General features: G+C 69.7%; 53 protein-coding genes and 2 pseudogenes (2 of these 55 running past the window's edge). 29 read left to right on the forward strand and 26 right to left on the reverse strand.

Annotated features, from left to right (window positions below; genetic code table 11):
• Nucleotides 1-309 carry the start of a class I adenylate-forming enzyme family protein gene (locus LY41_RS10090; RefSeq protein WP_253863605.1) on the reverse strand. 1,164 nt of this gene lie to the left of the window's left edge, so 309 of the gene's 1,473 nt are visible here — the first part of the coding sequence; its start codon is at nucleotides 307-309; its stop codon lies off the left edge, out of view.
• 247 nt (nucleotides 310-556) lie between these two features.
• On the opposite strand from LY41_RS10090, the gene LY41_RS10095 reads away from it, so the two are divergent.
• Together LY41_RS10095 and LY41_RS10100 are read left to right on the forward strand one after the other, a co-directional pair.
• A complete protein-coding gene (locus LY41_RS10095; RefSeq protein ID WP_253863606.1) occupies nucleotides 557-1,816 on the forward strand; it encodes a PucR family transcriptional regulator in 1,260 nt (419 codons plus the stop codon).
• Nucleotides 1,817-2,037: 221 nt separating this feature from the next.
• Nucleotides 2,038-2,874, forward strand: a complete 837-nt coding sequence (locus LY41_RS10100; RefSeq protein ID WP_253863607.1) for a 2'-5' RNA ligase family protein — start codon at nucleotides 2,038-2,040, stop codon at nucleotides 2,872-2,874.
• 30 nt (nucleotides 2,875-2,904) lie between these two features.
• On the opposite strand, the gene LY41_RS10105 is transcribed toward LY41_RS10100, so the two are convergent.
• The 4 genes from LY41_RS10105 to LY41_RS23860 all read right to left on the reverse strand — a co-directional run bounded on the left by LY41_RS10105 (nucleotide 2,905) and on the right by LY41_RS23860 (nucleotide 6,197).
• Nucleotides 2,905-3,579, reverse strand: coding sequence for an NAD-dependent epimerase/dehydratase family protein (locus tag LY41_RS10105; RefSeq protein ID WP_253863608.1), 675 nt, complete (start codon nucleotides 3,577-3,579; stop codon nucleotides 2,905-2,907).
• A 471-nt stretch (nucleotides 3,580-4,050) separates the two neighbouring features.
• A complete protein-coding gene (locus tag LY41_RS10110; protein WP_253863609.1) occupies nucleotides 4,051-4,614 on the reverse strand; it encodes a GNAT family N-acetyltransferase in 564 nt (187 codons plus the stop codon).
• 766 nt (nucleotides 4,615-5,380) lie between these two features.
• On the reverse strand, nucleotides 5,381-5,887 hold the full coding sequence (locus tag LY41_RS10115; RefSeq protein ID WP_253863610.1) for a hypothetical protein: 507 nt from the start codon (nucleotides 5,885-5,887) through the stop codon (nucleotides 5,381-5,383).
• Entirely contained in the window at nucleotides 5,880-6,197 is a 318-nt protein-coding gene (locus tag LY41_RS23860) for a helix-turn-helix transcriptional regulator (protein ID WP_253863611.1), read from the reverse strand. Before LY41_RS23860 ends, LY41_RS10115 begins: the two co-directional genes overlap by 8 nt.
• A gap of 318 nt (nucleotides 6,198-6,515) precedes the next feature.
• Here LY41_RS23860 and LY41_RS10125 point away from each other — a divergent pair, with 318 nt between their 5' ends.
• Complete coding sequence (locus LY41_RS10125; protein ID WP_253863612.1) at nucleotides 6,516-7,178, forward strand: class I SAM-dependent methyltransferase; 663 nt, start codon at nucleotides 6,516-6,518, stop codon at nucleotides 7,176-7,178.
• 28 nt (nucleotides 7,179-7,206) lie between these two features.
• Here LY41_RS10125 and LY41_RS10130 read toward each other — a convergent pair whose 3' ends face one another.
• The gene (locus LY41_RS10130) at nucleotides 7,207-7,938 is read right to left on the reverse strand and encodes a GntR family transcriptional regulator (protein ID WP_253863613.1); all 732 of its coding nucleotides are present in this window, start codon (nucleotides 7,936-7,938) and stop codon (nucleotides 7,207-7,209) included.
• Nucleotides 7,935-8,660 (reverse strand): maleate cis-trans isomerase family protein, encoded by a 726-nt coding sequence (locus tag LY41_RS10135; RefSeq protein WP_253863614.1) that lies wholly within the window; start codon nucleotides 8,658-8,660, stop codon nucleotides 7,935-7,937. The genes LY41_RS10130 and LY41_RS10135 overlap by 4 nt, the downstream gene beginning before the upstream one ends.
• A 159-nt stretch (nucleotides 8,661-8,819) precedes the next feature.
• Between LY41_RS10135 and LY41_RS10140 the strand changes: the two genes are divergently transcribed.
• Nucleotides 8,820-9,797 (forward strand): D-2-hydroxyacid dehydrogenase, encoded by a 978-nt coding sequence (locus LY41_RS10140; protein ID WP_308292238.1) that lies wholly within the window; start codon nucleotides 8,820-8,822, stop codon nucleotides 9,795-9,797.
• Nucleotides 9,798-9,816: 19 nt separating this feature from the next.
• Here the strand turns inward: LY41_RS10140 and LY41_RS10145 are convergent, their stop codons facing one another.
• Both LY41_RS10145 and LY41_RS10150 read right to left on the reverse strand, forming a co-directional pair.
• Entirely contained in the window at nucleotides 9,817-11,037 is a 1,221-nt protein-coding gene (locus LY41_RS10145) for an MFS transporter (protein ID WP_253863615.1), read from the reverse strand.
• Nucleotides 11,038-11,060: 23 nt separating this feature from the next.
• Entirely contained in the window at nucleotides 11,061-11,576 is a 516-nt protein-coding gene (locus LY41_RS10150; RefSeq protein WP_308292224.1) for a helix-turn-helix domain-containing protein, read from the reverse strand.
• Nucleotides 11,577-11,718: 142 nt separating this feature from the next.
• On the opposite strand from LY41_RS10150, the gene LY41_RS10155 reads away from it, so the two are divergent.
• Complete coding sequence (locus LY41_RS10155; RefSeq protein WP_253863616.1) at nucleotides 11,719-12,693, forward strand: aldo/keto reductase; 975 nt, start codon at nucleotides 11,719-11,721, stop codon at nucleotides 12,691-12,693.
• Between the two features lie 152 nt (nucleotides 12,694-12,845).
• Here the strand turns inward: LY41_RS10155 and LY41_RS10160 are convergent, their stop codons facing one another.
• The 3 genes from LY41_RS10160 to LY41_RS23610 all read right to left on the reverse strand — a co-directional run bounded on the left by LY41_RS10160 (nucleotide 12,846) and on the right by LY41_RS23610 (nucleotide 14,711).
• Nucleotides 12,846-14,216, reverse strand: coding sequence for a WS/DGAT/MGAT family O-acyltransferase (locus tag LY41_RS10160; RefSeq protein ID WP_253863617.1), 1,371 nt, complete (start codon nucleotides 14,214-14,216; stop codon nucleotides 12,846-12,848).
• 136 nt (nucleotides 14,217-14,352) lie between these two features.
• Nucleotides 14,353-14,580 carry a hypothetical protein gene (locus LY41_RS10165; protein ID WP_253863618.1) on the reverse strand — a complete coding sequence of 76 codons (228 nt, stop codon included), beginning with the start codon at nucleotides 14,578-14,580 and terminating at the stop codon, nucleotides 14,353-14,355.
• On the reverse strand, nucleotides 14,577-14,711 hold the full coding sequence (locus LY41_RS23610) for a hypothetical protein (RefSeq protein WP_301296812.1): 135 nt from the start codon (nucleotides 14,709-14,711) through the stop codon (nucleotides 14,577-14,579). Before LY41_RS23610 ends, LY41_RS10165 begins: the two co-directional genes overlap by 4 nt.
• Nucleotides 14,712-14,929: 218 nt before the next feature.
• On the opposite strand from LY41_RS23610, the gene LY41_RS10170 reads away from it, so the two are divergent.
• From LY41_RS10170 to LY41_RS10195, 6 genes are all read left to right on the forward strand, one after another.
• Entirely contained in the window at nucleotides 14,930-15,151 is a 222-nt protein-coding gene (locus tag LY41_RS10170) for a hypothetical protein (RefSeq protein ID WP_253863619.1), read from the forward strand.
• Complete coding sequence (locus tag LY41_RS10175) at nucleotides 15,148-15,660, forward strand: DUF6879 family protein (RefSeq protein ID WP_253863620.1); 513 nt, start codon at nucleotides 15,148-15,150, stop codon at nucleotides 15,658-15,660. Before LY41_RS10170 ends, LY41_RS10175 begins: the two co-directional genes overlap by 4 nt.
• Nucleotides 15,657-16,496, forward strand: coding sequence for a helix-turn-helix domain-containing protein (locus LY41_RS10180; RefSeq protein ID WP_253863621.1), 840 nt, complete (start codon nucleotides 15,657-15,659; stop codon nucleotides 16,494-16,496). The genes LY41_RS10175 and LY41_RS10180 overlap by 4 nt, the downstream gene beginning before the upstream one ends.
• A gap of 30 nt (nucleotides 16,497-16,526) precedes the next feature.
• The gene (locus LY41_RS10185) at nucleotides 16,527-17,528 is read left to right on the forward strand and encodes a glutathione S-transferase family protein (protein WP_253863622.1); all 1,002 of its coding nucleotides are present in this window, start codon (nucleotides 16,527-16,529) and stop codon (nucleotides 17,526-17,528) included.
• Nucleotides 17,529-17,550: 22 nt separating this feature from the next.
• Nucleotides 17,551-19,194 carry a thiamine pyrophosphate-binding protein gene (locus tag LY41_RS10190; protein WP_308292225.1) on the forward strand — a complete coding sequence of 548 codons (1,644 nt, stop codon included), beginning with the start codon at nucleotides 17,551-17,553 and terminating at the stop codon, nucleotides 19,192-19,194.
• Between the two features lie 88 nt (nucleotides 19,195-19,282).
• Nucleotides 19,283-19,693 carry a CoA-binding protein gene (locus tag LY41_RS10195; RefSeq protein WP_253863623.1) on the forward strand — a complete coding sequence of 137 codons (411 nt, stop codon included), beginning with the start codon at nucleotides 19,283-19,285 and terminating at the stop codon, nucleotides 19,691-19,693.
• A 108-nt stretch (nucleotides 19,694-19,801) separates the two neighbouring features.
• Here LY41_RS10195 and LY41_RS10200 read toward each other — a convergent pair whose 3' ends face one another.
• Entirely contained in the window at nucleotides 19,802-20,338 is a 537-nt protein-coding gene (locus LY41_RS10200) for a MarR family winged helix-turn-helix transcriptional regulator (RefSeq protein WP_253863624.1), read from the reverse strand.
• Nucleotides 20,339-20,398: 60 nt separating this feature from the next.
• Between LY41_RS10200 and LY41_RS10205 the strand changes: the two genes are divergently transcribed.
• From LY41_RS10205 to LY41_RS10215, 3 genes are all read left to right on the forward strand, one after another.
• Nucleotides 20,399-21,115 carry an SDR family NAD(P)-dependent oxidoreductase gene (locus tag LY41_RS10205; protein ID WP_253863625.1) on the forward strand — a complete coding sequence of 239 codons (717 nt, stop codon included), beginning with the start codon at nucleotides 20,399-20,401 and terminating at the stop codon, nucleotides 21,113-21,115.
• 220 nt (nucleotides 21,116-21,335) lie between these two features.
• Nucleotides 21,336-22,544: an MFS transporter gene (locus LY41_RS10210; RefSeq protein ID WP_253863626.1), complete on the forward strand. Its 1,209-nt coding sequence runs from the start codon at nucleotides 21,336-21,338 to the stop codon at nucleotides 22,542-22,544.
• 93 nt (nucleotides 22,545-22,637) lie between these two features.
• A complete protein-coding gene (locus tag LY41_RS10215) occupies nucleotides 22,638-24,023 on the forward strand; it encodes an FAD-binding oxidoreductase (protein WP_253863627.1) in 1,386 nt (461 codons plus the stop codon).
• Between the two features lie 7 nt (nucleotides 24,024-24,030).
• Here the strand turns inward: LY41_RS10215 and LY41_RS10220 are convergent, their stop codons facing one another.
• The 3 genes from LY41_RS10220 to LY41_RS10230 all read right to left on the reverse strand — a co-directional run bounded on the left by LY41_RS10220 (nucleotide 24,031) and on the right by LY41_RS10230 (nucleotide 27,906).
• A complete protein-coding gene (locus LY41_RS10220; RefSeq protein WP_253863628.1) occupies nucleotides 24,031-25,488 on the reverse strand; it encodes a cytochrome P450 in 1,458 nt (485 codons plus the stop codon).
• Nucleotides 25,489-25,599: 111 nt separating this feature from the next.
• Nucleotides 25,600-26,472, reverse strand: coding sequence for an SDR family NAD(P)-dependent oxidoreductase (locus LY41_RS10225; protein WP_253863629.1), 873 nt, complete (start codon nucleotides 26,470-26,472; stop codon nucleotides 25,600-25,602).
• A 117-nt stretch (nucleotides 26,473-26,589) separates the two neighbouring features.
• On the reverse strand, nucleotides 26,590-27,906 hold the full coding sequence (locus LY41_RS10230; RefSeq protein WP_253863630.1) for a cytochrome P450: 1,317 nt from the start codon (nucleotides 27,904-27,906) through the stop codon (nucleotides 26,590-26,592).
• A gap of 241 nt (nucleotides 27,907-28,147) precedes the next feature.
• On the opposite strand from LY41_RS10230, the gene LY41_RS10235 reads away from it, so the two are divergent.
• From LY41_RS10235 to LY41_RS10255, 5 genes are all read left to right on the forward strand, one after another.
• Nucleotides 28,148-29,641: a sensor histidine kinase gene (locus tag LY41_RS10235; protein WP_253863632.1), complete on the forward strand. Its 1,494-nt coding sequence runs from the start codon at nucleotides 28,148-28,150 to the stop codon at nucleotides 29,639-29,641.
• Nucleotides 29,638-30,315: a response regulator gene (locus LY41_RS10240; RefSeq protein ID WP_253863633.1), complete on the forward strand. Its 678-nt coding sequence runs from the start codon at nucleotides 29,638-29,640 to the stop codon at nucleotides 30,313-30,315. Before LY41_RS10235 ends, LY41_RS10240 begins: the two co-directional genes overlap by 4 nt.
• Nucleotides 30,316-30,411: 96 nt before the next feature.
• The gene (locus LY41_RS10245) at nucleotides 30,412-31,317 is read left to right on the forward strand and encodes an ABC transporter ATP-binding protein (protein ID WP_253863634.1); all 906 of its coding nucleotides are present in this window, start codon (nucleotides 30,412-30,414) and stop codon (nucleotides 31,315-31,317) included.
• On the forward strand, nucleotides 31,317-32,450 hold the full coding sequence (locus LY41_RS10250) for an ABC transporter permease (RefSeq protein ID WP_253863635.1): 1,134 nt from the start codon (nucleotides 31,317-31,319) through the stop codon (nucleotides 32,448-32,450). The genes LY41_RS10245 and LY41_RS10250 overlap by 1 nt, the downstream gene beginning before the upstream one ends.
• 197 nt (nucleotides 32,451-32,647) lie before the next feature.
• Nucleotides 32,648-33,748: an Rv2629 family ribosome hibernation factor gene (locus LY41_RS10255; RefSeq protein ID WP_253863636.1), complete on the forward strand. Its 1,101-nt coding sequence runs from the start codon at nucleotides 32,648-32,650 to the stop codon at nucleotides 33,746-33,748.
• Nucleotides 33,749-33,791: 43 nt separating this feature from the next.
• On the opposite strand, the gene LY41_RS10260 is transcribed toward LY41_RS10255, so the two are convergent.
• Entirely contained in the window at nucleotides 33,792-34,427 is a 636-nt protein-coding gene (locus tag LY41_RS10260) for a TetR/AcrR family transcriptional regulator (protein ID WP_308292226.1), read from the reverse strand.
• A gap of 101 nt (nucleotides 34,428-34,528) precedes the next feature.
• Between LY41_RS10260 and LY41_RS10265 the strand changes: the two genes are divergently transcribed.
• From LY41_RS10265 to LY41_RS10295, 7 genes are all read left to right on the forward strand, one after another.
• On the forward strand, nucleotides 34,529-36,028 hold the full coding sequence (locus tag LY41_RS10265) for an MFS transporter (RefSeq protein WP_253863637.1): 1,500 nt from the start codon (nucleotides 34,529-34,531) through the stop codon (nucleotides 36,026-36,028).
• A gap of 154 nt (nucleotides 36,029-36,182) precedes the next feature.
• Nucleotides 36,183-36,656: a hypothetical protein gene (locus LY41_RS10270; RefSeq protein WP_253863638.1), complete on the forward strand. Its 474-nt coding sequence runs from the start codon at nucleotides 36,183-36,185 to the stop codon at nucleotides 36,654-36,656.
• Nucleotides 36,657-36,907: 251 nt separating this feature from the next.
• Nucleotides 36,908-37,936 carry a Gfo/Idh/MocA family protein gene (locus LY41_RS10275; RefSeq protein WP_253863639.1) on the forward strand — a complete coding sequence of 343 codons (1,029 nt, stop codon included), beginning with the start codon at nucleotides 36,908-36,910 and terminating at the stop codon, nucleotides 37,934-37,936.
• Nucleotides 37,937-38,115: 179 nt separating this feature from the next.
• Nucleotides 38,116-39,246: a TAXI family TRAP transporter solute-binding subunit gene (locus LY41_RS10280; protein WP_253863640.1), complete on the forward strand. Its 1,131-nt coding sequence runs from the start codon at nucleotides 38,116-38,118 to the stop codon at nucleotides 39,244-39,246.
• Nucleotides 39,239-41,443, forward strand: a complete 2,205-nt coding sequence (locus LY41_RS10285) for a TRAP transporter permease (protein ID WP_253863641.1) — start codon at nucleotides 39,239-39,241, stop codon at nucleotides 41,441-41,443. The genes LY41_RS10280 and LY41_RS10285 overlap by 8 nt, the downstream gene beginning before the upstream one ends.
• Entirely contained in the window at nucleotides 41,440-42,363 is a 924-nt protein-coding gene (locus tag LY41_RS10290; RefSeq protein ID WP_308292227.1) for a CoA transferase subunit A, read from the forward strand. Before LY41_RS10285 ends, LY41_RS10290 begins: the two co-directional genes overlap by 4 nt.
• Nucleotides 42,364-42,431: 68 nt before the next feature.
• Nucleotides 42,432-43,211 (forward strand): CoA-transferase subunit beta, encoded by a 780-nt coding sequence (locus LY41_RS10295; RefSeq protein WP_253863642.1) that lies wholly within the window; start codon nucleotides 42,432-42,434, stop codon nucleotides 43,209-43,211.
• 79 nt (nucleotides 43,212-43,290) lie between these two features.
• On the opposite strand, the gene LY41_RS10300 is transcribed toward LY41_RS10295, so the two are convergent.
• Entirely contained in the window at nucleotides 43,291-44,199 is a 909-nt protein-coding gene (locus LY41_RS10300) for a LysR family transcriptional regulator (RefSeq protein WP_253863643.1), read from the reverse strand.
• A 142-nt stretch (nucleotides 44,200-44,341) separates the two neighbouring features.
• On the opposite strand from LY41_RS10300, the gene LY41_RS10305 reads away from it, so the two are divergent.
• Complete coding sequence (locus tag LY41_RS10305; protein ID WP_253863644.1) at nucleotides 44,342-45,550, forward strand: CaiB/BaiF CoA transferase family protein; 1,209 nt, start codon at nucleotides 44,342-44,344, stop codon at nucleotides 45,548-45,550.
• A 20-nt stretch (nucleotides 45,551-45,570) separates the two neighbouring features.
• Nucleotides 45,571-46,770, forward strand: a complete 1,200-nt coding sequence (locus LY41_RS10310; protein WP_253863645.1) for an acyl-CoA dehydrogenase family protein — start codon at nucleotides 45,571-45,573, stop codon at nucleotides 46,768-46,770.
• 69 nt (nucleotides 46,771-46,839) lie between these two features.
• Here the strand turns inward: LY41_RS10310 and LY41_RS10315 are convergent, their stop codons facing one another.
• Nucleotides 46,840-47,409 carry a TetR/AcrR family transcriptional regulator gene (locus tag LY41_RS10315; protein WP_253863646.1) on the reverse strand — a complete coding sequence of 190 codons (570 nt, stop codon included), beginning with the start codon at nucleotides 47,407-47,409 and terminating at the stop codon, nucleotides 46,840-46,842.
• A gap of 227 nt (nucleotides 47,410-47,636) precedes the next feature.
• On the opposite strand from LY41_RS10315, the gene LY41_RS10320 reads away from it, so the two are divergent.
• Nucleotides 47,637-49,742, forward strand: a complete 2,106-nt coding sequence (locus LY41_RS10320; RefSeq protein WP_253863647.1) for a BCCT family transporter — start codon at nucleotides 47,637-47,639, stop codon at nucleotides 49,740-49,742.
• Nucleotides 49,743-49,803: 61 nt separating this feature from the next.
• On the opposite strand, the pseudogene LY41_RS23865 reads toward LY41_RS10320, so the two are convergent.
• The 7 genes and pseudogenes from LY41_RS23865 to LY41_RS10350 all read right to left on the reverse strand — a co-directional run.
• Nucleotides 49,804-50,120, reverse strand: a pseudogene (locus LY41_RS23865) (hypothetical protein).
• A pseudogene (locus LY41_RS10325) lies at nucleotides 50,094-50,249 on the reverse strand (ArsR family transcriptional regulator); the annotation flags it as partial. The pseudogenes LY41_RS10325 and LY41_RS23865, both read right to left, overlap by 27 nt.
• Nucleotides 50,250-50,279: 30 nt before the next feature.
• Nucleotides 50,280-52,349, reverse strand: coding sequence for an acyltransferase family protein (locus LY41_RS10330; RefSeq protein ID WP_253863648.1), 2,070 nt, complete (start codon nucleotides 52,347-52,349; stop codon nucleotides 50,280-50,282).
• Nucleotides 52,350-52,688: 339 nt separating this feature from the next.
• Complete coding sequence (locus tag LY41_RS10335) at nucleotides 52,689-53,408, reverse strand: bile acid:sodium symporter family protein (RefSeq protein ID WP_301296981.1); 720 nt, start codon at nucleotides 53,406-53,408, stop codon at nucleotides 52,689-52,691.
• Between the two features lie 12 nt (nucleotides 53,409-53,420).
• Nucleotides 53,421-53,990, reverse strand: coding sequence for a DUF421 domain-containing protein (locus tag LY41_RS10340; protein WP_253863650.1), 570 nt, complete (start codon nucleotides 53,988-53,990; stop codon nucleotides 53,421-53,423).
• A gap of 79 nt (nucleotides 53,991-54,069) precedes the next feature.
• The gene (locus tag LY41_RS10345) at nucleotides 54,070-56,010 is read right to left on the reverse strand and encodes a sensor histidine kinase (RefSeq protein WP_253863651.1); all 1,941 of its coding nucleotides are present in this window, start codon (nucleotides 56,008-56,010) and stop codon (nucleotides 54,070-54,072) included.
• On the reverse strand, nucleotides 55,997-56,556 hold the 3' portion of the coding sequence (locus tag LY41_RS10350) for a response regulator (RefSeq protein ID WP_253863652.1). 145 nt of this gene lie beyond the right edge of the window; 560 of the gene's 705 nt are visible here — the last part of the coding sequence; its start codon lies off the right edge, out of view; the stop codon is at nucleotides 55,997-55,999. The genes LY41_RS10345 and LY41_RS10350 overlap by 14 nt, the downstream gene beginning before the upstream one ends.

Raw genomic sequence — 56,556 nt, forward strand, 5'->3', positions numbered from 1 at the left:
GACGACAACCTTCGCTGCGGAGTCGTGGAGCTGATGTTCGACCTCGTCCGCGGCCAAGGACGGGTTGATCGGCGTTACGGTCGCGCCCAGCCGCCATGCGGCGAACAAACCAACCACGAATGATGTGCTGTTCGGCAGCATGATTGCCACCACGTCACCCGCCAGAATTCCGTGGGAGCGCAGGACACCTGACGCGATTGCGACCGCGGACGAGAACTCGGCGTTCGTCAGCTCCACGGCATCGTCGGCGATTGCCGGACCGTTGGGATCTTGCGCGGCGCGCATTTCAGGCAAATCCGGGAGGTTCATGAGTACTTCCTGGTGACTTCGTCGTGACCGTGGCTTATCGAAGATACGAAGACACCTGTGAGGCGCACCATGTCTCGTCATGATGAAGAATCACGTCGGCTTCGTCTCCCCGAAACAACAGTGAGACGAAGCGAGTGTGACCCCCGCGAGGAACCGCGGACCGTCCCCGGTATAACTGCTGGTCACGGCAGTGCAGGCCGCATGGTTCAGTTGACGCGGGACGACGTCCTCAGGCTAATGTTGTCGGATGGCGACAGACACGGAGCAGGACGTGGTGGACCGGTGGGTCGCCGTCGTCGCAGCCAACCTCAACAGCCGCCTCACGGTGGAAACCCTGGCGATCAAGAGGGTTCTGGAGTCGAGGATCGACGAGCTCCGAGGCGATGTCCGGCTGCTCGAACTTCTCGGCGCGAGTATCGAAGGCAACGTCGACACCATCCTCCACACGCTTCAGCACGACATCGCCACGGAACACTTGGAAGCTCCCGCTGCGGCCATGGAGTACGCGCGGCGCCTCGCCCAGCACGGAGTGCCGGCCACCGCGCTCGTCAGGGCATATCGGCTCGGGCAGCGAGCACTGCTCGACAGTGCCTTGAAAGAGCTCGAAGGCACCGAACTCGAGGCGAGCTTGCGCCTGTCGGTGGCGCATCGCATCTTCTCGGTGGTCTCCGACTACATCGACTGGATCTCACAGCAAGTGGTCGACGCCTACGAACGCGAACGCGAACGGTGGCTCGCGAACCGTAGCAGTGTCCGCACTGTGCGCGTTCGCGAGCTCCTCAACAACGAAGACGCGCAGGCCGGAGGTGGTGAAGCTGAGCTCGGGTACTCGATGGCCCAGCATCATCTTGCCTTGATCCTCTGGTTCCCCGACACCGGCAGCGAGCGAATCAATGACCTCGAACGAGCCACCCATGCGGTCGCAGACTGCACCGGAACTCAACGACCGCCCCTGTTCGTTGCCTTCGACCGGGTTTCCGGATGGGCATGGATCCCACTGGGTAAAGGGGCCGTCATCGATCACCCAGCGCTGCGCAAGTGCGTGACGGAGCGTTCCGACGGCCTCTCGATCTCGGTTGGCACTCCCGCTTACGGCCATGCCGGGTTCCGCGAAAGCCATCGTCGAGCCCAACTCGCGCATGACATCGCAATCCGCGCGGACCCCGACGAACGACGTGTCTCGTTCTACGACGAGCCCGGCCTGCCGACGATCGCTCTTCTCAGTAGCAACGTCGACGAGACCAGGAATTGGGTCGCAGAGGTACTCGGACCACTCGCGGCAAACACCGACAACGCTCACCGGCTCCGCTGCACATTGCGGGAGTTTCTTTCGAGAGGATCGAGCCACAAAGCCGCGGGCGACGTGCTGAACCTGCATTACAACACGGTGAAGTACCGCGTGAAGAAAGCAGAACAAATGCGCGGACAACCCATCGGAACGGACCGTCTGGACGTGGAAATCGCTCTCCATGCTTGCCAGTGGCTGGGCACGTCAGTGCTCAACTGAGCCAATCGAGAAATTCTGATAAAGATTCCATGGATTCATAAATTCCCAAAAAGGGGCAGCATTCTAATCAATAGGAAACACAACTGCGGACAAGTGGAGGTCCTGATGGCTTCACCTGCTATGGAACGTGAATGGCCCGTGGTCCCTTCGAGTCGTACGGCTACGCCCGGGTGGCCGCGAACGCAGCGACCGCCTACGTCCGGCCGGGCGACACACCACGCGTGCTGCACGACACCGGCGACATCGATCCCGCCGTCGAACCCGCGGATTCCGACTGGAGCCGGGCTTGGGTCCGGCTCGACATTGCCACGTCCGTGCTCCGACAGCAGGACGCGGCCGTTCCTCGGAGACAGGTAGGTGTGTACCGCATGGGCACCTCGTACAGCTCGACCTTCCCGGTCAGTCTGCCGACGGACCCCGATGACCCTGCCGGCGTCGCCAGGAACGATCAAGCCGCGTTCGATCAGCTCGATCAGATGCTGTGCCACTGGGACCGGCCCCATCGGCGCTCGTATCACTGGATGGTCACTCTGGACGACGAGCCTCACGCCGTCGAGCTGAGCCAACAGTGCCAGGCGGTCCTTCCGGAAGACGGCCTGGATCTCATCCCGCCGGAGAGCTTGCACCTGACCGTGCGGCGCTTCGGGTACGTCGATGAAGTCCCTGCTGGCACGCTCGACACCGCGGTCACCGCCGTCAGCGAGTACTGCCGGACAACCAGGCCTTTCCACCTCCGCCTGTTCCCTCTGGCCGGCTCACCCGGCGCTCTTCGCTTCAGCGTCGCCCCGTGGTCGCCACTGCTGTTCCTGCACCGAGCAGTGTCCGAGGCCTCCGGCTACGACGACGTCGACCCGCTGACCCTGTACCGCCCGCACGTGGGCATTGCCTACAGCAATCGGGTGCAGCCACCCGGCCCGTTCATCGCCGCCGCTCACAAGGCCCGGCCGGTGCCGTCAACCGCGATCACCGTTACCGAGCTACGGCTGGTCGAGCTGTACCGAACCGACCACCAGTACCGATGGCATGTGCTCGAACGCTTCTCGCTCGCCGGAGCGTAGTGAACCGGTAGGCGCCGATTCCGACGACCGTCACTGACTGCCCGACGCCGCCTGCTCGACCCCGTGCACGCCGCGTGAACAGCGCACAGGAAGCAGGTGCGGGTGCGGATCACCGGGTCCGTAGACGTTGAACAGGCGGGCGACTACTGCCGTGCAGTGGCCGAGTCGGTGCGCCTGGTCCTGCAACAGCCGTTCGCCGAACAGCTTGGACCAGCCGTACACGCCTTGCGGCTCAGGCGGATCATCCTCGCCATGCGGACTCTCGTTCGCGCCGTACACGTCGGCGGTCGAGGCGAACACCAGCCGTTGCGGCGGGTGAACGGCGCAGGCATCCAGCACGTGCTGCGTGCCCAGCACGTTGATCGCCAAGGTTTCGGCGGGCGCGCCGTCACAGGCCGGAATGAAGTGCTGCGCGGCCAGATGCACCACAGCCCACGGGTGTTCGGCTGCCATGAGCTGTACCAGTTTCGAACGCTGGCGAATGTCGAGCACGTGACGCTGCACCTCGGCGCAGTCGGCGAACTCGTCGAGCCGGTGCAGCGTGCCCGCGCTTCCGTCGTCGACCGCCACTACGCGGAAACCTCGTGCACGCAGCAGCCGTACGACGGGTACGCCGATCAAACCGGCGGCTCCCGTGACGAGCACAGCCACCGCACGTATCGAGGTTCCTGTCGACGCGGAGGGAGCGGCTGTACCAGGCGGCATGTCGTGTACCTCCGGGACCTGGAATTGGGTGTCGGGTATCGAGGACGGCGGAGCGGTGTGCGGTCGGGCTGGTTACAGGCTGTTCTTCAGAGCGTCGAGAAGTCGTGTGAGCAGCTCGGGAGTTGGCTCTGCCCACCCGTGATGCAGTGGCGTGTCGACCACGCAACGAAGAGGTTCGGTCGGGATTTCGTCCGCTAGATCGCCGGAAAAGACCCCGATCCGGTCCGCCCGATGCCGGCTGTCAGATGTCACAAGGAAGCCAGAGGGAACTCGAAGGGCGGCGCGCGATCGTCGGCGCTCCCGGCTTTCCACTCGGAGGCAATGCCAGAAGCGCCGTAATCGCCTGTGTTCTGTTCACGCTGCGTGCACGGGTCGGGCAGTCGGCGATTACCTGTTCACGACGCTCCGGCGAGCGAGAAGCGTTCCAGAACACGGGCACTGGTGGTATGCCACGCGGCTACTGGCGTGGCCTCAGGCCTGGAGGGCGGTCCATTCGTCGGCGAGCAGCGAGTAGAGCACTGAGTCTCGCCAGGCGCTGTTGGTGAAGACGTGATCGCGCAGTACGCCTTCGCGGGTGAAGCCGATGCGTTGGACGACGGCGTGGCTGGCCTTGTTCTCAGGTCCGATAGCCGCCGACACCCGGTGTCGTTGCAGTGGTCCGAAGGCCAGTTCCAGCATGGTGCGGACGGTGTCGGTGGCGTATCCACGGCCCTGGTGGTCGGCGGCGATGGCGTAGCCCAGCTTCGCGGCCTGAACACCGGCAAAGCCGAGACGTGCGAAGCCGACGACCTCGTCGGATGGGCTCTCGCCTTTCGGGGTTACCGCGAGGTAGTACTCCGACCGGGGTTCGAGCTGGGCGCGTTCCAGGGTCCCGTTCAGCATGGCCGAGGCTTCGTCTCGGGTGCGGGCGTCGAACGCGAGATGGGACGTCACGCGCTCGTCGCCGACGATGCGGTGCACGTCGTCGAGGTCGTCGGGTGTGAACTCACGGATCCTGACGTGCTTGCCAACAAGATCGATTCGATGGGTCGTCACTGGGGCAACGTAAGGGGTTCACTGCTGAATGCGTGCAGGTGGTTGTGCAACTCGCCGGCACCTGAACCGCCTGCCACGGCTGTACTGCCCGCCGCACCTGATCGACGGCTGTCACCACGCCGTGGATTCGCTTCGATGACGGCAATTCCAATACGGGTGCGACCGCCTCGGCGGCACCGTCGATCCGGCCACGATGAACCCTCGCGATCGCGAGTGCGCAGCAGGATTGTCCGGAACGGCCGGGCTCTACTAGGCATTTTCAGGAATCAGTCGTGATGAGGTTGTGTAGTCAGAGGTCGACGGTGGCGACCCACAAGGAGGGGGCTGCTGAATGGATGTGTGACGTCTGAGTTCGCTTGCTGATGTGCAGGCGTGGAAGGATGCGACTGTGCCCAGGCCGTATCCCCGTGAGTTCCGTGAGGATGTCGTGCGGGTCGCGCGTAAGCTACCGCTTGTTGCACGATGAGGTCACCGCCACGGGGTCGCGGTGTCGGACCGGACTGTGTGGAAGATCTGCTCGGACAACGAGTGGTGGTGTGTGTTCGGTAAGAAACGACGGCCGGAGAAGACTCGGCCCGGTTCGCCGGCGCACGAGGATCTGGTGCGCCGTGAGTTCACCGCCCCAGCGCCGAACCAGGTGTGGCTGATCGACACACCGAGCATTCCACCGGCGAGGGCACGGTCTACCTCTGCGGTGTCAAGGACGCGTGGTCGAGCCGGATCGTGGGCTACTCGATCGCCGATGCACACGTCGGTGGATCACGGGTCAGCCTCGGTCCGACGATCGGCGGATTCGCCGATTCCAGAGCACCAGTAGCCCCAAGGACACTCCAAGGCTGAACGCAGCTACGAGGATGGCGGCGAGGGCAGTCACCAAGTCCAACTCGCCGGGATGGATCGCCCGGAGGTATCCACTGAAAAGCACCAGCCACAGACCGAGGGCGAGAACGTCGCGGGGCCGATTGTGCCTCACTCGTGGGGAGTTCCGGGCACTGCTCACCCCCAGCAGGGCGGCGTAGCAGCTGGCCGTGAGAAGTCCTACAAGGAGGACAGCCATGAAGACCCAGATGTAGGGGAGCGCCTCCCCTCCGGCGATCCACAAACTCCCACCGGCGGCTCCCAGGCCGAGGAGGAGGATGACCTGGAGCCCTGCCGCGGCGGCCTCGTTCGACACGTCACGTCGTCGTTCTTCGCTGTAGAGCGGGTTGGAGAGGTCTCCGACCCATCGGATGGCACGCACCACAGGCTTGAGTCGCTGCTCGTATTCACTCATCGGGCTCTCCCCTGCCATCGACTGATTCCCCTCGTGTCCCCGCCTTCTGTCCGGCACGGGCACGCCCGTCTTCCCCAGCTCGATCGGTCGCCTCGCCCTGTGGGGCGAACAACGCCTCCACGGTGGTGTCCAGGTATCGAGCCACTGCCAACGCCAGATACACCGATGGCGCGTAATCATCCCGCTCCATTGCCACCACCGTCTGCCGGGCTACCCCGGCAGCTTCGGCCAGTTGGGCTTGGGTGACCTCAACGGCCCGGCGTACCTGACGCACCCGGTTGTTGCGATCGCTGACGGATGTCTGTTCCACGTGCCACTTTGTCCAGCGAGCTCGACAGAATGTCAAGCAGACCTGTCGTTCGCGGATGCCCTTATGGCTGGCTCGAGCGGCTGCGGGGAGGTGTCCCGGCTTCCGGGCCGGCTGTGAAGCGACCAAGCATTCGCATCTCACGGCGGAGGGCTCCGTGATCCGGTCTCGTGAGGTGATTCGGCGTCGTGAGGTGCTCCGAGGGTCTGCGCGGACCCCGTTCGGTGGTGTCCGCGTCGTTTCGGTGCACCGGCGGCCGCTATGCTTGAGCCGGTCCGTCCGGGCCATCCCGACCGGCGTATTCGCTGGTCGGGACCCGTTGTGAGCTTTGACACGAAGCGGAAGGCCGAGGTCGTCACGGATGGTGTGGTCATGCTCGATTCGTTGAAGCGCTCGCTGCCGCCGTTCGTCTCCGCGGCCGTCCGTAACCCGAAGGCCGTCGGTGCCGCTACGCCGAGTTCGCGTGCGCTGGCCGCACGCATGGCGTCGGCCGTACCCGACACGGTTGCCGCGCCGACCGTCGTGGAGATCGGTGCGGGCACCGGTGCGTTCACGCGGGCGGCGAGCGAACGCGTGTCCGGCGGCGGCCGCTACATCGCCGTCGAACAGGACGAGCGCATGGCGGGCCACCTCGAGCGCGACAACCCGAACGTCGAGGTCGTGAACGGAGACGCCGCCGAACTGGGCAAGATCCTCGCCGACCGCGGCGTGACCAGCGTCGACGCGGTGCTCTGCGGCCTGCCGTGGTCGCTGTTCACCGTGGCGGAGCAGCGCCGGATCCTCGGCGAGATCGCCACGGCGATGGCGCCGCACGCGGTGTTCACGACGTTCGCCTACGTCCACGCCGCGCGGATTCCGGGGTCGAAGCGGTTCCGCGCCGAGGTCGAGGCCGTGTTCGAGAACGTCGAGGCGCAGCCGCCCGTGTGGCGGAACCTGCCGCCCGCGATGACCTATCTCTGCCGAGGCGTGCGCGGCGAGGGCTGAGGCGGACCGGCCCGGCGGTGTCGCCGCGTCAGGCCCCGCCGGGTTCGGCGCTGTCGCCGGGCTCGGTGCCGCCGGGTTCGGAGTCGTCGCCGGGGTCCGGCGTCAGTCGGCGTAGCGCGTCGGCCATGTGCTCGTCGAGGAGTCGGAGCAGTTCCGGCTCGTCACCGGCACGGACGGCTGCGATGATCGCGTGGTGCTCGGCAACGCGCACGTCGGTCTCGTAGTCGTCGGTGGGGTAGGTGTGCTGCAGCGCCGTCAGGCACATGCGGGTCTCGATCATCAGCGTGCGGGCCATGCGGCGAAGCCGGGGACTGCCGGAGGCGTCGATGAGCGCCTCGTGGAACTGCAAGTCCGCTTCGGACAGTGCGGTCGGATCGCCCTGGGCGTCAGCGTCGGCCATCCGTGCCACGGCCTCGTCCAGTACCGCGGCGATCGCGTCCCGTTCGGAGGCACGCACGACGAGCGTTGCCGCGGCGCGCTCCACCGCCGATCGCGCGGCGTAGATGTCCTGGATGTCGCCGGGTTCGAGGTCGACGACGAACAGACCGCGGTGGCGTTCGCTGCGCAGCAGGCCCTCGGACACGAGCCGCTGCATCGCCTCACGCAGCGGTCCGCGGGAGACCTCGAACCGGGAGGCCAGTTCGGCCTCGCCGAGTTGCATACCCGGAGCCAGCGTCCCGGCCATGATCGCCTCGCGCAGCCTGCGGGCGATGATCGCGGCCGTGGATTCCCGGTTGACCGGTTCGATGTCGGCGATCATCGGCGCCCGCCGGTACGCAGCAGCGTGCCCAGGCCGTCGTAGGTGCGGGTGACGCCCGCGATCTGCAGGCCCTCCCACACGGTGACCTGGTTGGCGGTCAGGACGGGTTTGCCGAGCCGGCGTTCGATCTCGTCGACGAGCGCGAGGGTGCGCATCGCGGTGTCCGGCACAACGAGCGCGTCGGCGTCGGGGTGGTCGTGGCTGACCGCCAGCTCGACGACCCGCTCCGGCGGCAGCTCCCCGACCTCGGCGGCGGTGTCGATGTCGGCCGCGGCGGCCGACACCACGTCGATCCCGCCGTGGTCGAGGAAGTCGGCGAACAGTTCCGCCACGTCGTCCGGATAGCTCGCCGCCACGGCGACGGTGCGCAGCCCGAGCGCCCGGGCGGCGTGGACGAACGCCAGCGACGTGCTCGATGCGGGGACTCCGCCCGCGGCCTCCGACAGTCCGGCGGCCTGCTCCGCAGCGCCGTCCCAGCCGTAGACGAAGCTGCCGCTGGTGCAGGCCCAGACGACGGCGTCGGGTGTGTGCTTGCCGAGCAGTGCGGCGCCCTCGGACAGCCGGGTGGGTGAGCCGAGGTCGAGCAGCTCGGGCACGGCGTGCAGGTCGGTGCCGTAGATGTGTTCGACGGGCAGTGCGGTGCCGTCACCGAGCATCCGTTCGGCCAGTGGGTAGTCGTCTTCCGCGGCGTGATCCGGGTAGACGAAACCGATCGTGGGCACGAGGCACCTCCTCGGCGTCCGTGGGGTCCACGGTGGACACGACCGACGGCCACTGCCCGAGTGACGGCGGCTGCCGGAGTGGCGGCGGGTGGGCTCCGAGGCACGCCCGGATTGTTGACAATCATACGACCCAGTCCTAGCGTGTCAACGGTGAATGCGGTGACCGAGACCGGCACACCCGTGCTGGCCGTGCTGACAGGTGACACCCCGCCTCCGGACATGACGGCCGTCGAGCAGCAGGCCGAGGTCCGGTACACCGATGCCGCCGGGCTCGCCGACGCGGTGCGCGGAGCCGACGTGCTGTTCATGTACGACTTCCTGTCCACGGTGCTCCCGTCGGCGTGGCATGCCGCCGACCGGCTGCAGTGGCTGCACATCGCCGCGGCCGGCGTCGACCCCGTGATGTTCCCGGAACTGCAGGCCAGCGACGTCGTACTCACCAACGCGCGCGGCGTGTTCGACGACTCCATCGCCGAGTACGTACTCGGCCAGGTGCTCTCGTTCGCCAAGGACATGCCGCGCTCGCTGCGCCTGCAGGACGCGCGCACCTGGCGTCATCGCGAGACCGAGCGGATCGGCGGCGCCTCGGCGGTCGTCGTCGGCACCGGTCCCATCGGCAGGGCGATCGCACGGTTGTTGCGTGCCGCGGGCCTGCAGGTGTCGGGTGCGGGCAGGCGTGCGCGGTCCGGGGATCCGGACTTCGGCACCGTGCACGCCACCGACCGCCTCGCCGAGTGCGTGGCCGACGCCGATTACGTCGTCGCCGTCGCACCGCTGACCGAGCAGACGAAGAACATGTTCGACGCGGCTGCGTTCGCGGCGATGAAACCGTCCGCGCGGTTCATCAACGTCGGCCGTGGCGAGCTGGTCGCCACCGACGACCTCGTCGCCGCGCTGCGGTCGGAGACGATCGCCGGCGCCGCGCTCGACGTGTTCGACACCGAGCCACTGCCCGCCGACCATCCGTTGTGGACGATGGAAAACGTGCTGATCTCCCCGCACATGTCGGGTGACGTCGTCGGTTGGCGACGCGAACTCGTCGGCGTCTTCACGGACAACTTCCAACGGTGGCGCACCGGGGACGAGCTGCGCAACGTCGTGGACAAGCAGCTGGGCTACGTGCCGTCCGGCAGCTGATCACGCACGTGACGTGTGATCAGCTCCCCGGCAGCCGTTGGAGCGTGCGTATCTGCCTGCTGGTCAGTGTGAGCAGGGTGACGACCGCCAGCACGGCCGCGCCACCGACGAGCGTCGCGGACCTGCCGAACTGTTCGGCCAGCGGCCCCGCGGCCATCTCGCCGATCGGCAGTGCGATGAACGAGCCGAGCATGTCGTAGGAGTAGACCCGCGCCAGCCGGTCGGGCGGGATGTTCTCCTGCAGCGACACGTCCCAGGCGATGGTGAACTGTTCGATCGCGATGCCGGCCAGGAACATCACGGCCATGAGCGGCACGAGCTCGGGCAGGTGCGCGAGGAACACGAGCGGGACGGCCTCGACGAGCGTCACCGCGACCCCGATGCGCAGCGCATACCGGGGGCGCCACCGGGCGGCGAGGAAGCCGCCCGCGAACGCTCCGGCGGTCTGCGCGGCGAGGACGAAGCCCCAGCCGCCGCGGCCGATGCCGTCGTCCGCGATCGTGGGCCCGAGCACCACGAGGCCGCCGGATACGACCGCGTTGACCACCATGAACTGCAGCACGACGAGCCACACCCACCGGCGTGCGGTGAATTCGCGCCACCCTTCGGCGAGTTCGCGCAGCGGCGACCGGCGCGTGTCCTCGCCTGCCGACGGGGCGTGCACACCTCGGTAGGCCACCGCCGACAGTGCGAAGAGGGCCGCGTTCGCACCGAGTGTCCATCCCGGACCGGCGGCCGCGACGAGCACGCCGCCGAGCGCGGCCCCGCCGATGCGCCCGGCGTTGGCTGCAGCGCGGACGAGCGCGTTGGCCTGGGTGAGCAGCGACGACGGCACGGTCTGCGGGGTCAGCGCAGCCGCGGCGGGCAACGAGATCGCCGACACCGCTCCGTTACCGACACTCAGCGCGACGAGTAACGGCACGCTGGCGAATCCGTAAAGGACACTGGTCGCGATGGTCGCCTGGGTCAGCGCGGCCGCGACGCCGGTTCCCTGGAGGATCACCGCCCGTGGGAACCGGTCGGCGAGGACACCGGCCAGCAGCAGGAACGCGACGTTGGCCAGTGACCGCGCTCCGACGACGAGGCCGAGCGCTGCGGGTGAACCGGTGAGGTCCAGCACGGCGAAGGCGAGTGCGACCGGCGCGAGCGCGTTGGCGAACTCGTCGAACGTGCGGCCGAGGAACAGATTGCGAAAGTCCGGCAGGCGGAGCGGAGCCGTCAACCCTGCGGATGCCGACAAGGGCTCCCGGGATGGTGTTGCCGTCATCGCTGTTCGAGCCGGAACAGCGCGACCGTGGCACTGATCCGGTGGGTGCCGGGCGTGCGGGGAGGCTTCGCGTGGGTGTGCAGCAGCTCGCCGAGCTCGTCGGCCAGCGCGCGGGCACGTTGCCACACCCGCTCGTCGACCCACACCTCGGCGTCCGTGGTCGCGTACTCGGCGCCCGGCCTCCGCTGCGTGGACCTGCGTTTGAGCTCGTCGGCGAGGGTGCTGAGCAGGATGCGTTCCTCCTCGGGCTCGCGGTCGAGGAACGGGCCTGCGCTCGCCGGGTCGTGCCGGTACCGCTTGGCCCGGCCGCCGCGGATCACCGTTTCTCCTGCGGGTTCCACCAGTCCGGCCGCGCGCAGGCGGCGCAGGTGGTAGCTGACGTTGGCCTGCTTCTCGCCCAGCTCGCGGGCGGCTTCGGCCGAGCTCATCGCCGCTCCGGTCAGCAGCGAGAGCAGCCGCATGCGCAGCGGGTGGGCGAGTACGCGCAGGCGGTCGAGGCTGTCTTCGGTCACGAGGCGGCAGTCTCCGGGCGTGCGGCACCGACTGTCAAATAGTTCTTTTGGGGTCGGCCGTTTCCCGGGGAGCGTCTATTCCTCTCGCCGAGGTGGAGGACCTCACGGTGCGTGTGCTGGCCGTGCGGGGTAGTCCTGGGGCATGCAGACGATCACATTGGGCAGGAGCGGCCTCGACGTCTCGCGCATCTGCTTCGGCACGTGGCAGATCGGCGGCGACTGGGGTTCGTTCGACTCGGACGCGGCGATCGAGGCCATCCGGCAGGCCCGCGAACTGGGCGTGACGTTCTTCGACACGGCGCAGGCGTACGGCTTCGGTGCGTCCGAGGAACTGCTCGGCAAGGCGTTGCGGCCGGACCTGGACCGCGATCGCGACAGCGTCGTCGTCGCGACGAAGGGCGGCATCGAACCGGGCAGCGACCGGCCGCGGAAGGCGACGCGGGAGTTCCTGCGCAGCGGCGTCGAGCAGAGCCTGCGGCACCTCGGTGTCGATCACATCGACCTGCACCAGGTGCACTGGCCCGACGAGCAGACGCCTGCGGAGGAGACGGCTTCGGCGTTGCAGGAACTCGTCGACGAGGGCAAGATCCGCCACGCGGGAGTGTCCAATTACGACAGCCAGCAGCTCGCGGCGTTCGACCGCACCCGGCCCGTGGAGACGCTGCAGCCGCCGTATCACCTGCTGCGCCGGGACATCGAGACCGATCCGCTCCCGTACGCGCGGTCCCACGACATCGGCGTGCTGGTCTACAGCGCGCTCGGCAGTGGCCTGCTGACCGGCTCGCTGACGGCCGACGCGACGTTCGAGGACTCGGACTGGCGGTCGCGGTCGTCGGCGTTCCGGGGCGAGAACCTGAGGCGGAACGTGGCCGTGGTCGAGGAGCTGAAGGAGTTCGCGGCGGGCAAGAACGCGAGCGTCAGCCAGCTCGCCATCGCGTGGACGTTGGCGCAGCCGGGCGTGCACGTGGCGATCGTCGGCGCGCGCCGGGCCCGCAACATCGCCGACAGCGTCGGCGCCGCGGACCTCGAACTGACGGCAGGCGACCTGGCGGAGATCGAGCGCATCACCGCGGCGGGCGTCCCGGTCACGGGAGCCAGCCCGGAGGGCATCGCCTGACCCGCAGTAACCACCCGTTGCTGCGGGTTGCTGCTACTGGTTGCCCCCAAGGGCACCTTCGGGGCGCTCAACGCCCCGAAGGTGCCCTTCGGGGCACGTCGCCGGACGTGGGGGTGGCGCGGGCGGTTACTGCGGGTGGACGGACGCCGGGGTCAGCGGGTCGCCTTCTCCAGGTCCGTCAGGGCCGTGTCGAGATGGGTCAGCAGGCGCTGCAGGTGGGGGACGTTGCGGCGGCAGCCCGTGATGCCGACGTCCAGGTCGTCGCCGGAGTTCGTCAGCGTGATGTTCAGCGCCTGCCCGTCCAGCAGCACCGACGCCGGGTAGATGCCGTCGAGACGCGCGCCGTTCCAGTACATCTGCTTGTGCGGTCCCGGTACGTTCGAGATCACCAGGTTGAACGGCGGGCGCGTGTTCCCGGCGACGCCGGGCAGCGGGCTCGCCGCGAGCGGAGCGACGTTCAGCGCCGACAGCAGCAGTGCCTGCAGTGGGGTGAGTTCGCGGAACAGGCGCTTGGCGTCGGCCGTCGACCGCGCGACTGTCGCCAGCCGCTCGTCCGCGTCCTGCAGATCCGTGCCGAGGTTCGCCAGCAGCGCGCCGATCTGGTTGCCGGACGCCTCCCCGGCATCGCCGCCCGAGCGCATCGACACCGGCACCATCGCCGTCAGCGGTGCGGTCGGCAGCGCATGCCGTTCGGTCAGATAGTCCCGCAGCGCGCCGCCGCACATGGCGAGCACGACGTCGTTGCGGGTCACCCCCGCGGCGGAGGCGACGGCTCTGACCCGCTCCAGTGGCCACGACTGCGCGGCGAACCGCCGGGCGCCACCGATCGGCACGTTGAACATCGTCTTCGGAGCTTCGAGCGGCAACGTCAGCGTGCGTTCGCGGAACGCCTCCCGGGCGATGGACAGTGCCGCACCGGGTGTCCCCGCGAGTTGCCGCGCAGTTCCGGCCGCCGTGTGCAGCATCTCCATCGGGTCCGGCGCGGCACGCGGGGGACGGCGCCGCGACTCGCGTTTGCCCCACGGCGGCGGACATGCGCGGTCGTCCGGATCGTCCGACAGCACGCCGGTCACCTGCCGCAGCGCGGACACGCCGTCCATCGCCGCGTGGTGGATCTTGCTGTACAAGGCGAACCGGCCGTCGGCCAGTCCTTCCACGAGGTGCACCTCCCACAGCGGGCGATGCCGGTCGAGCAGGGTGCTGTGCCAACGGGAGGTCAGTTCGAGCAGCTCGCGGATGCGGCCGGGTCCGGGAAGGGCGGAGTGCCGGAAGTGGTAATCGAGGTCGAGGTGCGGGTCGCGTTGCCATGCCAGGTAACCCGCGGTGTTCACGGGCCTGCGCAGCCGCTGCTGGAAGACCTCGCGGACGGTCGTTCGCTGCAGCATCGTTTCGCGGAGGTCGCGCAGGTACTCGGGTCCCGCGCCGTCGGGTGGGGTGAACAGTTGCAGTCCGCCCACGTGCATGGGGTGTTCGCGGGTTTCGACGGCGAGAAACATCGAATCGGTCACGGGCATGAGCGACATCGGCGCCACCTCCCACGGGTCGGAGACCGCCGCGCGGAGCGTGCGGTGGCAGGAGTGTACGCACCGGTGCCGGTGTCAGGACCATTCCGACGGGCCTTGAGGTCGGGGATTTCCACCGCGCGCCGGGCGGGCGGAGTCAGCGGGCGTCGATCACGATCCGGACGGGGGCGGCGCCGTGTTCCAGTTCGGCGGCGCGTTGGTAGAGCTCCGCGGACATGCCGCCGAGCAGTTCGGCCAGTTCGCGGACGCCGTCGACGGGCAGCGTGCCGCCGTCCTGGCGGCCCATGAGGTCCACGACGGCCCGGCCGAGTCCGGTGTTGACCTGCCCGAGACGTGCGAGCAGGTCGCGGTCGCGGGCGATCATTCGTCGTCCTTGTCGTCCTTGTCGGCGAGGACGTCGTCGTCGGGCTGGCCTTCGTGTGGGTCGTTGGGCGATATGCCGTCCGCGTTGACGAGGACGTAGGGCAACCTGCAGTCCCCGCTGATCCATCCCATGACGTACTCCCTGTTGTGGCCGTGTCCTGTGGTCGCGTTTCAGCGTGTCGCCCTGGAGTAAGAAATTTGAGAAATATTGGCGCGATACCCTCCAGTGGAGGATGTCGAGGGAGGCTATGGGGGTGAGGTTCCTGCGCAGGTTGACTCCATCGTTGGTTGTACTGTGCTCAAATTTCTCGGAGTACATCGATGATGTGCTCATCAACCAAGGAGCCCAGATGAAGATCCGGTACCTCGGCACCAGCTCGGAAGAGGGCAGCTGCCCGACCGTCTATGAGACTGACCGCGACACGTTCCTCGTCCAGGGCAACGTCGTCACGGACACGGCCGCGCTTGCCGAGCTGCGAAGGCACAACAACGGGATCCCGGAGTGGGAGACCGTTGTCGAGATCCCCAAGGAGCTGGTACGCCACTTCCCGCAGGAGTCTCGCCACGTATGAGTCCGATGGACGAACTGAACGAGCTGTTCCGCAGCTTTCGCCACAGCTCGTGGCGGTGGGAATGCCAGGGTGAGTACGCCGTTGACGAGGCGAAGTTGCAACGGTGGCGCGACGGCTTGCCGCCCGACCTGGCGGCCAAGCGGCCGTGGCTCGACTTCATCGGAGGTCTCGTCGCCGACGGTAAGACGTGGCAGCGGGTGCGGATGCTGACCGAACCGCTGACCGAGTACCTCCAGTGGATGCTGGAGAACACGCAGACGAACGTCGATGCGGGCGAGGACATCCGGTGGATCGAGCAATCCACGGCGCAGCAGCTGGCGATGCCGGACTACGATTTCTACCTGTTCGACGACCGCCTCGTCGCGATCATGCGCTTCGACGATGACAAGCTGCTGAGTCGGGTCGAGACCAGTTCGGACGAGAGTGTCGTCGCCGAGCATCGCGCCTACCGCGATAAGGTCTGGCCTCAGGCCCGCCCGCACACCGATGATCTCGCAGGGACCTCTTGACCGACACCAGTCCGCGCCGACTCGCACTCGGTGACACGTTGCGCCTGTTGCGCGGGTCGACAGGTCTGTCGGGCAAACTGCTTGCCGAGCAACTGGGGTGGCAGGCGTCGAAGATCAGCAAGATCGAAAACGCCCGGCAGGCGGTCACCGACACCGACATCGTGGACCTCGGTCGCGTGCTCGATCTGGATCATGAGCAGGTCGAGGAACTGCGCGACGAATTGCGCGCGATCCGGCTCGACGAGGCCCGGTGGGCCCGGCAGTTGCGCGTCGGGCACCGGCCGTTGCAGGAGAATGTCGCGCGGGCGGACCAGACAGCCGACCGCATCGGTGTGTTCTCGTTGACGCTTGTCCCCGGACTCCTGCAGACCGCCGAGTACGCCCGGCACGTGTTCTTGTCGTTGGCCGAGATGCACGACTCCCCGCGCGACACCGACGAGGCTGTCCGCGGCCGGATGGACCGGCAACAGGTCCTCTACGACGAGTCGAAACAGGTCGAGCTGCTCATGGCGGAGTCCGCCCTGCACTATCCGGTCGCTCCGAGGAACGTCATGCTCGGCCAGATCGACCGGCTGATCACGGTGCAGGGGTTGCCGTCGTTACGGTTCGGGATCATCCCGCTCGGACGCCGGCTCCCGGCTGTGGTCGCACACAACTTCGTCTTGAAAGACGACGCCGTCACGGTGGAGCTGATCAATACTGAGTTCACCACGCAAGACGCCGCCGACGCGGCGTTGTATCGCCGCTACTTCGACAGCCTGTGGTCGGTGGCGGCCGAGGGCGATGACGCCAGGGCGATTCTCACGCGGATCGCGTCGGACCTCACGATGTCGTAGGACTGCGGCGTATCGACTAGCGTCGGTGTCATGACCATCCCGACGGACCCGGAGACCGGCGAGTTCCACCGCGCCCCCAACGCCTTCGACGCTCGTATCACCGCCGACGGCCGTGACGGCTGGCCCGTCGAAGCGGGCCGCTACCGCCTGGTCGTCAGCCGCGCGTGCCCGTGGGCGAGCCGGGCGCTGGTCGTCCGCAGACTGCTGGGCCTTGAGGGAGTCCTGTCGCTGGCGGTCGCCGATCCGATCCAGGACTCCCGCAGCTGGCGATTCACCCTCGATCCGGGCGGACTCGACCCAGTACTCGGCATCGGATTCCTGTACGAGGCCTACGAGAGGGCCGCCCCGGCCTACGACGGCGGCATCAGCGTGCCCGCGATCGTCGACGTGCCGAGCGGCAGGCTCGTCACCAACGACTACCCGCGGATCACGCTCGACCTCGACACCGAGTGGACGGCGCTGCAACGCGACGGCGCGCCCGAGCTGTATCCGGAGGCACTGCGCGACGAGATCGACGCCGTCAACGCCGACGTGCACCGGGACGTCAACGCGGCCGTCTACGAAGCAGGCTTCGCCACGAAACCGGCCGCCTACGAGGACGCCTACGACCGGCTGTTCGCCCGGCTGGACGTGCTGTCGGACCGGCTCTCGCGGCAGCGCTATCTCGTCGGGGACACGATCACCGAGGCCGACATCCGCCTGTTCACCACGCTGGTGCGATTCGACGCCGTCTACCACGGTCACTTCAAGTGCAACCGCCACAAGCTCACCGAACTGCCGGTGCTGTGGGCCTACGCGCGGGACCTGTTCCAGACGCCCGGCTTCGGCGACACGGTCGATTTCGACCACATCAAGCGGCACTACTACGAGGTGCACGAGCAGGTGAATCCGACGGGCATCGTGCCGAAGGGTCCGGACCTGTCGGGGTGGACCACCGCGCACGGCAGGGAGGAACTGGGCGGACGGCCGTTCGGCAACGGTACGCCTCCGCCACCGCCGCCCCCGGAGGAGGCCGTCACCTCCCGGTCGTGAGGTCTACTCGTATCCTCGCGGCGTGGCGGCGACCGGAGGATGCACGGGAGGCAGGAGGCTCGCGGACGCACTGCGCGAGCTCGAGGTCGATCGCGCGTTCGGGCTGCCCGGCGTGCACAACCTGCCGGCGTGGAACGCGCTGTCGCAGCAGGGAGTCCGGCTGATCGGCGTGCGCCACGAACAGTCGGCCGGGTTCGCCGCCGACGGCTACGCCCGCGCCACCGGGCGGCTCGGCGTGGCGGTCGTGACGAGCGGTCCCGGAGCCGCGGGCACCCTCGCCGCGGTCGGCGAGGCGCACGCGTCGGCGTCGCCGGTGATCGTCATCGCCACCGATGTGCCCTCCACTCTGCGCACGCCCGGCGTGGTGCGCGGGGCGCTGCACGAGACGTCCGACCAGGCCGCGATGTTCGCCCCGGTGACGAAGGCGACGCTGACCGCCGACTCGCCGGACGACATCGCGCGCGTGGTCCGCAGGGCGGGCCGGATCGCGCGGCGACCGCAGAGCGGCCCGGTGTACGTCGGCATTCCCGCGGACTTCCTCACCGCCGAGGCCGCCGATCCGCTGCCCGCCGAGTCGACGGAGGTGATCCAGCGCGTCGACGTCGCCGATCTGCTGCAGGCACGCGAACTGCTGAGCACCGCGCGGCGCCCCGTGATCTGGGCAGGCGGCGGGGCGCTCCGTGCAGGCGCGGGCGAGGTGCTGGGGGAGCTGGCCGAATGCCTGGCGGCCCCGATCATCACCACGTACGCCGCGCGGGGGATCGTGCCGCCGGACCACCCGTGCCGGGCGTCGAATCCCGTGCACACACCCGAGGTCGGCGCGCTGTGGGACGAGGCGGACATCGTGCTCGCCGTCGGCACCGATTTCGACGGCATGATGACCCAGAACTGGCGGATGCCGAAGCCGCCGACACTGATCACCATCAATGTCGACCCCGCCGACGCGGCCAAGAACTACCCACCGGACCTGCAGCTGACCGGCGACGCCCGCGAGGTCACCGAGAACCTGGCGCTGGGCATGCCGCGGCGTGCGGGCCTGGCCGAACTGTCGCGCAGGCTCGACGACATCGAAACGCGCGTGCGCAGGCGCATCCGGAGGGAGGAACCGCAGGCTGCGGAGCTGCTGACCGCGCTGTCCGAAACGTTGCCCGACGACACGGTGCTGGTCTCGGACATGTGCGTCGCCGGCTACTGGATCGGCGGCTTCTACCGTGTCGCGGCCCCGCGCAAGCTGGCCTACCCGATGGGCTGGGGCACGCTCGGGTTCGGCTTTCCCGCGTCCCTCGGCGTCGCGGCCGCAGGCGGCGGCCGGGCGGTGTGCGTGACGGGCGACGGCGGATTCCTGTACGGCGTCGCCGAACTGGCAACGGCGATCCAGGAGAGCCTGCCCATCACGGTGGTCGTGGTCGACGACAGCGGGTACGGCATGCTCCGCTACGACCAGACGCGCGGCGGCCTCCCGCACGAGGGTGTCGATCTCGTGACGCCGGACTTCGTCGGGCTGGCGAAATCGTTCGGGGTCGATGCCGACCGGGTCGACGGATTCGGCCGCGCGTTCCGCAGGCGCCTCCGCGAGTTCACGCGCTCGGCGGAGCCCAACCTGCTGGTCGTGGCGGCCGAGCTCAGCCCGCCGCTGAACACCTCGCCCCGCTGGTACCGCCGCTGACCCGAGCCGCACCGCGGTGGGCGGCGTGGCGAGGCCCGGATGCGGCGAGGCCGGGCTGCGGTGCCCGCACGCCACGTACGCTGAGCACATGAGCGACGCTGCCACCGCTGAGCGGGTGTTGTCCGAGGCCACGACGATCGCCGTGGTGGGCCTGAGCAGGGACCCCGCGAAGTCCGCGCATTCGGTGCCCGCGGCGATGCAGTCCGCGGGGTTCCGGGTGATCCCCGTGCATCCGTCGGCCGACGTGCTGCTGGGCGAGCGGGTGTACCGCTCCCTGGCCGACGTCCCGGAGCCGGTGGACATCGTCGACGTGTTCCGCCCGTCCGGCGAGGCGGCCGAGGTCGCCCGTGGCGCCGCGGCGATCGGGGCGAAGTCGCTGTGGCTGCAGCAGGACATCGTGTCGGCCGAGGCGCGCGCCATTGCCGCCGAGGCGGAGATGGACTACGTCGAGGACCAGTGCATCGCCGTGGTCCGCGCTATCGCCGGCATCACCCGGTAGTCCGCGCCACCCGTCGCACGCCGCGCGTTCTGCGGGCTCCTGTCACGCGGCGCCCCTGTCACGCTGCGCCCCTGTCACACCGCGCCGCCTGTCATACCGCGCCGCCTGTCACGTCCCGGGGTCCGGCCCGCCGCTGCCGACGTGGTCGACCGGCACGTCCCCGGTGTGTGCCAGGCACAGCGTGTGGAGCAGGTCCGCGAGGGTGTCGCGATCGGACTCGTCGAGGACGGCCAGTAGCCGGTCCTCGTGGGCGAAGATCTCGCCCGCCGTGTCGTCGACGATCCGGCGCCCGGAGTCGGTGAGGTGCACGAGGACGCTGCGGTCCTCACCGGGTTCGCGGGACACCCAGCCTTGACGTTCCGCCCGGGTCAGCCGCTGGGAGATCGCGGCGGGTGTCACGCCGTCGAACTCGGCGAGCTGCCGCGTGGTCAGTGCGTACGGCGCTCCGCTCCGGCGCAGTGTGCCGAGCAGGTCCATCAGTGCGGGGTCGATGCCCTGCCGGCTCAGCAACTGTCGCCGTTCGATGCCGAACGCGTGGGCCAGGTGCCAGATCCGCGTCACGACCGCGATCGACGACGGGTCGAGGTCGGGCCGCTCCCGGCTCCACGCGGCCATGATCTGTGCCGCTCGATCCTGTTTGCTCACGGCCACGAGCTTACATTAAGGTCTTAACGTATCCCAACGTTTAGACCTAAAGGAGAGCTCGTGTACATCGTCACCGGAGGTGGAACCGGAATCGGCCGGGCCGTCGCGCTGTCACTGCAGAGCCGGGGCGAGGACGTCCTCGTCGCCGGGCGCCGACGCGCGCCGCTCGACGACGTCGCCGGTGACACCGGCGGCGCAGTGCGGACCGTGCGCTGCGACCTGTCGACACCGGACGGTGCCCGGACACTCGCCGCGGCGGTCGACACCGATGTCGACGGCCTCGTCCACTGCGCGGGCGGCAACCCGGCCATCGGCGGACCGGAGGCGTCGACGTTGGAGGCCGAAGCCGATCTGGTGCGGGAAACCCTCGACAGCAATGTCACGTCGGCGGCCCTGGCCGTCTCCGCGCTGTCCGGGCACCTGACCGCTGGTGCTTCGATCGTGCTCTTCGGCTCGATCGCCGCGGAACACGGCGTGGGCTACTACGGGCCGGCCAAGGCCGCGGTCGCCTCCTACGCGCTCGGGCTGGCCGCGTCGCTGGGGCCGCGCGGTGTCCGGGTCAACTGCATCTCACCCGGCTACATCGCCGAGACCGAGTTCTTCGCCGGGACCATGACCCCCGAACGGGAAGCGGAGCTGCGTGCCGGCACCACACTCGGCAGGACCGGAGTTCCCGACGACGTCGTGGGCCTCACCGAGTTCCTGCTCTCCTCGCGCGCGCAGCACATCACCGGCCAGAACCTCCACCTCGACGGCGGTGCCCACCCGACGCGGTAGCCGGTTGTAAAAGGCCTGTCGCGCCCGGCAGGCCGCCGGTATCGTGTGAGGCATGTCTCCACCGTGACACTCTGCGAGCCAAAGCGCTGCGAACCAAAGCGCTGCGAACCAAAGCGCTGCGAACCAAAGCGCTGCGAACCAAAGCGCTGCGAAACGACACGCTGCGGACCGCCGCGGCGATCCCGTCGCACGGCTGTCCCGGCGCGCCTGCGCCTGGGCGGTGCTCGCGGACGCGGTGCCGCTGTATCCGCTCTACGCGCTGTTGTTCCGCGCCCACGGCCTGTCCGACGCGGAGATCTCCGCGCTGCTGGCCGTCTGGTCGCTGACCAGCGTCGTCGCCGAGGTGCCCACCGGCGCGCTCGCCGATCGCTTCTCGCGCACCGGCTCCATGGCCGCGGGCGGCGTGGCCCAGGCGCTGGCCTACGTGCTGTGGACGGCGCTTCCCGGGTTCCCCGCGTTCGCGGCCGGTTTCGTGCTGTGGGGCATCGGCGGCACACTCGTCTCCGGTGCCGTCGAGGCGTGGCTCTACGACAGCCTCGTCGACCTGGGCGAACCCGAGCGGTTCCGCCGGATCTACGGCCGGCTCGACGCGTGTGAACTGCTGGCGCAGGTTCCCGCCGCCGTCGGGGCGACCGTGCTGCTGCCCCTCGGCGGGTTCGAACTGGTCGGCTGGGTCAGCGTCGCCACCTGCCTCGGCGCGGCCGTGCTGGCCGCCCGCCTCCCCGAATCCTCCCGTGGCGGCACCGAAGCCGATTCGGCAGGCGAACCCGATGCGGCGGGCGAACCCGATGCGGCGGCCGGTGGATCCGACGAGGCCGGTTCGCCCGCCTCAGTTGTCTCCGGCGAACCGGCGGAGAGCGGGTATGTCGCCACTCTGCGGTCCGGCATCGCCACCGCGGTCCGCACACCCGGTGTGCGGACCGCGGTGATCGCCGTGGCCCTGCTGACGTCGTTCGACAACATCGAGGAGTACTTCGGTCTGCTCGCCGAGGACTGGCACGTCCCGCCGAACTGGGTTCCCCTGGCCATCCTCGGCATCCCACTCTCCGGTGCCGCGGGAGCTCTGCTCGCAGGCCGGGTCCGCGACACCTGGGTCACGCCGCTGCTGCTGACCGGCGTCGCACTGTTGGCCCTCGCTCACCTGTGGGCCCGGCCTGCGGGGCTCGCCCTCGTCGCGGGGTTCTACGCGCTGTACCGCGCGGTGCTCGTCGTGGCCGAGTCGCGGTTGCAGGACCGCATCGCGGCCGGCGCGCGGGCGACGGTCACGTCCATCGCGGGTGTCGGCACCGAATTGGCAGGCCTGGTGCTGTTCGCCGCGTGGGCGATCGGGGGTCTGCCCGCGGCGCTGGTGCTGGCCACGGTGATCGCGCTGGCCGTGACGCCCGGGATGCGCTCGCGGAACCCCAGTCGGCCTCGGGCCGTCCGATGACGCGGTACCCGTGAAGGGATGCGGTGATGACTCCGATGACTCCGATGTCACCGATCGGCCCCGGGCGGCGCGTGTCGCACTATCGTGGGGATCATGCTGCTCGGGAACCTGCGCCGTGACCTGCCAGCCGACCGGCTCGTGGACGACCCCGACGTCGTCGCCGGTTACGTCCACGACGAGGCCGAATGGGCGCCGCGCGGCAAACCGGACGTTGTCGTGCGGCCGCGCAGCGCCGAAGAGGTCCAGACCGTCGTCCGCGCTTGCCTGGCGCACGGAACTCCGCTGGTCACGCGGGGTGCGGGCACGGGACTGTCCGGTGGGGCGAACGCCGTCGACGGGTGCGTGCTGCTGTCGACCGAGTTGATGACGGCGGTGCGGGAGATCGACGAGTCCGAGCGCCTCGCCGTCGTCGAGCCGGGCGTCGTCAACGACGATCTGCGCGCGGCGTGCGCCGACCGCGGCCTGTGGTATCCGCCGGACCCCGCCAGCTCCTCGTGGTCGACCATCGGCGGCAACGTCGCCACCAACGCGGGCGGGCTCTGCTGCGTCAAGTACGGCGTGACCCGCGACTACGTCCTCGGGATGCAGGTCGTCACCGGAACCGGGGAGCTGGTGCGGCTCGGCAGGCGCACCGCGAAGGGCGTCGCCGGGTACGACCTCGCCGGTTTGATGGTCGGCTCGGAGGGCACGCTCGGTGTCGTCACCGAGGTGACGGTGAAGCTGCGGCCGCTGCGCGATCCGGAGCACACCGTGGCCGGGTACTTCTCGTCGATCATCGACGCGGGACGCGCCGTCGCCGCGGTCGCCGATGCGGGCATCACGCCGTCCGCGCTGGAACTGGTCGACCGGCACTGCCTCGCCGCCGTCGACGCGTGGAAGAACATGGGGCTGTCGGTCGAGGCCGACATCGTGTTGCTCGGCCGGACGGACGCGCCGGGCCCGGCGGGGGAACAGGAGGCGGACCGCATGCTGGCCTGCTTCGAGCAGGGCGGTGCCACGTGGGCGGCGCGGTCGACGGATCAGGAGGAGGCCGACGCGCTGTTCGCGGCCCGCCGCCTGGCCTACCCGGCGCTGGAACGGCTCGGTCCGCTGCTCACCGAGGACGTGTGCGTGCCGAAGGTGGCCGTGCCGGAGATGCTGGCCCGGATCGAGGCGGCCGCGACGCGGCACGACACCCGTATCGCCAACATCGCGCACGCGGGCGACGGCAACCTGCATCCGCTGCTGAGCACACCTCCCGGGGACGACGCGGCCCGGGAGCGAGCACAGGAGGCGTTCCACGACATCATCCGCGACGCCCTCGAACTCGGCGGCACCGTCACCGGTGAACACGGCGTCGGGCTGCTGAAGAAGGACGGTCTCGGCTCGGAGCTGGACGGTGAGGTCGTCGCCATGCACCGGGCGGTCAAGACCGCGCTCGACCCGCACGGGATCCTCAACCCCGGCAAGGTCATCCCGGACCGGCCGGGGCCCCGCTGACGGCCCGTCAGCGGCGGTGCAGGTGCATCGGCAAACCGTCGGCGGGCACCGGCAGCGAGGTGTTGTCCCAACGCGGGTGCACCCCGTCCGGCACCGACCACGTGTAGGTGCGCAACATCTCGTGGAGAATCGCCTTCACTTCGAGCGTGCCGAAGTGCAGTCCGATGCACTTGTGCACCCCGCCGCCGAACGGGATCCACGCGAACCGGTGCCCGGCGTCCTCTCGGCGGGACTCGGAGAAGCGGTCCGGGTCGAACCGGTCCGGGTCGGTCCAGATGCCGGAGTCGAAGTGGTTCACGCCCGGCGCCGCGACGACAGCGGTCCCGGCGGGGACGTGGTGGCCCGCGATCTCGGTGGGCTTCACGGTCATCCGCATCAGTGTCGGCACCGGCGCCACGAGCCGCAGCGACTCCTTGATGATCAGATCCAGTGTGGTGAGGCTTTCCAGCGCGTGGATGTCGGGGACGTCGTCGCCGAGCGCGAGGGACTCCTCGCGGGCGCGCTGCTGCCACTCCGGATGTTTGCCGAGGTAGTGCGCCGCGGCGCTGGTGGTGATCGTCGAGGTGTCGTGCGCGGCCATCATCAGGAAGATCATGTGGTTGACGACGTCGTCGTCGCTGAACCGTTCGCCGTCGTCGGCGGCCGCTTGGCAGAGTCCGGCGAACAGGTCCGAGCCGCCGGATTCCCGCGCCGCGGGCAGATGCCTGCGAAAGTAGTGTTCCAGGGTCCTGCGGCCCTGTACACCCGCGCGGAACCGGGTGCCCGGCAGCGGGTACCGCACGATCGACGTCGCCGCGCGCACGGCTGCGACGAAGGCCCGGTTGATCTCGTCGAGGTTCTCGTCGCCGCCGCGGCCGCCCATGAAGACCTGCGTCGCCACGTCGAGCGTCAGTTGCTTGAGCAGCCAATAGATGCGCACCGGACGGTCGGCGGTCCACTGTGGAACTCTCGCCCGCACCGACGGACCCAGCTGGTCGACGTAGCCGGTCAACCGGTCACGCGTGAAAGCGGACTGCATGATCCGGCGGTGCATGCGGTGCTCGTCGAAGTCGAGGAGCATCAGTCCGCGGTGGAAGAAATCGTCGATCAGCTGGGTCCAGCCCTCCTGGGAGAAGGCCTTGTCCTTGTTGACGAGAACCTGCTGGGTGGCATCGGGCCCGCCGACGGTCACCACTTCGGGGCCGACCGAGCCCATCCACGACACCGGACCGAACCGTTCGTAGCGGTCCCGCAGGAACTCGTTGCCGAACCTGATGTAGCTGAGCGTGTGGCCGACGAGCGGTGGACCGTGGTCCCCGCGGACCGGTTTCAGGTCGCTGTCGGCCGGTGGCGGTGCCAGGGAGCCGACCCGGCCGCGGGTCGCGCGCAGCCAGGCGTCGTCGACCGCTTTCGGCGCGGGTGCGGCGAGCACGGACGAGAGCCGCTCGCGTGCCGCCCGGTTCGTGCGTTCCAGTAGTGAAACCATGTGAACGTCCCGTCGAAGAGGGGATTCCGTGGCCGCCGCTCCCGCGGCGTCCACAATGGATGAACTGTGATGGAGGTGTGATCGCGCGATGGGTGCGCGGTCGTGGCCGGGTCAGTGGCCCGCGTCCCGCGCCGCGCCGACCGCGCGGGTCTCGTACTCCTTGCGGGCGGTGTGATCGGCGGCGCCGAGCACGCGATGGGCGCCACTGGCGCGCAACAGGGCGTCGGAGACCCGCCGCGGCAGCAGTGCGCCGAGGACGTTGGCCACCACCAGATCGCGCGGCACGTAGACGTCGAACCGCGGCTTGCGGATCGTCGCCAGGATGGCGGCCGCGACCTCCTCCGGTGTCACCGAACGGATCGCGCGCGACTCGCCGAGACCGGCCGCCAGTTCGGTACGCACGACCGAGGGCATGACGACCGATATGTCGACACCCGTGCGGTGCAGTTCCGCGCGTACGGCGCCGGAGAAGCCGACGACGCCGTGTTTCGTGGCGCAGTAGGTCGCCGCGCCCTCGAAGCCGACCTTGCCCGCCTCGGACGCGAGGTTGATGATGTGGCCACGACCGCGTGCCCGCATCCGCCGCACGGCCTCGCGGCTGCCGTGGATCACCGCGTGCAGGTTGATCGCCAGCTGTTTCGCGGTGACCTCGTCGGGTTCGTCGTCGATGCGGCCGAGTGGCATGATCCCGGCGTTGTTGATCACCACGTCGGCCGGTCCGAGGGTGTCTTCCGCGGCGTCGAGGAACCGGGTGTACGCGGCGGGGTCGGTGACGTCGACCCGCCAGCAGTGTACCCGGGGGTGCTCACGCAGCCGTTCCGGCAGTGCAGCCGGTTCCAGGTCCGCGACCGCGACCGTGGCGCCGGTCTCGGCCAGTGCCGTCGCCGCCGCCGCACCGATGCCGCGCGCGCCGCCGGTGATCGTGACGACCGTGCCCGCGATGGTCCGTTCCCGGCGGCCGAATCGTCCGCGTTCCTGCCCCATCGGCGCCTCCTCGCGCTGACCGCTGATGCCGCACCTGATCTTGGGCGACGAGGGTCAGCATCCAACTGACAACTATGCATGTCAATATCGACCGAACGGGTGGCGCGCGGTGGAACCTCAGGTCAGCCGGGCAGGCAGCTTCTCGTAGCCGCGCAGGATGCGAGTGGGGCGGTGTGCGGCACCGGGACGCAGTGACAGGTCCGGGAAGCGGTCGAACAGCGCGCGAAGGCCGATCTCGCCCTCCATCCGGGCCAGCGCCGCGCCGAGGCAGTAGTGCCTGCCGGAGGAGAACGCGATGTGCTCACGAGCGTTCGGCCGGGTCACGTCGAACGTGTGCGGGTCGTCGAAGACGCCGGGATCCCGGTTGGCACCCGCCAGTAGTGTCGTCACGAGCGACCCGGCGCGCACCGGCTTGCCTGCGATCTCGGTGTCGCGCACGGTCGTCCGCCCGGTCAGCAGTACGGGTGGGTCGAACCGCAGGACCTCGTCGACCGTGCCCGCCCACAGCGACGGATCCTGCCGCACCTTGTCGAGCTGCTCGGGGTGTTCCCGCAGTAGCGCGATGCCGTTGCCGAGCAGGTTGACGGTCGTCTCGAACCCGGCCGCCAGCACGAGCCCTGCCGTTGCGCGGAGTTCCTTGTCGTTGAGGCCGACGCCGTCCTCACGGGCCGCAACGAGCTTGCTCAGCAGGTTGTCGCCGGGGTTCTCCTTCAGCGCGGCGAGGTGGTCGCCGAGCCAGGCGTCGAACTCGCCCAGCGCGCGGTCGGTGTCGCGGAACTGCCGCCACGGCATGCCCAGGTCGAGGCTCGGTGCGGCTGCGGTGCCGAGGGTGAGGACCTTGTGCCGTTCGTGATCGGGGACCCCGAGGATCTCGGCGATCACGGTCACCGGCAGCAGGCTGCAGTAGGCCTGGACCAGGTCGACCTCCTCGCCTGCGCGCGCCCGCTGTTCGAGCGCGTCGAGCAGGTCGGCGGCGATCTCCTCGGTGCGAGTGCGCAGGTTCTCCACGGCGCGGGCGGTGAACACCCGGGTGACGAGCTTGCGGTAGCGCGTGTGCTCCGGCGGCTCGGTGGCCAGCAGTGAGGGCGGTTCCACCGGGTGCAGATGATTCGAGACCGACCACGTGCCCAGCCTGCCGAGCACGCCGTCGGCGTTGTCGACGCCGGCGCGCACGTCCTGCGAGGTCAGCACGTCGCGGACGACGGAGTGGTGCGAGACGAGGTAGGAGTATTTCCCGCGGATGATCGGCCCGCGAGCGTGGATCTCGTCGAAGAGCCCGGTCAGGTCCAGGGTCGGCGTCTCGGCGGATTCGGTGAACAGCCTCGCCTGCAGATCTCCTGTGTCTGCGGCGCGGCGGAGTGCGGCGCGGGGCATCGCATGGGTCACGCCCCAGCGCACGGCCATTTTCGCGAGGGACACCGTTGAACCTCCCATTGTCTACTGTCGAGTAGGTGCTGGTCCAGTCTGCCCCCCGACCGGCTCCGCGCGAAAGAGAAGACCCGGGCACATCGCGCAGGCGGGCACTGGCTGCTGAACGCCGGCCGGATCTGGACGCTCGTCGTCGTGATCGACACCGTGTGGTCACTGGGTCGCGCGGCGTTCACCCGGCGGAGTCGTTGACGCGCAGGACTCGCAGGCGTCGGAGGTCCGCAGGGAGCGGGATACGGTACCGGGCATGACATCCGGTACCGGCTTCGGCGTCGTGCGCCGCACAGCGGCGTGGAGCGAGTGGCGCAGACCTCGCCCGGACCCCGCGATCCAGCGTTCGGACGTGGTGATCACGGCCGGGGTGTTCGCCGGCATGGTGATCGCCGTGCTGGCGGTCAACGGCATGGGCGCCCAGGCCTTCGGGACCGCGCCGTCGCTGGGGGAACAGCTGGTATGGGGCACGGCGCTGTCGCTTCCGCTCGTGGCGAGGCGGCGGTTCCCCGTCGTGGTGCTGCTGTTCGTCGGGGCGGTGTTCATCGCTGCGCAGGCGCGCCAGATCGGTGACAACACCGTGCCGTCGGTGTGCGTGTTCCTCGCGAGCTACAGCGTGGGCGCGTGGGAGCGCAACCGCAGACTCGCTCGCTGGTCGCGGCTCGCGGTGATCATCGCGATGTTCCTGTGGCTGGTCGCCTCGTTCGTCGGGGCGATGGCCGAGAACCTCCCCGATTTCCCCGGTGCACGAGGGCCGTTCGATCCGGTCGTCGCCTCGGTGGTCTACACCCTGCTGTTCAACGGCGTGTTCTTCGCCGCCGCGTACTTCTTCGGGAACATGGCCTGGGAGACGGCGCGCCGCAGGGCCGAGCTGGAGCAACGCAACGAACAGCTGCGCCGGTCGCAGGAGGAGAACCTCCGCGGTGCGCTCGTCGCCGAACGGGTCCGGATCGCGCGGGACCTGCACGACGTCGTGGCGCACAGCGTGTCGGTGATGGGGGTGCAGGCGGGTGCCGCACGCCGCATGCTCGACCGCGACCCCGCGCTGGCAGGCGAGGCGCTGCAGACGGTGGAGGAGACCGCCCGGTCGGCGATCGGTGAACTGCGCGGACTGCTGGGCGTCCTGCGGGCGGATCCGGAGCCCGGCGGTGCCGCGGGCGACGGGGAGGCCAGTGCGGTGGGCGGTGCGAACGTCGCCGCTGCCGACGGTGCCACTACCGACGCCGCCACTGCGGGAGACGCGGCCACTGCGGGAGACGCGGCCGGTGGCGCCGGCGGCGGCACCACGGCCGTGGTGAGCGGCGATGGCGGACCGGGCGAGCGCGCCGCATCCCCGGGATTGAACGACATCCCCGAACTCGTATCCGGAATGGACGCGACCGGCGTCGAGGCTCACCACGGGGTGTACGGCGAGGAACGGGCGGTCCCGGACGCGCTGGCGCTGTCGGCCTACCGCGTCGTGCAGGAGGCGCTGACCAACGTGGCCAAACACTCCGGGGCCGAACAGGTCGACGTACGGGTGCGGTATCTGGCGAGCGCGCTCGAGGTCGAGGTCGTCGACGACGGATACGGTCGGTCCTCGGTGGCCGGCAGCGGTCTCGGCCAGGTCGGGATGCGGGAGCGGGTGGCCGTGCACGGCGGCGAGCTCGAAGTGGGACCGCGCAACGGCGGGCGGGGATACCGCGTATGGGCGAGCATGCCGCTCGGTCCCCGGCCGGGAGGCCGCAACACACAGGAGGAGGCCGGGTGACCGAGTCGTTGCGTGTCGTGCTGGTGGACGACCAGGATCTGGTGCGGGCCGGGTTCCGGGTCATCCTCGGAGCCGAGCCGGATGTGACGGTCGTCGGTGAGGCGGGTGACGGCCTGGAGGCCGTCCGCCTGGTCGGGGACGTGTGTCCCGACGTGGTGCTGATGGACGTGCAGATGCCCGGTGTCGACGGGCTCGAGGCGACCCGCCGGATCCTGAACCGGCAGGCGGCCGCGGCCGGCTCGACGAAGGTCGTCATCCTCACGACCTTCGACCGGGAGGACTATCTCTTCGAGGCGCTGCAGGCGGGAGCGAGCGGATTCCTGCTGAAGAACGCGTCGCCGGAGGACCTCGTCGAATCGGTGCGGATCGTCGCGCGCGGGGACGCACTGCTGTCGCCCGAGGTCACCCGGCGGGTCATCGCGCGGTTCAGCGGACCTTCCGCACCGCCGGTCCCTGCGATCAGACCCGACGTGCTGACCGAACGTGAGTACGAGGTGCTGGTCATGCTGGCGCGCGGTGCCTCCAACGGGGAGATCTCCGAACGGTTCGTGGTCAGCGAGGCGACGGTGAAGACGCACGTGTCGCGCGTGCTGACGAAACTCGACCTGCGCGACCGGACCCACGCCGTGGTGTTCGCCTACGAGAACGGGATCGTCGCCCCCGGCACGGCGTGAGCGCCGGCACCGGCAGTGGGATCGGTCGCGCGGTCGACCGCCCGGATACATCGCACGCCTGACGCGCGGCGCCGCCCGTGCTCCTAGGCTGCTCGTATGTTGAAGGTGAATGGCGTCAGCCGGAGCTTCGGCGACCACCGGGTGCTCGACTCGGTGTCGTTCGACGTCAAGCCCGGCCGAATGACGGGGTTTCTGGGGGCCAACGGCGCCGGTAAGACCACCATGATGCGGATCATCCTGGGGGTTCTGAAGGCCGATGCGGGCTCGGTGTCGTGGAACGGGCAGCCGGTCACGCAGGCGTTGCGCCAGCGGTTCGGCTACATGCCGGAGGAACGCGGCCTGTACCCGAAGATGAAGGTCGCGGACCAGATCCAGTGGCTCGGCAGGCTGCACGGCATGTCTGCGGCGAACGCGGCGGCGAGTACCGAGCGCCTGCTCGAGGAGCTCGACCTGAGCACGCGTGCCAACGACAAGCTCGAGGCGCTCTCGCTCGGCAACCAGCAGCGTGCGCAGATCGCCGCGTCGCTGGTGCACGACCCGGAGCTGCTGATCCTCGACGAGCCGTTCTCGGGCCTGGACCCGATCGCGGTCGACACGGTGCTGCGGGTGCTGCGCCAGCGCGCGGCCGACGGGGCGCCGGTGCTGTTCTCGAGCCACCAGCTCAGCGTCGTCGAGCAGCTGTGCGACGACCTGGTGATCATCTCCGAGGGCCAGATCAGGGCCAGCGGTGAGCGGGACGAGATCAAGGAGCGTTACGGCACGCCGCGGTACGAGCTGGTCGTCGGCTCGGACGCCGGGTGGTTGCGCGATGTTCCGGGTATCAAGGTGACCAGCGTGGACGGTCCGCGGGCGGTGTTCGAATCCGCATCCGCCGACGGTTTCCGGGCCGGTGGCGAGGCGCTGGACCAGCGCATCCTGCAGGAGGCGATGCGCCGCGGCGAGGTGCGTGCGTTCACGCCCGTCGTGCCGTCGCTCAACGAGATCTTCAAGGAGGCGATCTGATGACCAGCGTCGAGGAGCGGACCTCCGTGGAGTCTCGCAACAACGACGGCGGCCTGAGCTTCGTGCAGGCCACGTGGCTCGTCGCGGAACGCGAGCTCAAGGCGTTCCTGCAGATGAAGGGTTTCTGGATCGGGCTCGCGACGATCGTGATCGGCCTGTTCGCGGCGTCGATCCTGCCGAACGTGCTCGGCGGTGGGGACACGAAGATCGCCGTCGCCGGCTCCGACGTGGCGCAGACACTCGAGGCCGGCCCCTTCGACATCGAGCGCACCACCGACCCCGCCGTCGCGGAGGAACTCGTCCGCAGCGAAACGGTAGCGGCGGCGGTCGTACCGGACACGACGGGGCAGTCGGCGACGGGAGTCCAGGTCGTCGCTCTCGAGAGCCCGCCGAGCGACCTCATGGCTTCGCTGGGTTCGCCGCCACCGGTGGACCTGCTCGAACCAGGCGAGGTGAGTGAGGGCGAGAAACAACTCGTCATCATGGTGTTCGCGCTGGTGTTCATGCTCTTCGCCATGAGCGGCACCGCGATCGCGCAGAGCACGGTCACCGAGAAGCAGACCCGGGTCGTCGAGATCCTGGTGTCGACGCTGCCGGTGAAGTCGTTGCTGGCCGGCAAGATCGTGGGGCACACGATGCTCACCGTCGGCCAGGTGGCGGTGCTGGCCATCGCGGCGCCGATCGCGCTGCAGGCCGGTGGCAACGAGGCCCTGCTCGAGGTCATCCTGCCCGCGCTCGGCTGGTACGTGCCGTTCCTCGTCCTCGCGTTCCTGCTGCTGGCCTCGATGTGGGCGGTCGCGGGGTCGCTGGTGAGTCGTCAGGAGGATCTGGGCTCGACGATGGGCCTGGTCATGATGCTGGTGTTCGGCCCGTACATGGCCGTCATCTTCCTGGCCGGCAATGCGACCGCCATGGCCGTGCTGTCCTACGTGCCGTTCTCGGCCGCGATCGCGATGCCGGTGCGCCTGTTCACCGGTGAGGCCCAGGTCTGGGAACCGTTCGTGTCGCTGGGCCTGATGGCCGTCATGGTCGTGCTGATCACCGCAGTGGCCACCCGGCTCTACTCGGGCTCGCTGCTGCAGACCGGTGGCAAGATCAAGCTCTCGCGCGCGTGGTCGGCGGCGTCGGACTGACCGGCGAGGACCGACGAACCGTTGCCCCGGCCGGGACGAGCTCCCGGCCGGGGCAACGTCGTTCCCGGCCCCGAATCCGCTACGCCCGATCTCGGGTGCAGCGTCACGTTAAACACGGCGCGTGCGGGGCTACCCGGGTGGCGGGTCCGTTGCCGATGCGATCCGAACGCCGCCGCCACCTGCACGATGGAGGGCTGATGATGCACCGCAGCGAGCTGCGCGACGTACTGGCCGCCGAGGGACCGTTCGCCTGTGCGTACTTCGACGTCACGCACGACACCGAGGACTCGGCCGAACGGACCCGCCTGCAGTGGCGGTCGGTGCGCGAGGAGCTGCTCAGGCAGGGAGCCGACGAGTCGACGGTCGATGCGATGGCTGCCGCCGTCGAGCAGCAGAGCCCGCCGGTCGGAACGGCGACCAGGGCGCTCGTCGCCTCCCACGGCGGGCTGCTGGTGAACGAATGGCTGCCGTCGACGGCCGGCACGGAATCAAGCGACGTGCGCTGGACCGAGGTGCCCTACGTCCTGCCGTTGCTGGCGAGCACGGACCGGCCGGTGCCGTACGTGGCGGTCGTCGCCGACCGCACCGGCGCCACCCTGCGCGCGGTCGACGGCCACGGCGATCCCGTGTCGACCGAGGACGTCAGCGGCGAGGAGCACCACGTCCACAAACCGCGTGGCGGTGGCTGGTCGCACCGGCGGATTCACCAGCACGCGGAGGAGACGGTCAAACGCAATGTGCGCGACATCGCCGACGAGGCGGACCAGCTCGCCCAGAAGGTCAGTGCTCGGTTGCTGGCCTTCGCCGGTGAGGCGCAGACGCGGTCGGCGCTGCGTGCCGAGCTCTCACCGCGCTGCGAGGAGATCGCCGTCGAGCACGATGCGGGCCACCGCGACGGGGAACCGGACCTCGCCGAGCACGAGGCGTGGCTGGCCGAGCTCGTCGCCCGGCAGCAGGCAGAGGATCGCGACGGCGTCGTGCGGCGGTTCCGTGCCGCGACGGGCCGGGACGGCGAGGCTGCGGCCGGGTTGCGCGACGTGACGTCCGCGCTGCGTGACGGGCGCGTGGCGACGTTGCTGATCGACCGGGACGGACTCGGTGACCGCACCGTCGTGACCGGCGGGGACCCGCTCCGGGTCGGTATCGACGACGGCGAGCTGTCCGAATCGAACGTGAAGACCACCGAGCGGCGTGCCGACGAGGCACTGCCCGCAGCCGCGGTGGCAGGCGGTGCCGACGTGCTGGTCGTCGACGGGGTCACCGTCGACGACGGTGTCGGAGCCCTGCTGCGCTACTGAGTCGTGCGGGCCCACCGGTGCCGTCGGGGCCGCGCCGGTGTCGTCAGGGCCGTTCGGTGTCCGACGGGGCCTCGGTGTCCGACGGGGCCTCGGTGTCGGCAGGGGCGTCGCCGCCCGCCGAGCCCCCGTTGTCCGCGATGCCGTTGTCCGCCATGCCGAGGCGCCGGAACACCGTGGGGAGGTCGTCGAGGACGGGCGTCCGCAGGTCGCGGCCCATGATGGTGGCGCGCAGGTAGAGCCCGTCGCCGATCAGGCCGATCAGCTCGGCGGTCAGCGGGTCGGCCACGTACTCGTGGGCCAGGTTCGTCCACATGCGAAACGACGTGGCGAGGGCTTCGTCGACTTTCGGTTCGCTGCCGAGCAGGCGAAGGGCCGCCACGGACGTCCGGTGGGCGGGCTTGGCCATGTCCGCGTCGGTCACGGCCGACGACAGCAGATACCGCACCATGCCTTCGGGCGCGGTCCTGGCGTGGTCCAGGTCCTGGCGCGTGCGTTCGAGGAGCCGGTCGACGAGACCGTCGAGCAGGGCGTCCTTCGATTGGAAGTGGTAGAGCAGGCCGCCCTTGGACACGTCCGCTTTCGCTGCGACGGCGTCGAGCGTGACGGCGGCAAGGCCCTTCTCGATCAGCAGGTCTTCGTAAGCGTCGAGAACCTGTTCGCGTGCGGATGGTCGTCCCATGGCTGACCACTGTACCGCCTTGACTGAACCGTCCAGACGGTCTAGTTTCGGATTCGATCGGCAAACTATACCGGCTGGACGGTTCAGAAATCGGAGGAGACGTGGACAGGGTGGGTAGGCGCGAGTGGGTCGCGCTCGGCGTGCTGGTGCTGCCGGTGCTGCTCATCAGCGTGGACATGACGGTGCTCGGGTTCGCCTTGCCCTACCTGAGCGAGGACCTCGCGCCCACGGGTGCGCAGCAGCTGTGGATCGTCGACATCTACTCGTTCGTGCTCGCGGGGCTGCTGGTGTTGATGGGTTCGGTCGGCGACCGCATCGGCAGGCGCAGGCTGTTGTTGACGGGTGCGGCGTTGTTCGGTGCGGCCTCGGCGTTCGCGGCCTTCGCGGCGAGTCCCGCGATGCTGATCGCCGCACGGGCGCTGCTGGGCATCGGCGGGGCCACCTTGATGCCCTCGACGTTGTCGCTCATCCGCACGATGTTCGTCGACCCCGGGCAGCGCAGGCTCGCGATCGCGGTGTGGGGTACGGGCTTCTCCGGCGGGATGGCGCTGGGGCCGGTGGTCGGCGGCTGGTTGCTCGAGCACTTCTGGTGGGGCTCGGTGTTTCTCGTCAACGTGCCGGTGATGGCCGTGCTGCTGCTCGTCGGGCCGTTCCTGCTGCCGGAGGCGCGCGATCCCGCGCCGGGCCGGTTCGACCTGCCGTCGGCGCTGCTCTCACTGGCCACCGTGCTGCCGGTCGTCTACGGGATCAAGGACATCGCCAAGCACGGCCCCGGGTGGGAGCCGCTCGTGGCGGGCGGACTCGGGATCGTGTTCGGCCTGGCCTTCGTGCGCAGGCAGCGCATCCTCTCCGCCCCGATGGTCGACCTGCGGCTGCTGGCCAAGCCCGAGTTCAGCGTGTCGGTCGGCACCAACATGCTGGGCGTGTTCGCGATGGCGGGGCTGCTGTTGCTGATTCCGCAGTATCTCCAGCTCGTACTCGGGATGCGGCCGCTCACGGCGGCGTTGTGGATGCTGCCGATGACCGTGGCAGGCGTCGCGGGCTCGCTGCTCGTGCCGCGGCTGGCCCGGCACGTGGCGGTGCCGCAGCTGATCGGCGCGGGGCTGCTGCTCGCCGCGGCGGGGTTCGTGCTCGTCGCCGTCACGGGCGGCGGTGCCGGACCCGCGATCGTCGTGGCGGCGCTCGTGCTCGTCGGGTTCGGCGTGCCGCTGTCGGAGGTGCTCACGAACGACCTCATCGTCTCGACCGCTCCGCCGGAGCGGGCGGGGTCGGCGGCGGCCATCTCCGAGACCGGATTCGAACTCGGCGGTGCGCTGGGTGCGGCAGTACTCGGCAGCGTGGCGATGTCGGTCTACCACTCCGGTGTGCCTGCCGGCGCGGGAGACGCCGCGCGCGAGACACTCGGCGGCGCCGTCGCCGCGGCGCGAGGGCTCCCACCGGAGCAGGCCGAGGTGCTGCTCGACGCGGCGCGGGAGGCGTTCGTCTCGGGCATGCGGATCAGTGCGGTGGCCGGCGCCGTGCTTTTGGTGCTGACCGCGGTGCAAGCGTTCGTCCTGCTGCGCCGGGCTCGTACGGACACGTCCGCTCCGGTGCCGGCATGACGAGGTCCGGGTGCCCGCTGCCTGCGGGTGCCGGTGCAGGACCGTGCCCGCGAGGTCGCGGAGAAGCTCGTCGGTTTCCCGTCACGGTCGGCGGGCTTCGAGGTGTAATGGTCACCGCACGTGTGTCCGGGGACGAGAGGCGTCGAGGGAAGACATGATCAGCAGTGTGCAGGAGTGGGCCCTGTCCCTTCCGTGGTTCCTCCACTGGGTGGGAATCATGGTGCTCGGGGCGATCCCGTTCGTCGAGTCGTACCTCGGGTCGATCATCGGGGTGTTGTCGGGCCTGTCGCCGTTCGTGGCGATCCCGGTGGCGATCGGGGGCAACGTCGTCTCGATGCTCGCGTTCGTGTTCGGTGCGCACGCGGTGCGCGGTCGCGTCATGGCCGGCCGCGAGGAGGACTCGTTGTCGCCGCGGAAGCAGAAGGTCAAGGAACGGTTCGACAAGTACGGCGTGGTCGGGGTGAGCCTGCTCGGTCAACTGGTTCTGCCCAGTCAGATCACGTCGGCGCTCATCGTCTCGTTCGGCGCCGTCCGGAACCGGGTGATCCTGTGGCAGGTCATCTCGATCGTCCTGTGGGGCCTGGTGTGCGGCGTGCTCGCCGTCTACGGCATCAATGTGTTCGGCTGAGCCCGGCCTGCGTCGCCGGTGATGTTCGCCGGCGACGGCTCGGGCGTACCATCGGCGGCCGGTGTGGGCAGTGTGGGCAGTGTGGGGCGGGGTCGGGCGGTGTCGGGTGGAGCGCCGCAGGAGCCGCCTCGCCGGCACCACTCGGGAACGTTCGAGCCAGCGGTAGTGGTCGCGACGGCAGTGGCCGAGAATGCAGTGGTCGCAACGGAAGTTGTCGAGACCAGCAGTAGTCGCAACAGCAAGGTGGGGCAATGACCGTACGCACGGCCGTCATCGGTTTCGGACTCGCAGGCCGCGTCTTCCACGCACCGTTCGTGCATCACGACGACGCGTACTCGCTCGACTACATCCTCACGGGGAACGAGGAGCGCGCGCAGGAGGCGCGTGAGTCCTATCCCGGTGTGACGGTGCTGCCGGACCCGGCCGCGCTGTGGCAGCGGGCGTCCGAAGTGGACCTCGTGGTGATCGGGACGCCGCCGGCGACGCACGCCGATATCGCGGCGCAGGCGCTGGATGCGGGTGTGCACGTCGTTGTCGACAAGCCGTTCGCGACGACGAGCGAGCAGGGTCGCGCGCTGATCGAGCGTGCGCGCCGGGCCGGGCGGATCCTGACGGTGTATCAGAACCGGCGTTGGGACGGGGATTTCCTGACGCTGCGGGAACTCGTGGCCGCGGGTGAGCTGGGTGAGGTGCACAGTTTCGAGTCGCGGTTCGAGTGGTGGAAGCCCGAGGGCGGGCGCGGCTGGAAGGCGAGCGCGAGTGTCGCCGAGGGCGGCGGCATCCTGTTCGACCTGGGCACGCATCTGATCGATCAGGCGGTGCAGTTGTTCGGGCCGGTCGAGGACCTGTGGGCCGACGTGATCACGCGGGGATCGGACGAGGCCGACGACGATTCGATGGTCGTGCTGCGGCACGCGAGCGGCACCCGGTCGCGGCTGATCATGTCCGGGTTCGCCGCGTTGCCTGCGCCGCGGTTCCACGTGCTGGGTTCGCGTGGTGCGTTCACGATCTGGGGTCTGGACCCGCAGGAGGACGCGCTGCGCGGGGGAGCGAAGCCCGGTGACGCCGGGTTGGGTGTCCGTGACGAGGAGCAGTGGGCGACCGTCGGCACGCGCGGCGAGCCGCACCGCGTCGAACCCCGGCGCGGTGACTACGGCGGGTTCTATGCGCGGCTCGCGGAGGCCATCGCGGGCACCACCGGTGAGGTGCCGGTCGATCCGAACGACGCGGTCGAGGTCCTCGAACTCGTCGAACGAGCCCACCGCTTCGCGGCTCGCTGACCCGCGCGGGTCCGGCCCGATTACGTTTCCAGGAGCTTGATTACAGCCACTGCCAGCAATACCCACCGAGGGAGTGACACTCCTCGGGTATCAATCGCTCCGACAAGAAGTATTGGCGTCGAGCGCGTGCCGTCCATCACCGTTGCCGGTGGTGCTTCTCCCAACGACGGGACGAATGGATGGACACTCGACGTCACACGCCGGCCGCGCTCGTGGCCGCCGCCCTGCTCGCTCTCTCCGGCTGCGCAGGGGGTGAGGATCCGGCGCGCAGCGAGACCCCGCTCGACGTGGTGGCCCTGTCCACCTACGGCACGGGCACGGCGACGTTCGCCGACGTGGCGGCCGTCGCGGACGCCGTCACCGCGGAAGCGGGAACCCGGTTCCGGATCATCACCTCCGGCACGGCGATCGGCCGGATGCTGCCGCTGAAGGACGGCCAGACCCAGTTCGCCCGTACCGGCGACGAGTACATCTTCGGCTTCCGTGCCGAGCACGAGTTCGCCGACGAGGACTGGGGCCCGCAGCCGACCCGGGTGGTCTGGGCCCCGACCGCGCCGCACAGCTGGATGGCCAGGGACGGTTCCGGCGTACGTGAGGCGGCCGACCTCGAGGGCAAGCGGGTCCCGCGGATCACGGCCAACCCCTCGGTCAATCAGAAGACGAAGGCGATGCTCGCCAGTGCCGGGCTTACCTGGGACGATGTCCGTCCGGTCGACATCGGGTACGGCGAGCAGCCGGACGCGCTCAAGGCGGGCAAGCTCGACGTGCTGTTCCAGCAGGTGTACGGCTCGTCCCTGGCGGAACTGGAATCGGCCACCCCGGTGCACTGGCTCGAGTTCGACGCCGACGACCGGCGGACGCAGCGGGCCGTCGAGGAGAACGTGCCGTCGGTGGAGCTGCGGTCGTTCAGCGGTGCGCCGGGCCAGGAGGAAGGTGCAGCGGACACCGGTTTCTGGTATGCGGTGCCGATCATCACCTACGCCGACACCTCCGGCGTGGTCGCCTCGCAGCTCGCGAGATCCATTGTGGACAGTTACGACACCTACCGGGACGCGACCTCGACCACCGACCTGTGGTCGACCGACGACGCGATGATCGCGCCGGTCGAGGTGCCGTTCCATCCCGGGCTGATCACGGTCCTGAAACAGGAGGGCGTGTGGACCGCCGAAGCTCAGGAGCGGCAGGAGGAGCTGCTGGCGCAGGAGAAACAGCTCCGCCGCGGCTGGCAGCAGGTGACGGGGTCGGAGAACCTCCGCCGCGACTGGGCGGCCTGGAAGCAGCAGCATCTCGAGGAGGCCGGCGATGCGTGACGCGACCGACGACGACCGGGCCGTAGACCACGGCGTTCCGCCCGACACCCCGCCCGACACCCCGGCCGCTGACGACGGCGCGCCCGACGATCACGGTGCGGCGCCGGCGTCCGGCACGCCGGAGACCGCGCGGCTGGCCGGCGGGCAGTGGTTCTGGGCTGCGGTGGCCGTGACGATGACCGTCACCGGGGTGCTGATCGTGCTCAACCAGGTCTTCTTCTGGAACCCCGGCGGTTTCACGCTGCTGCTGAACGCGTTCCTGTACGTCGTACTGGCGTGTTTCCTGTCGCAGGTCTTCATCCTCGTCCGGGCACGCAGGTCCACCGAGCGGCCCCGGTTCTCGGTGCCCTGGTACGACGCCGTCCTCGCCGCGATCTGTGTCGCGACCAACCTGTACTTCGCGGTGCACGCCGAGCAGATCTCGCTGGAGGGCTGGGACTACGCCGCTCCGCCGCCGGCCGTGGTCGGGTCGTTCGTGCTGTGGCTGCTGGTGCTGGAGGCGCTGCGGCGCACGGCGGGCCTCGTCGTCACGATCATCGCGGGTGCGTTCTCGCTGTATCCGCTGATCGCGGAGCAGATGCCGATCGGGTTCCTGCAGGGCGTGCCGTTCCCGATCGAGCGCGCGGCGACGGTCCACGCGCTGGGGCCGGATTCGATCCTCGGACTGCCGCTGCAGACCGCGGGGGCGATCCTGATCGGGTTCCTGGTGTTCGGTGTCGTGCTGCAGCGCACCGGCGGCGCGGAGTTCTTCATCGACCTCGCGCGCAGCGTGTTCGGCCACGCCCGCGGCGGCTCCGCCAAGGTCGCGGTCACGAGCTCCGCGTCGATGGGCATGATGAGCGGTTCGGCGGTGTCCAATGTGCTCACCACCGGCCCGATGACGATTCCCGCGATGAAGCGGGCGGGCTATCCCGGCACGTACGCGGCCGGTATCGAGGCGACCGCGGCCACCGGCGGATCGATCACCCCGCCCATCATGGGCACGGCGGCGTTCCTGATGGTCTCGTTCCTCGGCGTTCCGTACTCCGAGGTGGCGCTGGCTGCGGCCGCGCCCGCGCTGCTGTACTACGTCGGCGTCTTCACCCAGATCGACGCCTACGCCGCCCGCACCGGTCTGCGCGGCGAACTGCGGTCCCGCCTGCCGAAAGCACTGACGACGCTGCGGACGGGCTGGCCGTACCTGCTGGCGCTCGGTGTGCTGATTCTGCTGCTGGTGTGGCGGCGCGACGAGGCGCAGGCGCCGTTCATGGCGGCGGCGCTGCTGCTGGCCATCGCCCTGGTGCGACCGCGGCGCAGGCTCGGCGCCCGCGGCCTGCTCGCCGTGGTCATCGACTCGGGACGGTCGATCGCCGAGATCGTCGGCATCATCGCGGGTGTCGGACTGATCGTCGGCGCGCTGTCGATGTCCGGTGCGTCGCTCTCGCTCGCCCGTGAACTCGTCGCGGCCGTCGGCGACAACGTGCTGCTGATCCTCATTGCCGGTGCGATCACGTGTTTCGTGCTGGGAATGGGGATGACGGTGTCGGCCGTGTACGTCTTCCTCGCGATCGTGATGGCTCCCGCGCTCGTCGAACTCGGCGTGAACCCGGTCGCCGCGCACCTGTTCGTCATCTACTGGGCGGCGGCCTCGTACATCACGCCACCCGTCGCACTGGCGGCGTTCGCGGCGGCCGGCATCGCCCGGACGTCACCGATGGCCACGGCCGTCACCGCAATGCGGCTGGGTGCGGCGAAGTACATCGTGCCGTTCTGTTTCGCACTCAACCCGGCGCTGGTCGCCCAGGACGACGTCGGCTCGGTGCTGCAGGCCGTCGGACTGGCGATCGTCGGTGTCTTCGCGATGGGCGCCGCGTTCGAGGGGTACGCACCGCTGGTCGAGGTCCGGCTGCCCGGATGGGCACGCGTCGTGGCGCTCGTCGCCGGGGTCGCACTGCTGCTGCCGGAGACCGTGTCGTCGCTGACGGGGCTGCTCGTCATGGTCGTGCTGTTCGGTGCGCTCCGGGTGCTCCGCGGGCGCGAGGCGCGTGCGGACCAGCGACCTGCGGACGAGCAGCCACCCGACGAGCAGCCACCCGACGAGCAGCCACCGAACGGACGGGACCGCGACGAGGAACCACCCGACGAGCAGGCACCGGATGACCGGGACGGGACGACTCCCGGCGTTCGGCAGGACGGCGACCCGGAGGTGCGCGCGTGACGGGATCGAAGGTGACGACGCTGGCCGAGGCCGTCACCGCACACGTGCGCGACGGGATGACCGTGGCGCTGGAGGGGTTCGGGCACCTGATCCCGTTCGCGGCAGGGCACGAGATCATCCGGCAGCGCAGACGGGATCTGACGGTGTGCCGGATGACGCCGGACATCCTCACCGACCAGCTCCTGGTCGCAGGCTGTGTGAGCAGGCTCGTCGCGTCGTTCTTCGCCAGCGGTTCGGCAGGCTCGCTGTACGAGATCCGGCGCCGGGTCGAACAGCACGACCCCGCTCCGCTGGAGACGGAGGAGTACTCGCACTACGGCATGTACTGCCGGTACGAGGCGGGCGCGAAACGACTGCCGTTCCAGCCACTGTTGTCCTATGTGGGCAGTGACCTGCCCGCGCTCAACCCCCGGATCCGGTCGGTGGAGAGCCCGTACGGCGAGGGCAGGGTGTACGTCGTACCACCGCTCAACCCCGACGTGACGATCGTGCACGCCCAGCGGGCGGACGCGAGCGGCAACACGCAGCTGTGGGGCATCACCGGGGCGCAAGCACCCGCGGCGTACGCCGCCTCGGCCGTGATCGTGACGGTCGAGGAGGTCGTCGCGCCGGAGGTGGTGCGCGCGGATCCGAACCGCACCCTGATCCCCGCACACGCGGTGGACGCGGTGGTCGAGGTGCCGGGCGGCGCGCATCCGTCGTACGCGCAGGGCTGTTACGACCGGGACAGCGCCTTCTACCGGGAGTGGACGCCGATCAGCCGGGACAGGGAGTCGGCGCTCGCCTGGATCGACGAGTGGATCCACGGCACGGCCGACCACGCGGGCTATCTCGCCAAGCTCGGCGAGCAGCGCTGGGACGGCCTGGGGGTCGCGCCGGCCCCGTCCGGTTCGGTCTCGTACGGCAGGAGGAAGCAATGACGGCGGACTCACCGGGGCAGGGTGGTCGATCGTCCACTGCGGACGCCGAATTCACGGAAGGATACACTGTGGACACGGCCGACGTTCCGCCGCACAGTGCGGAATTCCTCGCCACGGTCGCCGCGCGCGAACTCGCGGGGTGCCGCCGGGTCTTCGCCGGGGTGGGCCTGCCGACGCTGGCGGTCGACCTCGCCACCCGCACCGTCAACCCCGGTGTGGAACTCGTCTACGAGTCCGGCGTCGTCGGTGCGCATCCGGAGGCGATGGCCGAGGGGATCGCGGACTCCGTACTGGTGTCGGGATCCGAGGCGATGCTGAGCATGGACGCACTGTTCGGCTACGTGCTGCAGGGCGGGTACGTCGACGTCGGATTCCTCGGCGCCGCGCAGGTCGACCGGATCGGCAACATCAACACGTCCGTGATCGGCGACTGGCAGCGGCCGAAGGTGCGGCTGCCCGGTTCGGGCGGGGCGAGCGACATCATCGCCTCCGCTCGCGAGATCGTGGTCGTGCTGCGCCGGCACGACCTGTACGCGCTGCCTGCGGAGGTGGACTTCTGCACCTCGCCGAGCCCGGCCCGCGCGGGGCGGCAGGAGGGGTTCCGTCAGCCGCCGGGTGCCGGGGTCGCCACGGTCATCACGCCGCTCGGCATCCTGCGCAGGCCGGACCGCCACGGTGAACTGGAGCTCGCGGCGGTCCATCCCGGTGTCTCGGTGGCCGAGGCGACCGAGAACACGGGCTGGGACCTGCGGGTGCGCGGTGACGTGACCGTAACGCCGAGGCCCCGCACCGAGGACGTCCGCCTGCTGCGGGAGGAGATCGACACGGTGCGGCTGTACCTGCGGTGAAAGGTGGCTGTACCTACGGTGAGTGCCTGTGACCCGGCGCTGCGGCGACGGCGTGCGGACCGCGGTCGGTGGCCACGGATCACAGCCCGGCGTAGCCGCCGGGCGTGGGCAGCGCGAGTTCGGACAGTTCGAGGACGCGGTCGACGGCCGGTGTGGTCTCGGTACGCCAGATCAGGCGGGCCAGCGCTTCCTCCCTGCCGCCTTCGAGCGGGATGACCGACAGCCCGGTGGTGATGACGTTCCGGAACGCCGTGTCGACGGTCATCGTCAGTCCCACGCCGGCGGCGACGAGTGCCATGAGCGTCCAGGTGTCGGGTCCGTGCTGGACGATGCGCGGCGTGAATCCGGCCTGTTCGGCCTTGCGGATCGCGGTGTCGCGCAGCGACGAGCCGGTCGCGGCCTCGAGGAACACCCACGCCTCGTCGGACAGTTCGTCCATGCCGACCGAGTCGCGTCCCGCCAGCGGGTGCGATTCGGGAACGACGACGACGTAGTGGTCGACGCGGACGACGCGGGAGCGCATGCCGGGCGGTGTGGAGTCCCAGCGCACGATCGCCATGTCGAGGGTGCCGTCGGCGAGCTGGCCGATCGCGTCGGTGCCGTAGGTCGTGCTGCTCAGCGCCAATTCGATGCCCGGCTGGTCCTGCCGGACGCGCTGGGCGAGCGCGCTGATCAGCGGGTGCGACGACGGGCCCGCGAAGCCGATCGAGGCCGTGCCGACCGTTCCCTCTCCCGCGTGTGCGACCGCCCGTTCGGCGGCGTCGAAGGCGCTGACGATGTTGTGGGCGGCGGGCACGAGCGCCTCGCCCTGCGGGGTCAGGCTGACTCGGCGGGTGGTGCGGTCGAACAGCGGTGAGCCGAGGTGGCGTTCGAGCTGCTGGATGGTGCGGCTCAGTGGTGGCTGGGCGATGTGCAGTCGGGCGGCGGCCCTGCCGAAGTGCAGTTCCTCGGCGACGGCGAGGAAGGCCTTGACGTGGTGGAGGTCCATCCGGTGTCTCCTGGCTCGGGCGTACCGGCGGTCACCGGCGACCGCCGGTGTGCGTGGGCGCAGGCCATTGATGCGTGCACTCGATGGATACCATACCGATTACGCCATTGCCGGGTATCGGTCCCGTTGGCAGGATCGGGGCATGGTCGACACCGACGCCGACTCGTCTCCGGCGCTGCCGCTCGAAGGAATCCGAGTGGTCGCGCTGGAGCAGGCCGTTGCGGCGCCACTGGCCACCCGGCATCTCGCCGAGCTGGGCGCCGAGGTGATCAAGGTCGAGCGGGTCGGCGAGGGCGACTTCGCCAGGGCCTACGACGACACGGTCGGTGGCGTCGCCTCCCACTTCGTATGGCTGAGCCGAGGGAAGAAGTCCCTCGCGCTCGACGTCAAATCCGAACGGGGCGGCACGCTGCTGGCAGAGCTGCTGGACACCGCCGACGTCTTCGTGCAGAACCTGGCACCCGGCGCCGCCGCCCGGCTCGGCCTCGATTCCGAGTCGCTGCGGGGCCGCGACCCGCGCCTGGTGACCGTGGACCTCAGCGGGTACGGCGAGGGCGGTCCGCAGGCCGGCCGCAAGGCCTACGACATGCTCGTGCAGGCCGAGAGCGGGCTGGTGTCGATCACCGGGACGCCCGAACAGGCCACCAAGACCGGCATCCCCACCTCCGACATCGCGGCCGGCATGTACGTCCTCACGTCGGTGCTCAGTGCGCTGTTGCGGCGTGAGCGCACGGGCGAGGGCGCGAGCGTGGACGTGTCGATGTTCGACGCCACCGCCGAATGGCTGGGACACCCCATGTACGTGGCGATGTACGCAGGCCGGCAGCTGCCGCGGTTGGGGCTCAGCCACGCCGCGATCGCGCCGTACGAGGCCTATCCGACCCGCGACGGTCAGGTGCTGATCGGCGTGCAGAACGACCGCGGGTGGGAGGCCCTGTGCCGCGAGGTCTTCGCCGACGACGAGCTCGCGGTGGACCCCCGGTTCGTGACGAACGTGCTGCGGGTCGAGCACCGCGGCGCGTGCGACGCGGAGGTCGGAGTGCGCACGGCGCGATTCGATACGGCCACTCTGGAAGCGCGCCTCGCCGAGGCAGGAGTGGCAGCCGCACAGGTCAACGACATGGCGGGGCTCATCGCCCACCCGCAACTGTCCGAACGCGACCGCTGGCGCGAGGTGCACACCGAGAACGGCCCCGTGCGGGCACTGCTGCCGCCGATGACGTACCGCGACATCGAACTCGTCATGGGTGATGTTCCTGCCCTCGGCGCGCATACCGACGAGACGCTCACCGCCCTCGGCGTGCCGGCAGGGGAACTCGACGACCTGCGCGCCGACGGCGTGATTCAGTGACCGACAGGAAGGCCACCGCCATGACCACGACGCCCGATCCGATGTCGAAGCCCGGTCTCGAACAGGTCGGCGACGAGGACTTCGCCGCGATCCACGCCGCCGCCCGCGACTTCGTGCGCAGCCGGGTGGTGCCGCGGGAGACCGAGATCATGGAGGCCGATGCGATTCCGGACGACCTGCGCGGTCAGGTCGCCGACATGGGGCTGTTCGGCTACGCGATCCCGCAGGAATGGGGCGGCCTGGGGCTGAACCTGACCCAGGACGTCGAGCTGGCCATGGAACTGGGCTACACGACGCTCGCACTGCGATCGCTGTTCGGCACCAACAACGGCATCGCGGGCCAGGTGCTCGTCAACTACGGCACGGACACGCAGAAGGCCACGTGGCTGGAACGGATCGCCTCGGGAGGCGTGGTCGCCTCGTTCGCCCTGACCGAACCGGGTGCCGGGTCGAGCCCGGCGGGGCTGCGCACGAAGGCCGCGGCGGACGGCGACGACTGGGTGATCAGCGGCGGCAAACGGTTCATCACCAACGCGCCGATCGCGGACCTGTTCGTGACGTTCGCGCGTACTCGCGAAGCGACGGACAAGGAACCGGGTATCGCGGTGTTCCTGATCCCGGCCGACGCTCCCGGAGTCCATATCGGACCGAAGGATCGCAAGATGGGGCAGGAGGGCGCCTGGACGGCCGATGTCACGTTCGACGACGTGCGGGTGTCCGCCGACGCGCTGGTCGGCGGATCCGAAGAGGTCGGATACAAGGCGGCGATGATGTCGCTGGCCCGCGGCCGGGTGCACATCGCCGCACTCGCGGTGGGTGCGGCGCGGCGGGCGCTGGACGAGTCGGTGGCGTACGCGGCGGAGGCCACGCAGGCAGGCACGCCGATCGGCGATTTTCAGTTGGTCCAGGCCATGCTGGCGGACATGCAGACGGGCGTGATGTCCGGCGAGGCGCTGGTGCGGGATACCGCGCGGAAGTATCACACCGGAGAGGACCGCAGGATCGCGCCGTCGGTGGCGAAGCTGCACTGCACGGAGATGGCCGGCAGGGTCGCGGATCTCGCCGTCCAGGTGCATGGCGGCACCGGGTACATGCGCGAGGTTCCGGTCGAACGGATCTACCGCGACGTCCGGCTGCTGCGGCTGTACGAGGGCACGAGCGAGATCCAGCGGCTGATCATCGGCGGCGGTCTGGTCAAGGCGGCGCAGCGGGCCCGCTGAGGCTCACCGGGGCGCCCGCCGTTGCCGGGTCGGCCCCGCCGGGTGCTCGGGTGAGCACAGGCCGGCACGTCACCGCCGCAACAGGCCCTCGGCGATCTCGCGGCCTTCGGCGAGCAGACCGGCGCCGTAGATGCGGTGGTGGGCGAAGGCGCCCTCCAGCAACAGGAACAGGTGGTCGGCGAGGCGGCCCGGTTCGGCCGTGTCCGGCAGGTCCTCGGCGATGAGGTCGGCCAGCCGCTGCCACACCAGGTGCTTGTGCTGCCGGATGACCGGGTAGGCGGGGTGGTCCTCGGCGAGTTCGGCGGCCGCGTTGAGGTAGGCGCAACCGCGCGTGATGGTCGTGGCGTCCTCGGAGTAGACGTCGAAGAACGCCAAGGCGCGCGGCCTGTCCGCGGCGGCGATGGCTGCCTCGAGGACGGGCCACCACGTGTCGTGGCGATGCTGGAGGTACGCGGTGACCAGACCGTCCTTGTTGCCGAAGTTCTTGTACAGAATCGGCTTTGTGACGTTCGACTCGGCCGCGATGGTGTCGACGCCGACCGGATGGATGCCCTGTTCGTAGAACAACCCCGACGCGACCTCGAGAATCCGGCGTGCGCCGGGGGTGAGGTGATCGAGATCGATGTGTTGTGCGTCCACGCCCACTCCTTGACTTGACAAACCTGTATATCTAGCCTGGCCGTCGCCTGGTTACTGATCTGTATACCGGGCGGGCGGGCATCGTGACACCCGCCGGGCCGGAGGAGCCGCCGAGTATGCCCGTGTCGCATGGCGAGACCGCGGGCCGGGCCTGCCGGCGCAGGGGCGAATCAGGCCGGCACCGAGGCCGGTCCACCGAGACGTGTTCGAACAGGAGCGTTGTTTTCGTGGCTTCGCAGGAAGAAGCGAGACCGGGGGCGGCGAATGCGCCGCAGGCGCCGCCGAAGGCGCGGTTGTCCAAACCCGTGTTCGTGCCGGCCGTCATTGTGATCGTCGCCGCACTGGGCTTCGCGACGTGGTACGGCGCGCGCTACGGCGACGGCGCGGCGGATGCGTTCACCGAGCTGCGTAACGTCATCGGTACCAACATCGGCTGGTGGTACATCATCGTGGTGACCGCCATGCTGGTGTTCTGCCTGTGGGCCGCGCTGTCCAAAGTGGGCAACATCCGTCTCGGCAGGGACGACGAGCGGCCGGAGTTCTCGCTGTACTCCTGGTTCGCGATGTTGTTCTCCGCGGGTATGGGCATCGGCCTGGTCTTTTCCGGTGTGTCCGAACCGCTGAACCACATGTTCGGCCCGCCGGAGGTTGCAGGCGTCGAGGCCGGCACCGGTGAGGCGGGACGGGCCGCGATCGGCCAGTCGATGTTCCATTGGGGACTGCACGCCTGGGGCATCTACGCGATCGTCGGGCTCGGCCTCGCGTACATGACGTTCCGCCGGGGTCGTCCGCTGTCGATCCGCTGGCTGCTGGAACCGATCTTCGGCCGCAGGCTCATCGAGTCGTGGGTCGGGCACGTGATCGACGTCGTCGCGATCGTCGGCACCGTGTTCGGCGTGGCCACCTCGCTCGGCATGGGAGTGCTGCAGATCCAGGCGGGTCTGTCCTATCAGGGCTGGTTCGAGCCCTCGGACACGCTGCTGGTGATCCTGGTGCTCGGCATCACGGCCCTCGGCACCATCTCGGTCGTCACGGGTCTCCACAAGGGACTGCGGTGGCTGTCGAACGCGAACATGGCCCTGGCCACGGTGCTGGCCGTGGTGGTGCTGCTGGTCGGGCCGACGGTGTTCCTGCTGCGTTCGCTGGTGCAGAACTTCGGTGAATACCTGCAGACGATTCCGCAGCTGGCGTTCGTCACCGGCGCAGGCGCAGGCGACACGTGGACGCTGGACTGGACCCTGTTCAACCAGGCGTGGTTCCTCGCGTGGGCGCCGTTCGTGGGCATGTTCATCGCGCGCATCTCGCGCGGGCGCACGATCCGCGAGTTCGTCCTCGGCGCGCTGCTGGCGCCGACGCTGGTCTCGCTGATCTGGTTCACGATCTTCGGCAGCACGGGCGTGCTGAGCCAGCTCACCGACGGCAACCTCGTCGGCAGCGACGGCGCAGTCGATCAGGACACCGCGCTGTTCCTGCTCTTCGGTGAACTGCCCATCAGCGAGGGCATCGTGACCGTCTTGTCGGTCATCGCGATCGTGGTGATCACCTTGTTCTTCGTCACCAGTGCCGACTCGTGTTCCCTGGTGGTCGACGTGCTCTCCCACAACGGACGGAGCGAAACCCCGTGGGTCACCCGCGTGTTCTGGGCGGTGCTCGTCGGTGTCTCCGGCGCGCTGCTGCTCATGGCGGGCGGTGAGGCCGCGTTGACGGTGCTGCAGGTCAGTTCGCTGGCCGGTGCCGCTCCGCTGTCACTCGTCTACGTACTGGCGATGATCGCACTGTGGCGCATGTTCCGCCTCGAAGTCGCCACCATGCCGCGCTACGTCCGTATCCGGTCGCAGGCCACTCCGTCGGCACTGGTTTCGGCGGCGCGCGAGAACTCCGACACCGATCGCGAGGTGGAGCGGAGCCTGCGTGAGGTGCTGCGGTCCCGCAACGGCATTGGCGACGGCATTGGTGACGGCAACGGCAACGGCGACGTTGGCGGCGGCAACGGTCGCGGCGCGCTGAAGCGGGCGTCGGCGACGTTGGCCGGGCTGGACGTGAGCGCATCGGCCGCTCCGGCTCGTGCGTTGCAGCTCGACAGCACCGTGCTGGCGGTCCACGACGTGCCTGCGCACGCGACGACCGTCGATCCGGAAACCGGCGCCATCGGGCTCGACGACGACGGCGTGCACGCCGATCCGACCGCGGGCGAGGTGTTCGACACGCCCGAGTTCACCGATTCCGCTGTGGGCGCCGAACACCACTCACAGGAACTGCTGGAACGCTACGTCGACGGCCAGGGCAGCGACCGGGCCGACGACCAGGATGGCGACCGGGCCACCTCACACTGACCCGTTCCGTCGGCCCGTCCGGCCGCGGGCCGGCCGTGACCGGCGCCCGGACGGGCAGGCCTCAGGGACGCCAGGCCGGGTCACGGCCGAGGAAGCCCATCAGCCTGTCCTGAGCGGGTGCGTCGTCGGGCACCGGCACGGCGGGCCGAACTGTCCGCCGTCGCGCAGCAGTCCTTCGATGGCCCGCATGCCTTCCAATGCGGGGGCGCACCGCTCTTGGCCGAGGTCGGGTTCGTGGCCGAGTGCCTTCGCCAGGTCCCAGGAGTGCAGCGAGCGCGGCCCGACCCAACGGCGGTACGGCTCGGGGTCGACGTGGGCGTGGAACACCTGCTCCGGCTCGGCGTCGAACTCGCGGACGATCTCGATCCAGATCGACATCAGGTCGAACACCTCCGGGTCCAGGTGGACCGGGCGGCGCTGGGCCTCCTTGCTGCGGGTCACCGGTCCGGCGTCGCCCAGTACCTTCAGGTGCTGGGAAACCGCCTGGAAGCTCATGTCGTAGTGCTCGGGTCGGGTCGGGTCGGCCGTGCAGACTGCTCAGCGCAGCACGTTCAGCGAGGAGAGCTGCTCGTCGAGCCACGGCGCGAGCGTGCGCGCGTAGGTCGCGGTCAGGTGGGTCGTGACGCCGTAGACGACGACGTCGCCGATGACGGCCGGGCAGGTGTCGTCGCGGCAGAACGCCGGGGTCGGGTCGAGCAGCCTCGCGCCGTCGACGCGCCGTGCGGCGTGGTCGGCCACGTGCGGATAGGCGAACGCGACGTCCTGCGCAGTGGCACAGTCGCCCAGCCGGTCGGGTGCACGGGAGACGCAGCTGGGCACGTCCTTGTCCGGATGTGGATTGTCCTTGATGGTGACGACGCGCGCGCCGGTGTCGCGCAGCTCGGTCAGGGTGTCGGCGTACCCGTCGCGGAGTGCCTCGGCGCTGGCGGCGGGGTCGAGCTGCCGCTCGCCGTCGATCACCGTGTACGTGTCGCGGCCTCCGGTGAGGACGAGGTCGGGGTTCTCCTTCTCTTTGATGCGGGTCAGCGTGTCCGCGCGCCACGTGTCGCATTCGGAGTAGTAGCGCCGCAACGCGTCGTTGTGGAGGCTGACCTGTGGGGGAGGGCAGCCGGACTTGGTCAGTGCCACCAGGCGCCATCCCCGCTCCTTCGCGAGCCGTTCGAGGGCGGGAAAGTACTGCATCGCGTGGGAGTCGCCGAACAGGACGACGGTGCGTTCGGAGCCCGGATCGCCGTAGACGCAGTCGGGTGAGGTGGTCTCGGGCCGGTCGGCGTGGCAGCCGTCGTCGTAGTTGCGGGGCCAGTCCTGCCGCGCCAGCCGCGGTTCGGGGCGCACGGCGTCGACGGACGGCTGGACCGCGTCGCCGTGGCCGAGTGCGGGTGCGCCCGTGGCCTCGTCGGGTGCCTTGGTGGGCAGCGACGGGATGGTCAGCGGCAGCACCAGGCCGGGAATGACGGCGATCGCCGTGCAGGCCACACCCAGCGTCAGCGCGCGCCGTGGCCGCTGGAAGGCCGCCGCACCGCGGACAGGCTGCTCGACGAGGTGGTAGGTGGCCGCGGCGAGTACGTAGGCGCCCGCGACGACCGCCAGTCCTTCCGCCGCCGACAGTTCGCCGAAGGCGGCCGCGGCGAACACGAGCGCAGGCCAGTGCCACAGGTACCAGGAGTACGAGACGCGCCCGAGGTGCCGCATGACGGGTGCGGCGAGCAGCTGGTGCGGCCGGACCGACGGTGCCGCACTGCCTGCCGCGATCACAGCCGCCGTGCCCAGTGCGGGCAGCAGCGCCCACGGTGCGGGGAACAGTGTCGTCTCGTCGAACGAGACGACCGACCAGCCGATCGCGGCGAGGCCCGCCCACGCCAGCAGTGTCGCCGCGCGTGGTGAGAGCCGGGTGACCGGGACGAGGGCGACGGCACCGCCGACCGCGAACTCCCAGCCGCGGCCGAACGTGTCGAAGTACGCGGTGTCGGCGGCCTGCAGTGTGCCGAACACCGAGTACGCCAGCGACACCGCACCGAAGCCGAGGACGACGGTGAGCAGGGCTCGCCGCGGGGTGCCGGCGTGGCCGATGCCGACGAACCGTCGCACCAGCCACACCGCAGCCAGCAGCAGGAGCGGCCACCCGAGGTAGAACTGCTCCTCCACGGCCAGCGACCAGAAGTGCTGCACGGGACTGGCCTGCAGCCCCGCCGCGAAGTAGTCGACCGCCTGGCCCGACAGCCACCAGTTGAGTGCGTACAGGGCGGAGGCGACGAGGTCGGCGGCGACCGAGTCGCGGTCGACGGGGGACAGCAGCAGCCAGGACAGGGCGGCGACGGCGGTGAGCACGACGGCGACCGCGGGCAGCAGCCGCCGGGCGCGGCGCGCGTAGAACCGGCCGAGCGACAGGGACCCGGTGCGCTCGATCTCGTCGTGGATCAGCCGGGTCATGAGGAACCCGGAGAGCACGAAGAACACGTCGACGCCCACATAGCCGCCGGTGACCGGCACGCCCGCGTGGTAGAGCAGCACGGCGAGGATCGCCACCGCGCGCAGGCCCTCGATGTCGGGCCGGAACCGGTGCGTGCCGGGCGGGAGCCGGTGGGTTGCCGTTGCCTCGGTGCTCACCGATCCCGGGCCGTTCGAGGCTGTCGCGTCCGGTGCGGTTCCCGGGGTCGTCGGCCGCGCCGGGGCATCCCCGTGACGGGAGGGCGGGAGCCCGGGGCGCGGCAGTGAACGCACAGTGGTGCAACCTCTCGGTCGACGTCGTGGGCCCGCACGGGGTCGCGGCGAGCGCTGCCACCGGGATCGCTGTCGTCGCTGATCGAGGCGCGGTTCGCCGCGGGCGGGTCACCGCAAAGCTGCCGCCCGCCGTTGCGGCTGTCAATGGTTTCGACCGCGTTTTCCCTTGTCTCACAACGGTTTTACGTGTGAGTTCACATGTGGATCACGGTAGTGAGATTCCGGTCAGGTCGGCTCGTCCGCCCGGTTCTCGAGTCGTCGCGTGTGTCGGCGTCCGTACCAGATGACGGCCGCTGCCGAGGCGTACATGAGCAAGCCGTAGACCCCGGACGGAACCGCCATCTCGGGCTGCCCGATGACGGTGACGGCGATCAGGATGCCGATCGTGGCGTTCTTGATGCCCAGTTCGACGGCCCCGGCGACCCGGTCGGCCCACGATGCCCGCGCCAACGCCATCACTCCGAAACCGACCGTCAGCCCGCCCAGGTTGAGCAGGATCACCGGGAGGCCGGCGCTGCGCAGGTATTCCCAGAACTCGTCACCCAGCGACACCGAGATCACCACGATCAGCGCCGCGAGGACGAGCCCGCCGAACACTGACACGGCCCGCTCCATGGCATGGGCGATCGCGGGCCTGACGGCGCGTACCGCCATCCCGATCAGGACCGGAACCAGGACGAGCGCGAGGAGCAGGGCGATGGTCCGCAGCACGGGAACGTGGATGTCGCCGACGCCGGCCACCGGCCAGATACCGAGCGCCAGGTTGGCGAAGATCGGAAGGGTCACGATCGTGATGAGGCTGGCGATCACCGTCAGCACGATCGACAGCGCGACGTTGGCCCTGGCCAGGTACGCGATGAGGTTCGACGTCGTCCCGCCGGGACACGCCGCGATGATCACCAGGCCGGCCGCGACGAGCGGCGGCAACGTTCGGTTCCGTACCAGGAAGGACGCCGTTCACAACGGTTTCCCCGGTGGCGTCCGGTCGCCGACGAGCCATTCGTAGCCGCGGACACTGGTGAACAGGTCCGGATCGAGGGGCTCTCCACCGGGATCGCCCGCCAGCACCGAGACCTCACCGGTGGTTTCGAGCACCACCGCGCGCACGCGGTCCATCCGGGTCACACCCGCGAGCCGAAGCTTGGCGCGCACGTCGTCGCGGGTCAGCTGGCCCTGGGCGAGGTTCTCCTCGATGACGTTCCTGCCGACCATCAGCAACAGCGGCCGGTTGTCGACGATGTCCTGGACCCCGTTCCGCTTGCGCACTCCCGCGATGAGCCACTGCAGAGCGAACAGCACCCCGAGGCCGACGGCGCCCTGAAGGAGTGACACCTCCGTGCTCACGGCGGTCGTCGCCGTGATGGAGCCGAGGGCCACCGTCGCGGCGATGTCGAAGTTCGTCATCTGTGCGAACGAGCGCAATCCGGCGAGTCGCGAGTACACGACGAGGGCCAGATATATCGCGGCGGTACTGACGGCGACGAGTGCGAGCGTTCCCCACGGGGCGCCGAGCTGCTCTGCAAACATGAGGTGAGGGTACGTTCGCCCAGGGTGGAGCGCCGCGTCAACGCAGGAGCACGTGCGGTTCACGGTGGTGAGATGCGGGTCAGGCCGAATCCGGGTGGCGAAGAGGCAGGTGGACGGTCAGCACCGTGCCGGCGCCGACGGTGCTGTCCACGTCGATCCGCCCGCCGTGTGCGTCGATCAGCTGGTGCGTGATCGCGAGCCCGAGCCCGCTGCCGCCGCTGCTGCGACTACGCGATTTGTCGGCGCGCCAGAATCGGTCGAAGACGTGGGGAAGCGACTCCGCGTCGATGCCGCTGCCGGTGTCGCTGACGTCGATGCGCACCTCGTCGCCGGCAGCCCGCGTCCGCAGTTGCACGGTGCCGTCCCGGGGCGTGTGGCGGATGGCGTTCGACACGAGATTGCCCAGTGACTGGCGCAAGCGGGTCGGATCCGCCGAAAGCTCCGGGTCGTCGTCGATGCGCACCGACAACTCGACGCCGCGTGCCTCGGCCGCAGCACGGTGGGCGGCGGCCACCTGTTCCACCAGGGCCCGGAGTTCGACCGGCTCCGGGTGCACGCGGAGTTCGCCCGCGTCGGCGAGTGCGAGGTCCTGCAGGTCGTCGATGAGGTGCTGCAGCAGCACGGTCTCGTCGAGCAGGGAGGCGACCAGCTGCGGGTCGAGGTCGGCGACACCGTCCTGAGTCGCTTCGAGCCAGCCGCGCACGTTGACCAACGGCGTCCGGAGTTCGTGTGCGACGTCGCTGACCATGGTCCTGCGCTGGTGTTCCGAGGTCTCGATGCGCTGCGACATGGTGTTGAACGCGGCCGCGAGCTCGCCGATCTCGCCGCGTGCGGACGTTTCGGCGCGCGCGGACCGGTCGCCGTCGCCCATCCGCCTCGCCGCCGAGGTGATCGCGTGGATCGGACGGACGAGCCTGCTCGCCGCCAGCGCTGCGACGCCGATCGTCACGGCCAGCACGGCCGCCGCGGTCCACACGATGTTGTCGACCCCCACAGTGGACAGATCGGGTCCTGCCGCGTCCCCGTTCGGCTCGGTGATGAACAGTTGCGCCGCAGGGGCCACATGGGAGCCGAGCTGTTCGCGCCGCGCCGAGTCGACACATCGCTTCGCGTGGCGGCCCGTGGTGGTGAGTTCCTCGGCCGAGGTGATGTCCGAGACGTCGACCGGTAACGGCCCGCGCCCCTGCCGTTCGAGGCAGGCATTGACGAGCGTCAGCAGTGCCTCGCTCGCCGTGCGTTCGGTGCGGGTGGCCGCCGGTTCGGGTCCGCAGAGATCGTCGGGTGACGGTGCCGGCAGTTCGGCTCGCGGACCGGCTTCCCGCGTCGGTTGCTGCGCAACCGACGCCGGCGGCCGCGTGTCGCCGCGGGACGGTAGTTCCCGCGGCGGTGTCTCCGCTGTTGGTGGGGGTGATGACGCGGTGACGGGTTCGACGGCGGAGCGCCCGTTGGGGCGTTCGGCGATGGTGCCGTCCCGACCGTGGCGCTTCAGGCACGTCAACCGCGACTGCGCTGCCTCGCGCAGTCTGCGGCGTTCGTCCGCGGTCAGCCGGTACGGGCCGACGGCCCGGGGGTCGATGCCGGAGGCCGTGGCGTCCGGCTTGAGCACGGTGTCGACGGCGAGCGGATCGACCACGGCCGACGGCGTGCGGGGAAGCGTGTCCCGGTCGTGGCCGCCGGAGTCGGCAATCGGGACGCGGGCAGGCGTGGTCAGCGTGATCCGGCGGCCCGTCTCGTCGGCGAGCCGGTCGACCGTGTCCTGCACGCCCTGCCACCGGGAATGCGTCGCGGCGTGGCCGAGCAGCGAGTCGTAGATCGTGGCGTCGTGGGCCAGCGACGTGCGGAGCTCGCGGTTGATCGCGCCGCTCGTGCTCTGTGCGGCGAGCCACGCGGTCGCGCCGATCGATGCGCACGCCACGACTGCGGCGAGCGCGAGCAGCCGCGTGAGGAGGCTGTGTCTGCCGAGTCTGCCGAGCCTGCGGTGACCGTTCGGAAGCTCGTCGCGCTGGTTACGACGCCGCATCGGCCGCGCCGTCCTGCATCTTGTAGCCGACGCCGTACACCGTGATCAGGCGAGCCGGCTTACGCGGGTCGGCTTCGAGTTTGCGGCGCAGGTTCATGATGTGCACGTCGACGGTCCGTTCGGTGACGAACCGGTCCATACCGAAGGCCTGGTCGAGCAGCTGGCCGCGCGTGAACACTCGTCCCGGCTCGGCGGCCAGCGTGGCGAGCAGGCCGAACTCGGCAGGTGTGCAGTCCAGGGGCGCTCCCGCCAGTGCCACCTCGTGCCGCTTCCGGTCGACGACGAGCTCACCGAGTTCGAGAACGTCGTCCTGCCGACGGGACGCACGTCCGGCGCGGCGCAGGATCGCACGCACCCGCGCCGCGAGCTGTCGCGGACTGTAGGGCTTGGTGACGTAGTCGTCGGCGCCGAGGTCGAGGCCGAGCAGCACGTCGTCCTCGGTGGTGCGGGCGGTGAGCAGCACGATCGGCAGGTCGGACTCGGCGCGCAGTACGCGGCAGACGTCGAGGCCGTCGACCTTCGGCATCATCACGTCGAGTACGGCCA

It is taken from the genome of Prauserella halophila (assembly GCF_024171895.1).
Taxonomy (GTDB): Bacteria; Actinomycetota; Actinomycetes; order Mycobacteriales; family Pseudonocardiaceae; genus Prauserella; species Prauserella halophila.

Bases quoted from the DNA above. Each gene is read 5' to 3' on its own strand.
- LY41_RS10095 (WP_253863606.1), top strand. From the start codon at position 557: ATGGCGACAGACACGGAGCAGGACGTGGTGGACCGGTGGGTCGCCGTC.
- LY41_RS10105 (WP_253863608.1), bottom strand. From the start codon at position 3,579: ATGCCGCCTGGTACAGCCGCTCCCTCCGCGTCGACAGGAACCTCGATA.
- LY41_RS10115 (WP_253863610.1), bottom strand. From the start codon at position 5,887: ATGAGTGAATACGAGCAGCGACTCAAGCCTGTGGTGCGTGCCATCCGA.
- LY41_RS10130 (WP_253863613.1), bottom strand. From the start codon at position 7,938: ATGATCGCCGACATCGAACCGGTCAACCGGGAATCCACGGCCGCGATC.
- LY41_RS10155 (WP_253863616.1), top strand. From the start codon at position 11,719: ATGCAGACGATCACATTGGGCAGGAGCGGCCTCGACGTCTCGCGCATC.
- LY41_RS10160 (WP_253863617.1), bottom strand. From the start codon at position 14,216: ATGTCGCTCATGCCCGTGACCGATTCGATGTTTCTCGCCGTCGAAACC.
- LY41_RS10165 (WP_253863618.1), bottom strand. From the start codon at position 14,580: ATGATCGCCCGCGACCGCGACCTGCTCGCACGTCTCGGGCAGGTCAAC.
- LY41_RS23610 (WP_301296812.1), bottom strand. From the start codon at position 14,711: ATGGGATGGATCAGCGGGGACTGCAGGTTGCCCTACGTCCTCGTCAAC.
- LY41_RS10170 (WP_253863619.1), top strand. From the start codon at position 14,930: ATGAAGATCCGGTACCTCGGCACCAGCTCGGAAGAGGGCAGCTGCCCG.
- LY41_RS10175 (WP_253863620.1), top strand. From the start codon at position 15,148: ATGAGTCCGATGGACGAACTGAACGAGCTGTTCCGCAGCTTTCGCCAC.
- LY41_RS10185 (WP_253863622.1), top strand. From the start codon at position 16,527: ATGACCATCCCGACGGACCCGGAGACCGGCGAGTTCCACCGCGCCCCC.
- LY41_RS10195 (WP_253863623.1), top strand. From the start codon at position 19,283: ATGAGCGACGCTGCCACCGCTGAGCGGGTGTTGTCCGAGGCCACGACG.
- LY41_RS10215 (WP_253863627.1), top strand. From the start codon at position 22,638: ATGCTGCTCGGGAACCTGCGCCGTGACCTGCCAGCCGACCGGCTCGTG.
- LY41_RS10220 (WP_253863628.1), bottom strand. From the start codon at position 25,488: ATGGTTTCACTACTGGAACGCACGAACCGGGCGGCACGCGAGCGGCTC.
- LY41_RS10225 (WP_253863629.1), bottom strand. From the start codon at position 26,472: ATGGGGCAGGAACGCGGACGATTCGGCCGCCGGGAACGGACCATCGCG.
- LY41_RS10230 (WP_253863630.1), bottom strand. From the start codon at position 27,906: ATGGGAGGTTCAACGGTGTCCCTCGCGAAAATGGCCGTGCGCTGGGGC.
- LY41_RS10235 (WP_253863632.1), top strand. From the start codon at position 28,148: ATGACATCCGGTACCGGCTTCGGCGTCGTGCGCCGCACAGCGGCGTGG.
- LY41_RS10245 (WP_253863634.1), top strand. From the start codon at position 30,412: ATGTTGAAGGTGAATGGCGTCAGCCGGAGCTTCGGCGACCACCGGGTG.
- LY41_RS10250 (WP_253863635.1), top strand. From the start codon at position 31,317: ATGACCAGCGTCGAGGAGCGGACCTCCGTGGAGTCTCGCAACAACGAC.
- LY41_RS10255 (WP_253863636.1), top strand. From the start codon at position 32,648: ATGATGCACCGCAGCGAGCTGCGCGACGTACTGGCCGCCGAGGGACCG.
- LY41_RS10260 (WP_308292226.1), bottom strand. From the start codon at position 34,427: ATGGGACGACCATCCGCACGCGAACAGGTTCTCGACGCTTACGAAGAC.
- LY41_RS10270 (WP_253863638.1), top strand. From the start codon at position 36,183: ATGATCAGCAGTGTGCAGGAGTGGGCCCTGTCCCTTCCGTGGTTCCTC.
- LY41_RS10275 (WP_253863639.1), top strand. From the start codon at position 36,908: ATGACCGTACGCACGGCCGTCATCGGTTTCGGACTCGCAGGCCGCGTC.
- LY41_RS10280 (WP_253863640.1), top strand. From the start codon at position 38,116: ATGGACACTCGACGTCACACGCCGGCCGCGCTCGTGGCCGCCGCCCTG.
- LY41_RS10285 (WP_253863641.1), top strand. From the start codon at position 39,239: ATGCGTGACGCGACCGACGACGACCGGGCCGTAGACCACGGCGTTCCG.
- LY41_RS10300 (WP_253863643.1), bottom strand. From the start codon at position 44,199: ATGGACCTCCACCACGTCAAGGCCTTCCTCGCCGTCGCCGAGGAACTG.
- LY41_RS10305 (WP_253863644.1), top strand. From the start codon at position 44,342: ATGGTCGACACCGACGCCGACTCGTCTCCGGCGCTGCCGCTCGAAGGA.
- LY41_RS10310 (WP_253863645.1), top strand. From the start codon at position 45,571: ATGACCACGACGCCCGATCCGATGTCGAAGCCCGGTCTCGAACAGGTC.
- LY41_RS10340 (WP_253863650.1), bottom strand. From the start codon at position 53,990: ATGTTTGCAGAGCAGCTCGGCGCCCCGTGGGGAACGCTCGCACTCGTC.
- LY41_RS10345 (WP_253863651.1), bottom strand. From the start codon at position 56,010: ATGCGGCGTCGTAACCAGCGCGACGAGCTTCCGAACGGTCACCGCAGG.